Here is a 54,678-nt window from a genome sequence, read left to right as displayed (position 1 = left end):
TAAGTAATCAACTGGCGCTCGTTCTGTTTGTTCTACTAAGTACCCATAAATATCAAAGTCTGCTCTTGGTATAGACTTCTTGCCCTTCGGTTGATGAGACATCCTTATATAAGATTGAATGACTGATAGTGGCACTGCGAATACTGACTTATCCTTACTGAATTCTATAAGGAAGAAGCATATCGCTCCCATCTTCTCCGCTTTCTCCAGGTAATCCAATTGATGCTGTGCAATGTTCTTTAAAGCAAAACGTGTATCTTTCTCTGTAGACTTCGCTTCAAATGCGACAGCTCGTCCTTTATACACACCATCATAGTCTACTGTGCTTTTAGCTTCATAGAATCCATTTAGTACACGGCCATTCTTACTCTTCAACACCTTTACAGGAGTCGGACGTTTGTTGATAAGTGCCACTCCCCCTCTTTGATACATTTCATTCGCTAGATTGATAAGCATTTCAAATGCCATCCCACGGTTTCCTAGTCCCATTGTTATTCCTCACTTTCTATTAAAAGGATTATTTTGTTGAATTTTTTACTACCAATCATTAAAATATCTTATAATCGTTATATACAAACTTATTTTTAGGAGTAGATAGAATGCCAGTTACACTCGAACTTATTCTTTTCATGCTTATAGCAATTAGTGCTGTTGGCTATTTGATAAAAGAATCTCAAAAAACTAAGAAAAGAACCCTTGGAATTTCACTAGAACTTTTAGTTCTTTTCTGGTCAATATGGAGAATATCGACTATCATAATTCAAATTTCAGAATATAATCTCTCGTGAATAAAACTCAATATTCCGTCAATACTGTAGACAACCCATTAAGTTACTTTCTCCTTGTTCCCCCTTGGAGAACCGAGCAGTTAGCTTTTGCTAGCTGCTCTTTATTTGTAAGAAGCACTCAATTAACTGGACTCACATATAATATTCTGAGTTCCTTTCTTTATAAAATAGTCGTTATAAAATGAGACTCGTCACGAGAGCACTTTACTAAGTGCTCTTTTTATATTCCAACCTAATACAAAATGAAATTTTTATATAAAGTTTTCTCAATATCTACAATCTGGAAATAAATTACCTTTTATGGTAATCTATTGGTAATCCCATAAAGTTCTATTGTTCCATTAAAAAGGACCCCTACCCCTTTTCCGGGTCCTTTTTCAACGTTTTCTACTAAAATAGCATTTTTTATTCAAATTGATGCCCTGCTTATTTGGGTACATTTACCAGTATTTTTACCAAAAAATTCATGATATTGTTAATTAGTCGAGTACGTCATTACTTGACGATTACCCTTAGGGGCTCCCCAGACAAATGGGGCTCCTTTTATTCAAATAACGATTTTGTTTAAATTTCATTAACCTTATTGATTCCTTTACATACAGTATTATCACAAGAAATTCAATAAGTGCTCCGGTCTAGTTACCTTGAATTTCTTGCAAATCTTGTGGGAAGAATCCGTTTATAACAAACGGGTTCTTTTATTTATTCATCATAAAATAACTATTTTGTTCACTTTTTTGATACATTTACGAAACATTCATATGTTATCTTCAGTAAGTTCTTTTCATAACATTATGTGAGTTATACCGACACAAGAAGCCCTAGATCCCTAAATCTAGGGCTCCTTCGTTTTAATAACTATGTTGTTTGATTTGATGTATAGACAACTATATATTTAGATGTTAAAATATTATTGTGATTCCTACTTGGTTTCACATACGACTCTTTTTCTGCGATTATGGGGTTCTTACGTAATAGTAAGGACCATTTTTTTATTTAGTGCCCATAGCCCGTAAATCCGAAGCCCATATTTCTCCTTTCTGATTCCAATAATCCCAACGTTTCTACTGACGCTATGACGCCTATGAGTGTCTCGTTCAATTAAATAAGTTTCTGCCCTTTAAATACGTCATAACGCTATGTCTCCTAATCTAAATTCATTATCTCTTCTAAGGTTCTATCGGAAATATACGTGGTAATAATCTGTATCTTTCCGTATTTTCTTTTAGCCATTTCTATAGCTTCGCTCTCGGACTTCGCCTCAAACCAACGAAGCTTCCACTTCTCGTCTTTGTCGTAAAACTCTACTGAGTACGTCATAACGCTATTACGCTTCAAGAATTTATCCACGGTACTTGTTGCAGTATAATCAAAACTTCCGACTACATCCTCCAGTGTTAGTTGCTTCATGCCCCTAACCCCATTGGACGCGATTTGATTTTGTTCTTATCTGCCTGATCCATAATTAATGCAGCAATTTCTAGTTGATGCCTCCCTAACTCTTTTGCTATTTCAAGAATATCTTTATCCCACATTTCTCGTAATTGAATCACTTCGCTTTCATCAAATACTAAGTCCAACTCTTCTAAAGCAATATATAAATTACGACGCGACTTCTTCATGTACTTTCCCTGCTGCAACGCCATTGTGTAATTCTCCTTTTCCAAATCCGTTCCAAGTCGTGGCATCCCATTTCCCCTCCAGTTGTAATTGATGAATTTCTCGTAACTCCGCCATAACGGCATGACGTCTTCTATCCACTTCTTCAGGACTGCGATTCCCTGCTTCGCAAATACACGGTGCAAATTGATAGCAACCATTCCCCATATCGTTCTTAATTACTCCTGTTCCTTCACATACACACATCTCAATCTCCCCTTTCTATCTTTGCTATTGCTGCAAATATCGGATAAATTTGCTGAGGTACAACTGCATTACCTAAGCTTCTAATTCTGTCCATCCGATTGGGAAGCCCATCACCTCTTCCCAAAAAGCTGGATTGGAACGCCCTCTTTTCCCAGTCAATATCATCAAATAGTTTGGAAGTTGTCCCAAATGAGCCCTTTCCCCATTTTTCAATTTTGCTAATGTCTTCTCGTAATTGTTGAGACCCCTGGTATCTGATGCAGTTGGAGTTGGAAAGAAACGAGATAATAAAGACTCTTTCCCTTCTATGCGGGGCACCGATGGCACAAGCCGGAATAACAAACGGTTGTGAGGTGTAGCCGATACTTTCCAAGTCAGTAAGCACATTGTCGAGTCCCAATGTGACGTGTCCAGCAACATTTTCACCAATAAACCAAGTTGGCCTGATTTCTTGTAATAAACGGAATACTTCTGGCCAGAGATGACGGTCATCCTCTTCGCCCTTTCTGTCCCCGGCAACACTGAAAGGTTGGCAAGGGTATCCTCCTGCCACAATGCTAATTGTTCCAACATCAACACCCCGTTCTTCTAATGATCGTTTTGTAAGTTTTCGTATATCTGAAAAGATTGGTACTATAGGCCAATGCTTGTTTAATACTTTCTGATTGAATGGTTCAATCTCGCAAAAGGCTACTGTTTCAATCCCAGCCCAATCCGCCGCTAAACTAATACCGCCGATCCCTGAAAATAGATCAAGCATTTGCATATTCCGTCCTCCTTTTAAAATGGCAATGCCCTTCTTCTATAATCCTTTGTTTCTTTGAAAGTAATCGTTCTGAAATTATTGAGAATCCGCGATACAATCCTTTCATCGTATGCCTCGTCTAAACGCTTCCCTGTGAGGTTTGTCGTGAAAATAGTAGATTTACCTTGCCTACCATCAAAAACATCGAATAGCACCCTATTAATGAAGTTTGTTGCTTTTGTATTTGCATCTAATGCGCCTAACTCTGCTCCTAAATCATCGACTATTAATACTTGTGCTCTTACTAAACTTTGAATGATTGCATCCTCAGTTAAGGTAGAATCTTTATTGAACGTACTTTTAATCTTCCGTAGCAATTCACCTACTGTAACGAAGACAACTGACTTCCCTGCTCCTGCAAGCTGATCCGCTATAGCGTAAGCAAGATGTGTTTTCCCTGCTCCGCAATTTCCCGCCATAATCGTGTTAAATACTTTACCATTGAGATAATCCGTAGCAATTACCTTTGCCAGTCCAAGGTTCTTCGTTCCTTCCTTGCTAGTAGGTTTGTAATTATCAAAATTAGCTTGTTTAATATTGCTATCGGCTATCATGCTTTGTTGGTGAAACATGAACTTCTTCTCATTTGCTTTATCCGCATCGTATTTCGCTTGCTCCTGTTGCTGAAGCTTCTTACTATCGTTTTCAAGGAAGCATCGAGGGCAAACAACTTGTCCACCGAACTTCATCTTATTCATGCCATGTGTATCACACACATCAGAATCCATAATCATATTCACCTTTTTGGCTATATCGGTTGGTATTGCTGCCGCTGCTCTCTGCATTGTTCTTCGCTCCTTTATTTCTTTGGTATTCAGCTTCTAAAGCTTCCACATCACCTAAAGTCTTAACGTTTTTGTTAGCCCACTGTTTTAAGATGCCTTCAGCGTAATTCCATTTAGCCTGCTTCTTTAATGCACGTTCCATAGCTGCTATAACAAGTTCTTCGCTTGTATCTTTAATCCACTGTTCTACGCTACCTGCCATGAATGGATTTAAAACTCCAATGTTACTTTCATAGAATGAGAAGGGATTCTTACTACTACTTATTGTTAAATTAGTATTGTTAAGATTAGTATTGTTACAGTTCCCCTCAGATACTACCCCTGGTTTCTCTGAGACACTACCCTGGTTTCCCCCAGACACTACTAGTTTCTGTGAGACACTAGGGGTAGGGAGAACATAATAGATATTGGATAAGTTATTTCCTTGATCGTCCTTCCTATTGACCTTTTGGATATAACCTTTTTCTTCTAATGACTTGATACATTGAACTATTTTCTTTCTTCCGCATCCGACTTTCTCTGTTAAAGTTGTTAAAGAAGGGAACGCTGATTGTGTATCTCGATTTGCATGTCTCACAATTACTGCGTAAGCCTTAAATTCATAAACATCCAAATCACAATTGTCTATTGCATCATTCTCTATCATGAAAAATCCTTTTCGTTTATCAATAAAATTCATTTAGTTCACCTTCTTCATCCAACATTCATAAGAGACGTATTCTTCCATTCCGTAGAATTTATAGCCACCTTTGATGTTCTTGTTTTCGTTATATACAAAATCTTTTTTTGTTTTATAAACTGCTTTAATTGGTGTTACATAATCAAATCCGCGTTTTTCTAACTCGCGTACCGCTTTTATTAACTCAGTTTTTGATCCTCGTTTAACTCGAATCGGTATCATTACGCATTCTCCCTTTCGCATACCGCTATGTCGCCTTGAATTTTGATTATTTTATATCCTGGGTAGCGATCAGGAGTAATGTACTCAATCGCCTTTACTCTCGCTTCTTTTTCATTCCATGCGCCCTTCCACACCCACTTCGGAAGGACGACTTTAGATTGATTTTTGTCTAACATAGGTTTAGCATCTCCTTAGTTTGTTTGTTCTATTTTTTCTACTTGTTCTTGCTCTTCAATTTCAGAAGTTTCTTTTTCAGCCTGTTTAACCCACTTTGTTAATTTCTTAAGTACTTCTCCAGCTTGTTTTAATGTCAATTCGCCAACTTCTTTAATACTTAAGTGTCCTTTAATCGTGTCTTCATCCACTTTTCGAAGGGTAGCTAATTTTTTTATGTTTAATTTAATTGCTCCAACTTGTTGAGCAGTAATCATTTCCTCTTGAATCTCTGGTAAATCTTCACCTGCATAGATGTATAATCCTAATCCGTGAAGTGCAATTGCTTTTACTAGGCAACGTTGGATACTTGTGTTAATGTCAAAGCTGTTAGGCTCCGCAATCGGCTTGTTCTGATTGTTAAGTATCGGGTGAATCTGACTTAGTGGTATTCCTTGTACAGTTACTTCAACTTCTACAAAGTAACCACAATCTGTTTTGAGGTAAGGCACTCCATCAAATCGTTTTACTTCCCATGTGGCTGTTGGATCTACTTCACGAAGCCTTTTAACCGCCCATGCCCACGATAAGTAATTAAAACGCCCTTTCTTCTCAACATGTCCCGAACAATCTATTTGAGCCAATTTAGAAAAGTAATTTTCAGTTATCATATGAAACTCCCCTTCTTTTAAAATGTTGCTATTTCCGTTTGTTTACTAGCTTCATACACTTCCATAAGTGCTTGTAATCCATATTCGTAAGCTACAACCATTGATGCAGCGTCAGGCTCTTTGCTTTGCTTGTATCGTTCAACTAGACACTTCATAATTTGAATTTCAGCTTCAATTTTGTTTTGTAGGACCACCTTATTCACCTGCTACTTTCTTCATCGAATGTTCTTCAACGTACTGTTTGATACATTCGGATTCGGTATGGATTGGATCACCACTAAAATCAAGGTACCCTTCTCCGTAGAAGATTTCTCCACCACACCCTTGGCAATAATCCATAAAGTCTCTTGCTGATGAATCATGATGGTTTCCGTAAGTAATTGGATTTTCAATCATTTTTTTGAATTCCTCCTTATTTACTGAGAGAAAACTTATGGTATAATATAGGTAGCTAATTTTAGGGAATGTTTTCTCTACATCGCTCGTTGCCATCGAGCGTTTTTTATTTTTCAATAGCTAACTTTCTGAAAGTTTGTTAAAATTTAGTTGCCGATATGTGTAACAACTGGCCTGTGCTTCTGTACGGGCTTTTTTGATGCTTTCATGCATCAAAATATCCAGGAATCCTTTTACTAGATGGGGAACATCATTAAATTCCTGAATATTACGACAAGTGAACGCGCATCTTATCCTTGTAGGATTTTCCTCCTTTTTGTCGAATTGATCAGACGGAAGGAGGTGTTTTTATGAAACCAACTACTATAAATATTCGTGTTGACTTAGATGATATTTTCAAACTATCTCATCATGAAATTGTTGACGGTGTTTTAAAATACGTCCATGAACAATCGCACCAGTATAATGATTTAACTCCAGAGAGCAGTCTAGAAATGGTTATAAAAGAAGCGACAAAAGCTTATGAAGATAACTTAAGAAAACGTATGCATGAACGATATAGTGCTACTATTTCTGGTCAAGTTGAAGTACAACGTTAGATTCACAAATTTGCTTATTATTTAATAGAATTTTCACTTCTACAACAGCCTCTGTTACCGCAGGGGCTTGATTCTTGTTGTCTTCCACATGAATCACTCCTTTTATCAAATTTTATTGTGTTCATAAATCTGTAAAATCTTTATATAAAAATTTAATGAACTATGTGTTAAACTTATTACATTCCAAGAAGTCCTTTACTTTTAGAATCGACAATTCTTCAATACCCTTAGTCTTGCCCTACATCCCCTTGTAGGGCTTTTATCATTTAGCAAGCATGATATACCTCTTGTATGTTTCCTCAACCTTATCTGCGCTGTTATATACACCCTTTGCTCTTAAATCCTTTATGATCCACAATATTTTCTTTCGTTCGTATTCATCTCGCTGTTGTTTACCCATCACTTTTCATCCTTAATCAAACGTTTGTTTATGAACTCCATAAGTTGAATGAATCCTGCAAGCAAGATAACACCCACTAATATCATTAAATGTGAGAATATGCTTTCTTCTAACATTTAAACCTCCTCCTGATCTAAGGGATTTTGCTTTCCGATTATTTTTAATCAACCGCCTTAGTTACCCTCAGGGTAACTAAGGGTTAAAAAAATTAGACTTTCAATTTCTTTTCCATTAATTCGTCTATTGTTACACCAAAAACTTCTGCATAAGAACATAAAGTTTGTAAGCTAGGATTCTTCACTCCATTTTCATATCTAGAGATCGTTTCTTTAGCCTTATTAAGTCGTTCGCCAAGTTCTCGTTGTGTCATACTATGTTTACGGCGGAGTCTTAAAAGTAATTGATGGTTAACTTTCATTTATGATCACCTCGTTTACAATTTTTATTATACACATAAGTTACCCTTAGGGCAACATTTTTGTGAAAAATATAAAATTAAATTTCAATCATGTTATATAAGGACAAAAAACAGTGAAAAATATAAAAAGCTTTATTTTTTATTCCCTTTTTAATGTTTACTTATAAGAAACATTCGTATTAATATATAATTAAAGGTTGACCCTACGGGTAACTTTTTTCTAGGGGAGGAAAAATATAAATGTTTAATGAGAGATTAAAACAATTAAGGATAGAGAAAAACTTAACCCAGCAAGAATTAGCTGAACTAACTAATTTAACTAAAGCTTCTATCTCAAGGTTCGAAGGTAATAAAAAGACTCCATCTAGAGAGTCTGTAACTAAATTATCTAAGGTACTAAATGTAACTACTGATTATTTGTTAGGGCTATCTGACGATCCACATTTAAGTAGTGAACAATACTCTGACCTACGAAAGAAGTTTGACGTTTTACTTGAAAAACTAGAACAAAAACCTAAACATGAACAAGAGATGCTTTATAAAATGATGCAGGCAGCCCTTGGTTCAGATGATTAAATGATTGTCAGTGAGATGCTAACAATCATTTTTTTTTGTTCATAATATGTAGCTCTATATTAAAAACTTCTTTTTTCTTATTTTCATCACTTGTGATTTTTCCCATAACAAGTGTCTTCCATAGTACCTCAGCTAAGTTCTCTTTTTTCATCCCTAAAACCCCCATTATTTTCTATGTAATTTGTGAATAATTCACAATCTATAACTAATATTATTTTTTCAACTTTTGGTTAATCTCCTTATAAACGACGAATGCGATTGCCTCATTAATGAGACAATCGCATTCAATCTATTTATATTAGAACCTAGACGTCTTAGTATTAACCAATTCCAGTCCCAGGATCCATTCTTAACATAATTTGTGTTTGAGCATCCTTCGCTACTTGTTTAGGTTGCTCTTTTTGGACTTTAGCAGGAGTAACATATAACGCTCCAGCTAATGCCAATGTTGTTACTAAAGCTAGTATTTTTTTCATTTAGCATCACCTATGTACATTATACCATTTTTATTAAATTCTCCCAATATTTTTCTGGGTAACCTGCAATAAAATTTGCATCCCTCATTAATAAAACCTTCTATTGACTGTTCTAACAATGATCGATCTTTCAATGCCATCCCTAAATAACAAAGTTTCATTGGAGTAAGCTTGCCTTTTTCTTTTTCCTCATTTCTAAGTAATCTTACTGCTTCTTTTGCATTCCCGTTAATTATGTGCTTTAAGGCTTCCTCCCCAACATCGTATATGTCTAAATCATGTAATTTTTTTTTACTTATCAATCTAATATAAGAACGCATATTCAAAAAGTTTCTATTCCGTTCTACCGCCCTATGAGAATGACATTTATTTAACAAGTCTATTCCTTTATTTAAGTACCACAATGACTGTTCGTAGCTATCAAAACTATATGACTCACCTAAGCACCCTAAAGCAGATACTTTTAACATATCTAAGTATCCGAAATCATCTTCTGTATTCAATATTTCATGACAAATATTTCTAGATTTGTCTATCTGTTCATCCATTAAACTTGCATATGCAATAATTTCTTGTATTCTTACTCTATATAAATCACGTATAAAAGCATCACTTATTTTTTCAATTTTAGGCAATAACATTTCTGAATAACTAAATAACATTTTGTATTCTCTGGATTCATATAGAGTGTAAAATGTTATTATATCAAGCATTATTTTAGTCTCAGCAGATTTAACTATACGGTGCTTTTTCCGCTCGTTTAATTCTTCTAACAAGGATTTATCACTTAAAAATCGTTTTAGCCTGATTAATACCATTTCGTATACAAATGCCCATTCTTTCGTTACTATGTTATTTGAATTAAACCCCTTTTGCACTGCTATACGTAATAACTCAAAGTCTCCTATAGCATTTCCATATTCCATAGCCATTCTAATATTCTTCTTACCATTCATCTTTTTACAGAATTCCCTAACCATAAAAGTCAATTCGACATTGTCTTCATACAAATCTTTCACTAACTTAATCATATTTAAAAAATTAAGTTCACTTTTACCAGATAAGTTTTTTGAAAAAGCAGGTCCACTGATTCCAAGATGTTTAGCAACATTTTCTTGGCTTTTTCTTTGAAAATCAATTTCATCAATGATTTTAGCTAACCAATATTTCATTTTGCTCCTCCTTACCGGAACAAAAGACACGTAAACCCCATAAAGGAAAACGTGCCACCCTCAATCTATGGTGTGTTATAATTATGTGTATAAGATCCGCGACAATGTTCCCTAGGGTAGTAGGGGCAGTGTAAGAGTGTTACCAGCACTACTTGCACCGTGGGTCTTTTTTACGTCCGTTTATTTTATTATTTTCATAATATCATATTTTTGCCAAAATTCAGTCGTGGGGTTATCAGAAAAATGTTGAGAAAGTTTGAAAATAGCTTTATATCAACGCTTTCTCACGCTTTACTAAAAAGATATGCAATAGTGCATCTTTCTGTATGAGGTAATCCCATCCACATTTTACCGTATTAACCATGAGAGCTACAGCTCTCTTTTTTCATTCTTAGTTTTGGGCTCAATTGAAATATTTAAGGAATGTATAGAGTAACGTGGCCGCTCTTAGCTACTGAAGAAAAGGAACTGATTGAGAACATTTTGTTATGTTCCTTATTATCTGAAGAAGAAATACTAATTACATACTACGAAGACGGTTATTTACTCTCTAGCTATATGACTGTTGTTGATATAGATCCATCAAATAGTGCTGTTATATGTACCGATGCTTTTTATAACAAGATAAAACTGCAATTTTCTAATATAATAGGTGTAAAATAGAACAAATTAACAGTATCAAGTTAGGTTCATTTAAGGGAGTGTAAAAATGCAAGGGAATCAATTAAGAAAGAACACAGCAGGAGTAGTTATTCATAATGATATTAAAAAATACCCCTTTCTAAATATACCTATGATTATTAATGAGGAAGACGGAATGGTTTATGAGGTATTAAACGCTGGTTTTTACACTAATGATGCAGTAGCAATGATAACAACGGATGATTTTACTACAACCAGGGTAAATGCACCGATTATAACAGTAAAGAGCAATGATGGTAGTATTCAAACATATCGTTTACCTTTAGAACTAGAACACTGGGTACTTTCTTGTATGCGTGCTGCTTCAGTAGAAAAAAATCCGTTTCCATGTAAAGTTGCTTTCGGAATTATCGACACTAAATTTTATGTAGAATTTATGTAAAAAGGAGCAAATGATTTGCTCCTTTTTATTTTTTAAAGAAATGACATTTACTCTTGCTAATAAACTAATTCAGTTCATATAACTTTGAATGTATAACTTCTACATCGACATCAAATTTTTTAAGGGTTGCCTTTACTACTTCTACAAACCATGATTCTGCATCTGGAGAAACATAAACACATTCAATTAAATCACTTAAATTTACCTTAACACTCCCTCTAAACGCATTCTTGTTTTCTGTCAGGGAATATTCTTTATCGTTTAAAGCTGAATAAACCAATCTAACTTCTTCCTCATGTTTAAATGAAAGTCTTTTTGTAAAAAACGGAGAAATCATATTTCCATTAAAATTACTACACTTAGTATGATCTATATATTCTACTTTCCCAGCATATATCTCCTTATTACAGGCATTTAAACTCTGTTTAACTCTACCAAAAGTAGTTTGAATTGCAATCCCCTCATTACTTTTTAAGTATAATCCCCACATTGCAGCTGATTCGTATTCGTTTAGATGCCAACAGTTTATAAATACATTTTGTTTTTCAAATTGCGTAAATGTATATGTACTCTTCAAAAATTCATCAAAATTTATTGATCTTGTTCCCTCTGTTTCTTCAAATAATACTAATTCCCCATTGGAATTTACAGACCTATAGTACTTACGCATCTCTTCTAAACCGAAAATCTCACCTTCAAAAACATCCTTAAACTTGTCAGCTCTGCAAAAGTATAAAGACTTAGTAGATATTAAACTTACTAATTTAGTAAAATCCATGTATCGCCATAATTTCGCACCATCTCTTATATCCGAATTAACTGCATCATGTTCTACAAACAAAAACTTTCACCTTCCCCTTAAAATTGCTATTTTCTTCTATTATATAAAATCACCAAAGTAATTAGGCATTTTTAGGGAAAAGAATATTCATGGCTTCTATTGTTAAAATCCATTCTCCTCGTAGTTTCTCTTCAGGTTTGTAGTATTTCAACTTTCCCTCATCAATCAGTTTACTTACCAAACCATCCTGTTTAGATCTCTTTAACTTCATCCTCAACGCATCTTGTGTTATCCCCCATCGATTACACGCTTCTCTCGGTGTCATAATTTCATCTAGCATAAATAACATCCCTATCACTCCTTGTTACTTATAGGTAATGAACAATTTTATTGTATGTTACTTATAAGTAACATATAAGTGAAAATAAATAACCCTCCTAAAAAGAGAGTTCTTTATCCACCCAAATATCACCTTATCAATCTTTGAATATCCAAATCAAAATTCTTACGGATATCAAATAAAATCTACCGTATAAAAAAACAGAATATTCAAATTATATTTTTTCAACAGTAATAATACCTTGGAATTTCGTTAACATGGTAAGATTATGGAAATATATACTAATAGAATGAGGGGATTAAATATGAATGTGCAAACTGTCTCCAAAGGAGAAATAACAAATCTACTAAACAATTGGTATCAATCCATCATTTCACAACATATAGTAAAATCCACGAATTACAAAAAAGAAATCGATAGTAAAATCCATCAAATTGAAGAAGATCAAAATATCCTTATCTATTATTCATTACTAGACTTCAGATATAAGTTACTTACCCATGACATTAAAAACTATAAAGATAGTTTAGAAAAGATAGATTGTTTACCTGATCAAGCAGATACCTTCCTAAGATACTATCATTCTTTTTTCAAAGCAATTTATTCAATTAACATGGGAGATTACACTTCTGCTAAAGAACAATACGAAGAAGCTGAGACATTATTAAAAGAAATTCCAGATGAACTTGAAATAGCTGAATTTAATTACATGTTTGGTTCTTTCCACTATCATATTTATCAGCCACTTCCAGCAATCAAATATACTACAAAGGCAAAGGAATTATTTTCAAAGCATGCAGGGTATGAAATCAAAGTTGCTGCTTGTAATAACACACTAGGCCTCGCTTGTACTTCCCTCGGTCAATATGAAAGTGCGGAAGAACACTTCCTTACGGCTTTAAATACTTTCAACAAGAACGACGAAGATAAACTATCAGCAAAGGTGAAACATAATTTAGGATTATTGTATGCAGATCAAAACCTTTCCGAACTAGCAATTAAATACCTAAATGGATCAATTGTAAATAACCAAAAAACAATATTCTTATTAGCGCAGGAGTATTTTAAATTAAATGATACAAACGCTGTCAGATTGCACATTGAAAACGGATTAAAAATTTCAAATGAAGAGTATACTCATCATTTCAATATTCTAAAAGGATTAAATGACGATATAAGTACAGATGAATTAGAAGACATCATTTTGGCAGGGATTTCTTATTTTAAGAAAGAAGAGTTATGGAAATACGTAAAAGATTATTCAGCTGTTCTAGGCAATAAGTTTTACGAGTTAAAATCGTATGAAAAAGCGAGCAAATATCTACACATGACAAATGAAGCTGATAAAAAGGCTTCAGAGAAAGGAGCTTTAAAATAATGAAAAAATCTCTATTAGTTTTTGCTATTGTCACAGGTTTTTTGTCTTTCAGCTTCAGTAACACTACAAACTTACAAACTGTATCAAAAGAAAAAGTAGATTTTGTTCAGTATGCACATGGTGAAACTATTTAACAAAAAAAATACTAAAATGTTATGTCATTACCCCATTACAATGCGTAACACAAATAATTATTAACAAAATAAAAAGAACCCTACTATCAAGGGTTCTTTTTATTTTTCTTATTAGAAAACAAGTTTTCCACCCACCTTCATTGATTAATTTTAGTAAGTAGCAATCCTATATGTTCCGTATTATCCAGTTCTAATCAACTATTTTCTCAATATGTATATTTAATAAATGTGTTAAAATTATACAATAATCCTGTTTTAACATCTGAGAGGGAAGGTGATGTATATGAATAAAAATCACTTATGGATAGCAATAATTCTAAGCTTTCTAATTGTCGCTCCATTTAGTTGGTATTTCGGTACTACGTCTTTATTTGTAGTGTTAATAAGAATGATTACTGAATTCGCCCTTTATTTTATAGGAATACTATCAGCACTGTATTTTATACAATATTTAAGACAAAGATCCGAACACGAAAAGCAAATCATTGAACTATTAAAGAAAATCACCGAGAAGCAAAAAAAGAATAACTTATAGTTAGAAAATAGCAAAAAGAGAACCCATTCTGAGTTCTCTTTTCTTTCATACTAAATTTCTTATATATTTGAATCCTCCCACGCACTACCACCTGCTACTCGAATATATAGCCATTGGTGAGTATCCCCACCTCTTGAATCAGTGTATTTAAATGAAATTCCGCCGTAAGCTTCATAACCTGGCTTTTGCCATTGTCTAAATACTCCCCAATCCTCTTTCGTATATCCTCCACCAGGAGCTTTTATATCCCAACCATAAACTCTATCGAGTTTATCGTATGCTCCTTGGTGATGGCAATAATCAGCATAGTAATAAACAGAGAAAGCAGAATATGCGTTTCGAAATACTTTAGCTCCTTGCACACAAGCATACCCTGATCCCCTTTGCCAGCTACCTCCTGTGATACTACCTTGTGGTCCGGTTGTTATCCCTTTTAACTGTTCAGCTTTAGTAGGATGAACTTCATTTCCCTTTTCATCAAAAAATTTCGCTTGACTAAAATCGATTCCAGTTTCTTCTTTAGATCCGTCAGGATAAGTCGTTAAAGTAGTTGTCTCATTTATTATCTCTTTTTTTCCTAATGCTTTCTTTTCAGGATTAATATTATCTAACTTCTCTCCGACATTCACCTTTTCTATTAAATTCTTTTGAACTTTTAGATCGGTGTAATTTTCTTTAATACTTTGGATTTGCCCCTCTTTTTGAGCCAATTCAATTTTTTCACTATCTTTCTTAACCTCTGTTGTACTTGCAAATGACGAAGGTGCAAAAGTACCAATAGTTAAAGATAACGTAAATATTCCTGCTGCAATTTTACTCCCCAATTTCATATTTCTTCCTCCCTATCCCTATTTTTATTGAAAAACCAAATACTACCATAAACATACACTTTTTTACTTTATTTGGAAACTCATGAAGATTTGATAAATTCTTTTCAGAATATTAAGTAAATTTATAAGAATTTCTTTTTTGGAGTTTACTATTATTTAACTAAAGAAAACCTTGCCAAAAGGTACACCTTTCGAGACACACTCCTTCCTACCCACATTAAAAACAAATCCCCCTATAGATTTGATAAAAACCATTATTCAATATTAGTAAAAAACAGAGTATATTTCTCTAATATCCATCGGTAAATTCTTATCATTTTCCCGTTGAGAATTATGGCTCTTTTTTTTATTTTCCTTCGACATAATATGACAATATAGTTGTAACTGGATTTGTTATGCTTGGGTTAAATCTTACATTTTTAAAGGGGATATTATATGGCTACTCCAAAATACACTAAAATTGATGAACGTTTTGGCATTATTGAATACCCAGTTACACTTGCAGAAATGGTTGAAATATCAAAAGAACTGCCGAAAACAGAACGCACATATTATAAATATGCTTTCGATGCTTTAAAGAAGGTTATGAAAGCTAAAGAAGCGATCTACTGCTTTGAAGTTGCTAATCCTAAATTAACAAAAATGGGATTTATGGTTGTAGGGGAACATAATCTCTACCTCGTAATGATGAAAGGCGGATTTTTCGGAGGCGCTGAAGCTGAAGTAATTAAATACAAGGATATTAAAAACGTAGACTTCGATATTGCTCCAAATTTATTTGGCTTATCCAACGTGAATACTGGTGTTATTTATTTAAAAATAAAGAAAATGTTAGGTACAAAAAAGAGAACGATTAGCAATATTCCTGATTACAACGTCGATGGAGTATTAAAAGCTATTCGTAATAAGTTGAAATAAACATTAGCACTCGAATGAGTGCTTTTATTTGTGAAATTTAAATATAAAGGAGGAATATACATGTTTGGAACTATCATTCAAGACGCCTATACAAAAGATGAAACTGAACAAATCGCTGATGCTTTAGATGATATTTGTAATTCTCATAATAATTATGGATGGTCTTCGGCTGGAATCTATTGTTTTTGGAACTATACAACAAAGGAAATACTTTATATAGGACTTGCTGTTGATTTAGTAAAGCGATTTAAACAACATAATGGCATTATTAAAATGAATGCCAGCGGTTGTAAATTCGAAAAAATACAGGAATATTTCAAAACACACGAAAAAATCGGCTATTCTGTGTTTGTTCAATCATCACACCATCAGCCTGCTCATAGTGGAAATAAAGCTATGTGGGGGAATTTTGATCCACAGCAATTCCCGGTTACTGAGTATGCTAAAGAAGATATTAAAAGAGTAGAAGGGATACTAATTGAGGCTTATAAAATGAAACATGGAGACTTGCTATCTTGGAATCGTGTTGGTGGAAGTATACAAGGGCAAGCGGTAGCAACAGATGGAAATTATATACTAATTGAAAGTTTTTCTCACCAAAATATTAGTCCATTCATCGCAAAGCACACAATACGTGAATTATCCGCTGATGATAATGCTACATATCTTTGGTATGAAGAATATTTACATGCAGTAAGAATGTTAATGTTAATGCATGGTATATCTTTTAATCAAGCTTTAGAACAAATAAAGATAACAGATTCTACAACTTACAACAGAATCGTTGATGATAAATATTTATACCGTAAGCTTACTTTTTAATACATATTATTAAAATTAAGATGGTTCAAGTCGGAGGAAGGCACCTTTGGGTGTCTTTTCTTTATTTCTCAATATAAGAACTTTAAGGATATGCTATTATTTAAATACAAATTCCCTTTTGTGCACTGAGATAGTAATACCCAATAAAAAAGCCCACCTATTTCCGTAGGTGGGCCTTGTCTTTATTACACAATACCAAATTATACTCGTATTTTTTCATCAACTTTATGCAATTATACATATTCATGAAAATTACACCAAACAAATATTACATGTAGTAAAATATAAATTGTGGATACATTCTATAAAGCAGATTCCTTTGAAAGACGTAACATATTGATCTCAAATCTCTTGATATTTTGTGAACTAACAATCTGGTGTATATAGACGATTCTGTTTTATAGGATGTGTTTACACGTATAACAAAGGGGTAATACGTGTATATTTATATAAAATTAAAGTAGTTCAAGTCGGAAGGCACCTTTGGGTGTCTTTTTTATTTTTGTTCGACAGAATATGACAACATACGAATAAATAGTTTGCTATTATCATATGGAAATCTTACATTTATCTACATAATATTATTATGTTTTAAAGTTTTTAAATGTAAAAATTTCCGATGTAAATACATACCATTTAGGGAGATGGGGAAAATCATGAAAAAATTATTAGCTTCAGCAACAGCGGTAACACTATTAACAGTGGGGTACAGTTCTGCTGCATTTGCAGAAAAAAATCCAAACGACAAGGATTGCGGTCACTTTAAAAACAAACAAGAAGTTATGGAATTCTGGCACAGCAATGGATACAGTGCAACTAACGATCCTCATGACTTAGATCGTGACAATGACGGCTTACCTTGTGAAGTTAAAAAAGGGGACTACGATCAATTTTTAGCTAGTAAGCAAACTACTAAAAAAGATGAAAACAAACCTCAAGAACAAACTAAGCAAGAACCTGCTAAACAAGAAAACACTAAGCAAGAGAATTCAAAACAAAACAACCAATCAACAAATAATAAACAAGAACAAACTAAGCCTCAAACAACTGCAAAAGAAACAAAGAAAAATACTAATACAGTTGTGAAAAAAGAAACGAAAAAACAAGGTGAAAAATTACCTAATACAGCATCAAACGGTGTTACAATGATGTTAGCAAGCTTAGGATTAGCATTAGCTGGATCTGTATTAATGTTCCGTCGTAAAAAGACAAACGCATAAAATAGTTCCTTAAAACGGCAGGAGAAATCCTGTCGTTTTCAAATGGAGTGATAAAAATGAATAAAAAGCAATGGATAGGCTTATGTTTAACTGTTATTGGACTAACTATCTTTTCCTATTATTTTCTAGAATGGTATGGTGCTAGACAATCAGCAGAGTCGCTAACGACCAACGAAGCGAAACACTATGAAACCTCCACACCTTCTAAAGAAAATGAAACAACAAATATCAATCAAACAGAGACAAACACTGAGACTTCATTACAACCTGCAGAACCTGTACAAATTCCAGCTTCAACGGTAAACCATCAATTAGGAGATAAAGTAGCATATTTAATTATCCCTAAAATACAAAAGAAATATTCTGTATATTGGGGAGCTGATGATAAAGTACTAAAAAAGGGTGTAGGTATGTTTGTTAGTGACTTAACTACTACACCATCTGGAAATGGTCATACAGTTTTAAGTGGACATAGAGATACTGTTTTTACCGAGCTTGGTCAACTAAAGGAAAATGACCAACTTATCGTGGAATATGAAAATAAAACATATATATATGAAATTAATAAGCATTGGATAACGGATTCAGAAGATCGAACAGTTATTGTAGACAAAAGTGAGCCAACATTAACCTTAACAACTTGCTATCCTTTTGACTATATAGGAGACGCTCCAGATCGGTACATAATTGAATCATCTCTACTTTCCATCCGGTGAGGATTGGCGTCCAATACATATTATTAAAATTAAGATGGTTCAAGTCAGAGGAAGGCACCTTAGGGTGTCTTTTCTTTATGAATAAGAGATAGATGGAAAAAATAAATTATAGGACAGCAATATAGTCTAAAACTTCTAAACTATCTTTTTATTTCCTTTCGACATAATATGACAATATAAAGATATTTAATTTGTTATTATTAACGTGGCAATCTTACATTTTACATAATTGGAGGAACAAACGTGGGAAAAATATTTAAGTTTGGATGCCTAGGCATTATAGCTTTATTTGTAATCGGAATAATTGCTATGGTTGCTGGTGGTGGAGATTCAACAGAAAAAACTTCAACAGATACTAAAGCAGTATCAAAAGAGGGTGTATCTTCTGATGTGAAAATCTCTGTAGGATCTATGGAAACAGTAGATTCTGTGGGTAATGAATACTCAAAAGAACAAGCACAAGGTGTCTTTAAGATTTTAGAAGTTACACTTACTAATAATCAAAAAGACGCTATCACTGTTGATACTAACAGCTTTAAATTGGTAGATAACAAAGGTCGTGAATTCACATCTTCTGTACAAGGTCAATCATCTTTTGACTTAGCTAACGGTGGAAAAACTGACTTCTTCTTAAAACAATTAAATCCTGGTCTAACACAGACAGGGAAAATTGTATTTGATATACCAAAAGATGCTGAAGGACTTTTCTTAAAAGCTAGTGGCGGTATGACAGGTAAAGAAATTAATTTAAAAGTAGAATAGGAAAAAGGTACTCGAAAGAGTGCCTTTTTTTCTTAACAACTGACATTACTTAATGTAGTAAAATAATGTTTGGACGGGAGTCCAATACATATTATTAAAATTAAAGTGGTTCAAGTCGGAGAAAGGCGTTTTAGGGTGTCTTTTCTTTATTACAAAAACCCCTAAGTATTGATACACTTGAGGGGTTATCAATTGAAAGGTAGGGCTGTTTGGAGTTCCTTAACCAATTAATAGAGCTGCAGCAAACGCTGGAATTGGCACAGGGATCTCGATACTTTCTACAACTAAGAAGTATTGTCCACTTACTACTTTAAAACAAACTAATTGCATTAATTAAGAGGTTTAGTGCACTACTTCTTGGAAGTTGATCTTGTAGCGCTCTTTCTCGTAATTCACTATGTTTTCCAAAGAAAATAGTGAAAGGCAAGGCGATGAATACATTTACAAAATGACAAAACTGTAAGAATACACGAATGTTTGTAAGAAAGTTCGATGTTTTCCTTTTTCTTTTTTTATTATAGTGAAAAAGAAGGATGAAATATTCTCTTATGTAGGAAAGGAAGATAATAATGATTGATCTATTAAATAAATGGATGTTAGAAAGTACAGGCAATTTTAATATCGTTGTAGGACTTACAGTACTTCTATTTTTGGGTTCAGTAATTGCACTTATTATTATTTACAAAAAAATTGGTAAACCAGATGAAAGAACAAATGCTATTTATTTAAAAATTACTTCTCGTATGTTTACTACTCAAATTCTAATGAATGCTATATTTATTTCTTTAGTTGGTAAAGATATTGAGAATTTCCGTCAAATCTTTATATTATTTGAAGCTTTTGTATTTTTTATTGGAGCTATTTATTCGTTTAAATTATATAGACAGGAATATAAATAATTCACTTGCAAAAAACAATAAAAAAACAGTAGTGTATAAAATTCACTACTGTTTTTTATTATGTATCTTCGAATGTAAACTTTTGAATACTAGTCTACTTTCTATCATTTTCCAAGAATTTTATGTAGAAATTACAACATTTCTTATTTCAAACCGAAATTACGTGATAATTCTTCATCATGAGAAGCAACAGCCTCTGCAGTTTTATTAAGCTGCATATTAATTTCTTGTAATAGCTGTGCGAAGTTTTGTACTTTTGGCTTTAATTGATTGAACTGTTGATCAAAACCTTCAAATGCACGGCCTTCCCATTCTCCTCTTAATTCATTTTGTAAGTTTTGTAGTTGACGTAAAATGTCCTCAATTTGATTTGCACTTTGTCCATATCGAGTCGCTTTCGATTTAAGCTCCTCTGGTGACATACGAATTTGTCCAGCCATTTTTATCTCCCCTTTAGTACATAATGAGTAAAATGCGTATTTGGTTAATTTTACTAAATATATTATAATGCATTGTTAAAAACTTTCAAATATTTTATTTTTCTATAATAAAAAACAAGAGTAATCACAAAGACTACTCTTGTTTCTTTTCCTTCTCTTCTTTTTCAATTTCAGATACCGACTTTTCAGGGTCTTTTATAAGTTTTCCAAGTTCTCCAGAACGTGTGAAATCATCTTCGAAATTTTCTGTAGTACTAATATAAGCTATAAAATCCAATTCTTCATTATTATTTATATAACCTTTTAATCTGGGAACACCCATTGGACTTACACTATGTTCTTTAAATGTAATCGATTTTACATCTTGAATATTGTAATGAATATACTTTTCTACTCGTGCCTCTTGTGCCTTCCAAAACTTTTCTTCTTTTTCTTTTTGTTTTAAGTATTCCATAGTAAAATATCCTCCTGCTATAATACAAATAATGGATAAAATAATTACCAATTTCTTTTTCATTTAAAATCCCCTTGTATTTGAATATAGTTAAAATATACCATGAAATGAGTTGAGAAGCATATGAATGAATTTAAAAGAAATCCTATTGCAACGGATGAAGATTATTTCAAATTAGCAGATCATGTTTATGATGACGAAGTTTTAAAAAAAGGTAAAGAAATAAAAGGGGTAGATGGTAAGATATGGGTAGTTATAGAATCAATTGATGCAGATTGTCAAAAAGTAAAAAATGGATTAGAAGCTATTGCAGTAGTACCAAAAAAAGATTACAAAGAAAATGCAACACATTATGATGATATAATCCTAGCATTTCGCGGGACAGAGCCTAACCAATTAGCAGATTTCGAAACAGATATCGATCAGATTACGTTTGGAATTAAAACACATTCTAAAGTAATTACTCCAAGTAACAGTCAAACTATAAAACCTAATTCTGAAACATCATTTGATACTGGATTAAAATGGGCAAAAAATGACATCGTAGCAAAATATAACCCTTCTTCTCTTCATACTACTGGACATAGTAAAGGTGGTGCAGAAGCGGACCTTATCGCTGCAGAATTAGATTGTTATGCAACTACATGGGCTGCACCGAATCCCTATCGTATACTAAGTCCTGAAGCAAAAAAACGGGTAAATGAAGGGAAAATGGAAAATAAAGCAACTGATTATACACATGAAAATGACCCGATTGGTAACCACACTCAATTCGGTGCACCTCTAATTGGTAAGCAATACACAGTGAGACAGAACGATACAAAACAAGGACTTTTTACACGTTTAACTATGGACGGACACGGCAGAGATACATTTCAGGGATCCTTTCATTCAAATGGAAGCCCCATATTAAAATTAGAACCTGAAGATATTATAAAACAAGCAAAAAAAATTCAAACACTCAGCAATCGATTATCAGATATCGCAAAAAATATAGAAGAGTTTCAAAGAAACGAAGCTGAAGCAGTTCAAAAGTTAAAAAATCAATTAAAACATGAAACAGGGCCAGGTGGAAGATATCATTTATTAGAAGAACACGAAGTAGATGAAGCCATCTCACAAATTGCTAAAATTAGAAAAGGTGGAAATGACTATTTTCATGACGCAAACCTAGCAGAAGAATTAATCCATCTTTTAAAAAAAGAACAAAAGAGTTTAAGCCGATTCGGAGATGATATTAGTGATGCAGCAAATTCACTAAGAGATAAAGACAACCAATTAGCATCAAATTTTCAAATTAAATAAGGGGATAATTATATGATCGATTTTATGGGAGAAATTAAAAAGATAGAAAAACAAATCGAAAATGCTGCAGGAGCTGCGGGAGATTTAGCAAATCAGGTTGTTGATGAATTACAAGCTGCTAAAAAACAAATTGAAAAAGAAATGCAGCGTATGATGTTAAAAACAGAGGTAGAGTTTAAATCAATAGATATTATAAAAGAAGATACATATGCTCTTCAAAAAAACATAGGGATATTTCACGATTTACAAACAAATACAAGAGATATAGCATCAGAACTAGAGAAAAGTTTCGAAAGTAAAACTGGTAGTAAAATAAATGAAACATTAAAAAAATATGAAAAACAAATTAACAATAAAATTTTTAATGAGCATGTTCACTTGGCAAACAGTTGCGGAAAAAAATAAGGGAAATAGAAAAAAAGTCCTCTTAATATAGGACTCTTTTTTTGTTATTTCTGAAAGTAAACTTTTAAATATTAGTTTACTTTCATATCCCCTTAATTATTGACTTCTCATCAATTCTCCTGATATCCTCATTTTATATAACAAAAGTATACATTCAAAACGCTGTAAATAACCAAGAAAAAGCAAAACTCTACATTCTAGCATTAACTTCTCCTGTGTCTGCAGCAAGGTATGTAATAAAGAAAATGAAATCATAAAATGTAGTTATCAGGTCGGAGGAAGGCACCTTAGGGTGTCTTTTTTTATAAAAAAGGACTCATAAAATGCCTCAAATTAGTAAATTTATATATTAATATAAATTTGTTATAATTAGTAAAGAATTCTATTAATTAGATAGAGAGGATACAATATTATGGGTTATAAATTTCGTAGAATTATCCAGTTTTCCCCGGGTGTGAAAATTAGCTTTACATACACAGGTATGGGAGGGAACTCTATTTCACCTGAATCAAGAACAACAACTTATGTACCTGGAACTGGAATCTCGTATACACCACGAATAGCTGAGTCAAACAATTATTATATACAACGAGGATATCAAGGACCAAACACTTCCTATCCCACTACGGATGAACAAGATTACAATACGGTAAATGCATTTGAGCCAGTAAAAGAAACCCAAACTTACCTTGTTACTGCTTTTCGTAAAGAGGATAATCAAGTAAACTCCGTAGGTAGAAAACTAATGAAACCACTTTCCATAATTACAGGCGTTTTTGCGGGCCTATTCTTAATTATGATGCTTATTATACCTGCTCTAATCATGGCATTCTTTTCTTTCCTATGCTATAAAAATATAAAAACACCATTTGCAGTTGTATGCCCAGAATGTGATGCTGAGAATCTATTCATTTTTGAAGAAGAGAAGATCGCTTGTCGTAAATGTGAGAGTACTCTTATAATCCAAAAATAAATGGTTCTCAAATTAACGTCTCTTTATTAGTCAAAACAATATAAATCTAATTATAAATATAAATAGATAAAAAGAGGGATAAGTGAATATCATTATTAACTTTGAAGCGTTTAATCCAACTATAAACGACTTAGCTATCAAACTTGCTATGGTACTGTTTATACCGTTATTCTTAGCATTGATTGTCAAAGTGATACTTATGAAATTTATGAAAGAATCAATTGCTGGCAGATTAGCAAGTCTATCTTTGTTATTCTTTATGTACTATGTATTTAAATTTATTACAGCGTAAAAGGCACCTTTGGGTGTCTTTTTTTATAGTGGTACAACCACATGCCCATCAACTTCAGAATTACCCCAAAATGAAAAAAAGAACTTTTTGTTACAAATTAACACAAAATTTCGTTCTGGAGATAATCACGAATAATAAAGTTGTTTAATTTATAATAAAATCATGTAAAAAAATAATTTAGTTTCTGTATGCGTGGTTTTTCTTTTTCTAAAAAAGTACATTGTGAAAAAAGTTGGCAATATCAAGAAGATGATTTCTGTATCCAACAGGAGTCATTTTTTAAAATTCCATTGATATCTATTCCAAATTTTCCTTTTATTATACAAGAAATACCCTATAGAATAGACTTTTTTTATTTTATGGTGAAATATTATCTAAGATTTTTTAGAAACGGGTTTTGTTTTCGCTCAGTCTGAATATCTGTGATGTCTCCATGCCCACTTAAAACAAGTGTTTTTTCAGGCAGACTAAATAGTTTTTCTTGAATTGTTTTCATTAATCTATTTTGATCTCCTCCGATTATATCCGTTCGTCCAATACCACCTTTAAAAAGTACATCTCCTGAGATAATAATACTTTCATCTTTTATATAGTAAGATATACTTCCAGGTGAGTGCCCAGGGGTAAACAATACTTTGAATGAAAAGGAATCGATATGAATCTCTTCTTCTATTTCAATCAGATAATCTGCTGATTTTGCCGTAGTTTTAATTCTACCAGGTAAAGCAGAACGATTTAATTCTGTGTTAGTGAGCCAATCCTGTTCTGCCTGATGAAGATACAAAGGGATATTCCACTTGCTTCTTACTTCATCTACTGCCCCAATATGATCAAAATGAGCATGAGTTAAAAGGATAGCTTTGGGGATTAAATCATGTTTTTTTATGTATTGATTAATTTTGTCTGATTCGCCACCAGGATCAATTATTACGCATGCTTTATCTTCATTAGATAAAATGTATGCATTTGCTTTAAGTGGTCCTACAGGAATTCGTATCCATTTCATGTTGTACACTTCCTTTGCGTTTACATTACTGAAGTTACTATAAAATACAATTAGAACTTTACATTTAAAAACATCTTTATTCTATCTTAAACTACTATTATCATTTAACACAATATTCTTGTAAACCTTGTCGGAAAAAGAAAGGTTGTTTAATAATTATTCTACTGAAATTGAACAACTTTATTATCCCTACACAGGAGGTACTAAAAAAATTTTGCCTGATAGTAATAGGATGGGGCCTCTATAAAAAAAACCACAGTTTACACTCAAACTGTGGTTTTTCGACGTACAATGATTTATCAACATCTCGTTTTATTCTTTAAAATTTGCAACTGAATCAGGATTCCCCTCAAATTATAAATTCCAAGGGGAGATCCGTTTTTTATTTACTTATATACGTACAGCTGTACCACTTACAGCAACCATTAACATTCCATCACGAACTACTTCGTAATCTACGTCAACACCAACGATAGCGTTCGCACCTTTTTGTTTTGCAAGTTCTTTCATTTCATCCATTGCGATATCACGAGCTTCTTTTAGCTTACTTTCATAAGAACCAGCACGACCACCGACAACATCACGAACAGAAGCGAATAAATCGCGTACAATGTTGGCCCCCATAATAGCTTCACCATTTACAATATCAATATACTCAATAATTTCTTTACCTTGAATTCCAGAAGTTGTTGTTACAATCATGTTTGACACCCTCCTAATTTTTTATAATATTCAATTGCATGTGTCTCTCTATGATATATGCAATTAAATAAAAGGAATAAAATTGTTTAACATATGTATCGCTATAACATATGCAAGGGATCTATTAGAAATAAGATACGCCGCAGTAAGCATTACCGTGCCAGGTAAATAAATAGCAATATCCGAAAGTTGGTTCGTGTGAAGAAGTGTAAAAATTATAATCGAAACGATGGATGCAATAGCAGTACCAACATATTCCGAAAAACGATTTACTAATATATGACGAAATATAATTTCTTCAATTATTGGTCCTATAATCCCAAATACAAGTAATGTGAATATAATAGGCATCTCTGCGCCATTTGTAAGGATCTGTTCTTGGTTCTCTGGCTGACCTGTATTTAGAAAATGCATAATAGAATTTTCCACAATTATCATAAGTAAAACTACCATAGGAATGCTTACTATTTTCAAAATTGTTTTCTCTTTAAAATAAGTAAAACTTTCAATAATTTCTTTCCTAAAGAAAATGATTCCTACAATAGCAGGTACAGTCAAACCGATGGCACTAAGAGCAAATTCTGATTCAACTAAATTACTGTTAGTTAAAAGGGATATGCCAAATAATATGAACAAGCCAATTTGAAGTAGTGCAAACAGTATATAAATTATTAGCATAATAAGTTCTTTTGTATTCGTTTTTATAAAGCTCACTTTATTACCTCCATAATGAAATTACTTAGAATCTTTGATTTTTCTTGTTGCATTAGGTTCTCCTTCTAAAATATAATTATATAAATACCAAACCGGACGGTTCGGTTCGAAAACTAATGATACTATAAGTTTCTAGTTTTTTAAACCCCTTTTATAAATTATTAATAAAATAAAAATAAAAGCAAAAATATTAAGATGTTCGCATAGTTAAGAAAAGGGTAGTTTTTAATGTTGTTGTAATAATTGAATATGAATTTGAAAGGATGTACATCATGATTTTAGTTAGTTCTTGCTTAGCTGGAAAACCAGTAAGATATAATGGTACTGCATGTTTAAACGATACAATTCAAAAATTAATTGATGAAAAGAAAGCGATACCTGTTTGCCCGGAGTTATTAGGTGGTTTTGTTACACCGAGAGAACCAGCTGAAATCTTGGGCGGAGATGGATATGATGTTTTAGAGGGCAAAGCAAAAGTAATGGAACGTTCCGGTAATGATGTGACGGAATTATATATAAATGGTGCTATGAAGACTTTAAATTTAGCACAAGAAATGCAAGCTAGCCATGTAGTTTTAAAAGAATATAGCCCGTCTTGTGGCAGTAAAGAAATTTATAGTGGTGAGTTTGTTGGAAAAAAGGTAACAGGAGTCGGCGTAACGACTGCTCTATTAGAAAGTAAGGGCATTAAAGTTATATCTGAATTAGAATTAGATAAATTAATTAATAAAATATAATATTAGAGGGAAAATTTTAACAATTCGCTTACCGAAATTATCAAACTTTATTATAAAAATAAATAGCTTGTAAAATTTCAACTCACGCATTTTAATCAAATTTTTTTCAAAATGCGTGAGATTTTTTTGTGATGAAATCAATGGGTTCGCTTAAATTTTAATCAAACTTAATTTCAAACCAACAAATTCACTTATTTTACATGGATAATATAATTTGATTAACTTCTTTTCAAACTGTATTGTTTGAGATTTTCATAAGATAGGGATTGATAAGATATTTCTGTTCCGAACTTATTTATACTTACAAAAAAATCAAGAAAATAGAGGGTAAACATTACCTAGAATATTAGGATCGTTTTCATTAGGAGGATTACAAAGCATGACTAAAGTTGATAAGGTAAAAGAAAAAATTATTGAAACATCTTTATATTTATTTAATACTAATGGGATAACTCGCACATCCATTCAGGATATAATGACAGCCACTGAACTACCGAAAGGATCTATTTATCGTAGATTCAAAAATAAAGAAGAAATTGTTCTTGCTGCCTACGACAAAAGTGGTGAAATTATGTGGAACCATTTTCATAAAGCGATGGAAAATAAAAAGACAGCAATCGATAAAATCCTTGCAATTTTCCTTGTATATCAAGATGCAGCTAATAATCCTCCTATTGCTGGAGGCTGTCCATTACTTAATAGCGCAATCGAAAGTACTGGAGTATTTCCAGAATTACAAAAAGCAGCCGCAAAAGGTTATGATGATACAGTAATGTTAATGGCCTCTCTCATAAAGGAAGGGATAGAGAAACAAGAACTTAAAGAAGGGATAGACATTATATCGCTCGCTTCTTTTCTTGCATCTTCAATGGAGGGCGCTATTATGGCAAGTCGTGTATCTAACGATAATATACACTATCATTATTTTATTGAACAAATAAAGCATCATCTTTATTCTTATTCTAAAGTTTAAAAGAGAATAATATTTGGATTGGCGTCCAATACATATTATTAAAATTAAGATGATTCAAGTCGGAGGAAGGCACCTTAGGGTGTCTTTTCTTTATGCATAAAAAAGCCTTATCTTCCTATAAAAAAGATAAGACCTTTATATACTACCTATTATCCGATTCATCAATTTTATTATAAACACATTTAGCTTCTCCAAAAAGACCGCCGGTGTCCCATTCGCCACCATAATGAGCACACTTCAAAGGGGTACGATCGTTTCGCATACTTGGATTTGAAGGTTGTTCATAACCATTATTTACAATACTACCAACAATAAATACCCCTCCGATTACAAATACCACAGCAACGATTAAGAGTGTTTTTCCATTAGGACCGGTAACAATGTCATTTACAACTTCTTTTGCTTCTTGCTGAGTTTCACCTTTTGAAAATAATGAAAGAATAATAGAGATTATAAATATGAAAAATAACACTATTATAAATACCATGACTTATGTACCTCCCTAATATATGTGCGCTATTAATTAACCAATAATTGCCTTATACATTATATCAGCTAGGGTACATGGAAGTATAACAAATTATTTTTATAATTTAATGTATTAATCGTCACCGCGGTAATACAGGATAGTTTATCTCGGAGGAAGGCACCTTTGGGTGTCTTTTCTTTATGAAGAAACAACCTTTTATAGATAAATAAATTACCAAATTATAAAATAAAAAGAAGACATTAATTAAAGTCTCCTTTTGGCAATTTGATTCGAATTTTTAGTAGTATCTACAAATAATAATTCAGACTAATCTCTCCTAAAATCATACGTCTCTCTCTCTACATCTAATTTATGTTTATTTATACTAACTGTATGATTATCTAGCCATTTAACAGTAGCTGTCTCCTCACGATAGTTCCAATATATATTTTTCTTATTCATAAATTTTTTATTATGGTCTATGAGTTCTCCTCTTATAGCATAACTAGTAGTCGCTCCACCATTATGCCTGTATATATTTAAAGTATAGGCTTCGTCTGGAGATTTTATAGATTCAATCTTCTCCCCACCTGAGAGTCCTGCTAAAGAGAAAAACTTCCAATAACCTAAACCACCTAATATAGTAAGAATCAATAACACGGATAATAAAATTTTTTTTATCATATTTCTCTCTCTCCCAATTACAAATTTATAAATCTATTAAACCAAAAAAAGAACAAGAATAGTAATCTTGTTCTTTTTTAGTTTAAAATATTATTAATATCCCCATCCGTAATAATCAATTCCTGTTTGAATCCACTTTTGATCATTTGGATCATCAAAATATGTTTTTATCCATTCCCATTGGCCTGTTCCTGACCAAACTTGATAAGCGCCCGCTCCTGCTTTCAGCTCGAAATCAGTAAATCCACCAGCTTTACCTTGGTAGCCAAAATGGAAATTACCAATATCTTCTCCTGTCATACGCATTTTATTAAATATATATTGAGCGCTAAATCCATATTTTCGCTTATAATCCCAAGGACCTCCACTTTTAACTAATTGTGTGAATGTATAATATTGATATGCTTTACCTGCAGTTAGAGGCATCTGCTTTACAGCATTACGTAGTGTAACCATTCTTTTCTTATTTTCATGCATTAAATTAAAAAAGTCGACTGTAATATTAGGGATTTCTGGAATGGCTCTTTGCACAGGAGAATCTGCAGCTTGAATTCTCTTTGCTTCTAATTGTTGAGGAGAAAGCCCTAATCTTTTCTCGTCCTTCTCTGTTTCAATTGCAATCCTTTGAACTTCAGCATCTGCTTGAGCTTTTAGCTCAGGAGATAATTGATATTCTTTAATCTCTTTTATTTGTTGCTCTGTAAGACTTGGAACTGAATAATCTGTCGCAGCTGAAGCCGAAGCTGGCGCTAAAGCCACACCTGATAATAAAATAGTAGACACCCCTAAAATTGTAGCAAATTTCTTCATATCCCCACTCCTATGTATAAAATTTTCATAACAGTTAATATATTACATTATTTTTCTTTAAAAAAAACAATATATTTCCATATTTTAGATTTATAAATTATAGACTGAATATTCATTTTTTAAATGATAGACGCTAACCTTATCTATATCTATTATCTTTCATTAAATAATACTCTAAATCTATCGCAAATTATTAATTAATTTATATAAAACGTTATTTTTATATCAAAAGCATATTTATCCATATTTGTATATGTATAAAAAGAAAAAAGAATATTCAGTCTACTTTAAGGTGATTAATATCGTTCAAGTCGGAGGAAGGCACCTTTGGGTGTCTTTTCTTTTGTACATTAAAAAACTCACCATCCAACAGAAATGGCGAGATCCTTGTGTATTATTTAATATTTTGTTTTCTCTAATACTTTTCTTCTTAGTTAAAAATTTATTAGCGTCATAAACCAATAACCAAAAATTATTACAGAAATTACAAGTCCCATAGCAGCACCTACCAACATTTTCCCCTCAGGACCATTAATAAGCTCTTTTAAAACTTCTTTTGCAATTCGCTGACCTTTACCACTTAAAGATATAGAAAGAATAAAGAATACTACGACTAATACAAATGAAGAAATTATTAGCTCCATTACTTATGTACCTCCCTAATGCGTGCTATTAATTTCCTTATACGTTTTAAACTAAGATATCTGAAATCATAATGTTAATAAATAAATCCCCCCGATTAAAAGTGCCGCAGCAAAGACTAATATTATTATTCCATCAGGACTATTAAGAATTTCTTTTATATGTTTTTTTGCTATTTGCTTAGTTTCTCCACTTGAAAAGAGATAAACAATGGAATGGAGAATTAGTAAGAAAAATGCCGTAACTAACTCTATCATGGTTTATGTACCTCCTAATATATATGTACCTTTTATTAACCAATAATTGCCTTATACATTATATCAGCTAGGGTACATGGAAGCATAACAAATTATTTTTATAATTTAATTTATTAATCGGAACAGCATTAATACAGGATAGTCCAAGTCGGAGGAAGACACCTTAGGGTGTCTTTTCTTTTTACATAAAAAAGCCTCACCATGGAATAGCGAGACCTTTAATGTATATTAAATACTTTCAATAACTGGTACAGAATCGCTTAAAACATTGTTAACTGGTATAGGTTCTTCAGGTAAACTAGCTTCAGGAAGTCTATAACCTTTAGTATGAGGATGTACCTTAGTACCTAACCATGCATTGCAAGGGAATGTAAATTCTTTATTAATATCATCACTTGTCAATTTTATATACTCTAATTTCCATTCTGGATGATCACCAGGATCATTATCATCATATTCAATTCTAACATCCAAAGCACAAATATCATGAGAAGGTATATCAACAGGTAAAGTAAAAATATCTAACTGACCTGTTTCAAAATCATCACGAGGACTATCGAAATCCCCAAACATTGGAGAAACATACCTATTTTTTCCATATAACCTTACGAAAACAGCAGCATCCGTACCAGCGCCACCCTCATCTGCTGTTTTAAAATGAATTTTATATCTAGCCATAATTACCACTCCTTAATAAAAATAATGAAGATAATAATCCACAACAAATTCTTTCAACAAGTAGCATATACTAAACATAAATTTTTATACTTTAAATTTCACGTACTATATCTGATATATAAAACCAAATTCAGCAATAAGGTCTATCCTAACCATCCGTCCCCTTTTCCTCTAACTAAATAAGTAAGTAATCCCTTGTTTATTCCTCTATCTTAGTGAGTCATTCCCCCAGGTATTAAACAATCTCATGTTTTTCTGCTTTTCTTCGAATTTAATGTTGACTGAAGGTCTTGAAGGTTTTTATCATGTGGGAACGATTATGGAATACGGCTGGAAGGCAGATTTATCCCCTACTTTGAAAGATCACAAAAAAAGTAATCAATCAAAATAGATGGATAAGCGTCTTTGTTTTCGCCATGCGGTCACTTATAAGGTATCCGTATGTATAGACCCTGCTCACTCAGCGATTTTCACCGCATACATCCTTTTTCTATGGCTTGTCCTTGTAATATCGTCCCTACACGACAAACTGAATGTACTCCCTAGCACCGTAATGCTAACGATAACCACCCGAACCTTTTAGGGATTCGTCCCTGGGCACGTTCTCGCCCACCCTCACCAGAAGAACAGGATGCCAATGAGGGGTGCTGTTTTTGTAGGCGCATACTCTGTACCCCCTGCACGACCAACAGCTAGCCACGCACGTAATACGTTCCTCCTATATGTATAGCAGCACGGAATTACGGCTTATCAGTTTTTATTTACGTGGTATCAGGCAATTCCACGCGAACAAAAAAACAAAAAGGCATCTCCAATTCCTAAATGGCCTGTAGATCCACAAGACTTCTAGGTTTAGAGATGCCCGTTATATATCTTTTGACTACAAAAAATACAATTCTAGCATTTACTAGTTGAATTTTAGTCAAACAATAGATAAAATGGGTATATCAAAGAAGCCTCGTGAAAAGGCATAGTTGTTTAAGGTAAGTGTTGGTGCACTACTTAAACGTTAACACTGTCGTTGAATACAGTTTTTCTAGTCAAGTGGTGGTACACTTGCTAGAGCTAGTCATTCCCGCTAAAGGTTGGTAGCCATTAGCATACGGGAGTGGCTTTTTGTTTTGTGTTCATATTCAATTGTTTTTAATTTTGTTCTATCGATCTTCTTGATCTTCATTTATGTAAAATATCAAATTATGTTTTGTTTTGTAGAATGGTGCTTGTTGTTTACTACGTTACAACAAGCATTATCCTTTGTAAACAGCGAATTTGCGCACTTTCTAAATAATATCCCTATTTCCCTATTTCCCTATTTCCACTTATAGATATAGGGATATTTCCCCTTTTCCCTATATCTATATTTCCCTATTTTTGTTATTTTTGCGTCTACTATCTCTTCTAAAAAATTTCATATTTATTACTTAACTCTCTCTATTTCATACATCTGAAAAATCTTTTAATATCAACGTTTCTGTTATTAATTACTAACTCTATGATTCTATTGCATAACCCAAATATCATTGTTATAATTTCCATAAAGATATAGAAATATCCCTATTTCTATAGTTAGAAATATCCCTATTTCCCTATTTCTATTTTTCCCTATTTCTATAAAGGGATATAGGGAAATTTCAAAAACTATAACTGGAGTGTTAAAAATGGCCATTACAATTACTGTAGGTAATTACAAAGGTGGAGTCGGTAAAACCACAAATGCTGTATTGAACTCTTATGAATTTGCTAAAAAAGGTAAGCGTACATTACTAGTTGATCTTGATCCACAAAGTAACGCAACAAAATCTTTAATGTTAACAAAATCAATCCTTAATCCTGATGAAATCGTTACTGTTGAAAAAACATTAATGAAAGGTATACAAGAGGGGAACTTGGATGGCTTAGAAGTAGAAATTACGGATAACTTATATTTAATTCCTTCTTACGTTGATTTCCAGGACTTCGCAAAATTCCTTTATAAAAATTGTTCTTCGGAAGCTGAAGAAGATCATTACTTTAGAGGATTGCTTGAAAAGATAAAGCATAAATACGACTACATATTTATCGATGTTCCTCCAATGTCATTAGAAGTTACAAAGAACGCCGTTGTAGCTTCTGATTATGTTCTAATTGCTCTACAAACACAAGAACGTTCTCTTACTGGTGCTGAGAATTATGTTAATGAGCTTATCAAGTTAAAAGAGCAATATGACCTTGATATTGAAGTAGTTGGTATTCTTCCTGTCCTATTAAAAAACAATGGTAAGGTTGACGAATATATCATGGAAAACGCTCGTGAAATTTTCGGTGAAGAAAACCTATTCAAAAACATCGTTCCTCAAATGGAGCGTATTAAACGATTTGATGTGAATGGTATTACTGAAAAAGATAGACATGATATGAATGTAATTGAACTATACGAAACAATTAGTGATGAATTATTATCTCGTATTGATATGTTTGAAAAAATGAAGGTTGGTGTGTAAAATGGCGAGAACTCCTGGTTTACTAGGTAGAAAGAAAAGTAACTTTGAACCTACTGAGCCTTATGTACCAGAGCAAGGACAAGCTGTAGTGGAAAATAATGAGGTTCCAGCTACTCCTTCTCAACCTAAGACTGAAGAAAAACAAGTAACTCGAAAAGAAAAAAGAAACGAAAAAACTGAATCCAAAAAGAAATTTAAAAATCAGCAAGGCAGCATTAAAATTTCTAATCAATCAAAAGAAGAGCTAGAAGTACTAATGAAACTTACAAACACAAAATTCGCTTATGAAATCATCGATTTGCTTATAGATCGTTATGTAGAAAATGAGCTAACACCTGAACAGAAAAGGAAATTCAAGCTGTTAACAGAGATTTAAAAAATATAGAAATATCCCTATTTAGAAATAGGGATATTTCTATATTTCCACTTTTTTTAATATATCTATACTTATTCAATCTTCTTCAACTTACTTGAATACACTGGGAAAACAGCCGATAATAACATTATTGTTACCTATACAAATGCTAGATAGTTTTAACCGTTTAAGATAGAAAAACTAACTGGGAGTGGTACCTTTGGACAATAAAAGTAAATCTTTTGTAGTAACTGTGACACCTATTACGGAAAGTTCAGATTTAACTATTCAAAACGATCAAACTAACACGGAAAAGGAAATACAGATACCAGAGAAACCAGATCAACGTTTAGTCCCATCTAAAACAGCAAAACTTTCACCTGCTGTTTTGCTAAAGCTAAATACTCTTAAACCATTTATACAGGAACAAGAAGGTATGGATAAAACATCAATTAACAATGTCATTGATATGCTTGTTGAAAGTTACGTAGATACTCAACTAGTAAACCGACATTCTAAAGCATATAAAGATATGTACAAACGCCTTTACGAGACGTTAGAAAATAAATAAAGAAAAAAGAAGTATCCCTATTTCTCACTAAGGATACTTCTTTTTTATGCCACCTCTTACCAGAGCCACCATTAGCTTATTTACATACTTTTCGTTATTGGAAGTTACTTTTCAAGTATTAATAGACGGTCAAGTTCAGTTTTGTGATAACTCCACACGCTCAAAGTGTTCAACTGTTGGAAATGGATCATAAAAGTGATGCAATAATGCTTTCCACTCTTGATATTGTTCAGATTGACGAAATCCTATTGTGTGGTCTTCTAAAGTTTCCCATCGCACAATGAGCAAATATTTTCCTTTCTGCTCCATACAGCGTTGTAATTCATGATTTATGTATCCTTGCATGGAAGAGATGATTGAGGATGCTTGCTTAAATACTGATTCATACTCTGTCTCCATACCGTCTTTTATTTGCAACATGACTGCTTCTAAAATCATTTTGAAGTCCTCCTCTTCTTGTCCTCACCAGAAACGCCACCACGGCTTTTTCTTCTCTTTCCCAGCCATAACCTCATCCCGAAATTCCAATCGTTTCTCCACTAGCTCATTTTCACGATTATCGATATAGGAAATAGTTTTAAGCATCAGGTAACACAAATTCCATTTGCCGACTCTGTGTTTTAAATCCCAGTTTTTCATAGAATTGTATAGCCTTCTTGTTAAATTCTAAAACATTTAATTCTACACTTGTTGCTTGTATTTCTTTAGCATACTCAAATACTTTTTGTACTAATATTTTTCCTATTCCTGTTCCTTGACATATTTCGCTTACACCAATATTGCGGATAAAGAGTACTTTTCGCTCAACTAACTTTGGATTTTCGGATGGTTCTTTAATATCTAAAATTATGTAAGCAAGAATCTCTTTATTATTGTCCTCTACTACAAATATCTCTATGTTTATATCATTAAGCCACTCTTCGTATGCATTGTGATCCAAAGAAGCTGAAGTATCAGAGTAAATATCTGGTCTTCCCTCTATATGTAACTGTTGAACTTGCTTGTTTAAATTTGATATATCCCAAAAATCTTCTGGAGCGGCTAGTCTTACTGTGAAAGGCAAAACTTCATTAGACATAAGTACATTCCTCCTAATGTTTTATTTAAAGTGGGTTTAACAAAGCGCATCATTATCGATAGCAAAGACAAAGAGGAACCCTACTCTCACAAGGGAACCTCCTTGTTCTCACCAGAACTTCCACCACGGCTTTTTTTATACCAAAATTTGATAATAGAACTACAATAAAACCCATAATTCCAAATTACATGTATCTCGAAGGAACTCTTTTTTTTATTAGTATTCGACATAATATTAAGATGTAAAATTTTCTTATTTGTTGTAATATCAGGAATGACTTACTTAAAGGAGTAGACAGATGAAAGTGTTAAAAAATTCATGTATCGCAATTGGAGCAAATATTATATTTTGCATAGCTTTATATATTTATAATGCTTATATGTATGAACTTATTTACCCCGTCCCTGGAAGATTTTCCACAGAAGATACTATTCGTGATCTTACTTATATATTTTTTGCGTTTATCACTCCACTAACTATCGGCGTTACTTTTTCAATTAGGTCCTTACGTAAAGAGAAATGCATAAAGATATTATTAATTCCAAATTTAATTTTTTCCTTAATATTTTTAACATTTGCTGGTGGCTTTTTTATTCTATTTTCTTTAGTTGAATTACATATATATATTCGCTAAAACTCTGACAAGCTACTGGTAACGTAGCAGGAGGACCTTAGGAATCATTAGTAAGTAGAAAAGCATGCCTTTCTTACTTTTCTACTTACTTAGAGATTTTTCATTACCAGAACCGCCACCAAGGCTTTTTCTTCTCTTTCGCAGCAGCAACCTCATCCCGAAACTCCTGCATCATTCTCTTCGTTTCCTGCATCTCACGTAGTGTCTTCATAAGCGTCTCATCCCGCGCTTCCAATCGTTTTTCCACTCGTTCATTATGTGCTTCTACACTCGCTTTGATTTCCTCATTACTTTGCTTCGCCTGGTCACTTAATCGCTTCTCCATCGCTAACATACTCTGATTCATTTCTTGCGCCATAACGCTGTACTGTTCCTGTAGTTGCTTTTTAATGTGGAATGGCACTAAGTCCGTTTCCTCAGCCTCGTCTTGAATCAGATCCGGATTAACTTTTTCTATTTGCTGCGCAATCATCTTCGCTGCCTTCTCTAGCGTCATACCGTCATGCTTACTCAGTTCAATTAATTTCTCAATGACCATAATGTCGCTGTCTGTGTACTGGCGTCTGCCACGATTATCTTTCTTTACAGCGAATCCTTCTCGTTGCAATACTTCCATGTACTTTCTAAGGGTGCTATCACTTATTCCTAGTCGTTTGTACACTTCACTAGCAGAATAAACAATTTCGTCCGTCATAGCGTCACAACACCTCCTAGTGAGAGTATTCCATAGCGTTTTATTAATTCCTGCGAAACGCACTCAAATAATAGGCATATTCCTTACTATGATATAATTAAGATAGAAAGAAAATTAAGAACAATCATTTATCAAAAAGGAAAGGAAGAATTTCATGGTAAAAACCGGCGAATGTGCTTTATGTAAGAATGAAGCGGAGTTAAAACTTAGTCATATTATTCCTAAATTTGTTTTCCGAAACCTTAAGAAAGATTCATTTACTGGTATATTACGGACTGCATCCGAACCTAATAAAGCATTACAAGATGGAAAGAAAGAATATTTGCTGTGCCAAGAGTGTGAAGGACGATTTAGTTATAATGAAACACAATTTTCTAACAAAGTTCTTATTCCTTTTAAAAAAGAAGGATTTAATTCAGCTTTACATTATGAAAGTGATTGGTTAAACCGATTTATTACATCAGTTAGTTGGAGAATTTTATATTTAGATCTAGAAAAGTTTAAAAAAGAACAGAATCCAGAGAAAAAACTAACTGAGGATATGTTTAAAACCTTACATAATGCTGAAGAAATAATGCGCTTATATTTATTAAATAAACGTTTAAACTTAAATGGTATAGAGAATCATATATTCTTTTTTGATGAGGTTGAGTCAAAAAGCGGTTTCGATAACCCTCACACCTTAATGCACGGTTCTGTATTCGGTTCTACTGTTATAAGGGTTCATGATGCAAAAAATGTCATATATGTTGCTTCTAATTTATTAGGTATACTTATAGTAACCATCATACAAAAACATCCAAAAGAAAAATGGCGCAATACTTTTGTAAAAAATGAATCTGGTAAAATTAAAATACCTCAAATTTTAGATAGTCCGATAGCGTGGGAGATATTACAAGCTCAGAAATTACAAAAGCAATACAAACAAGAACTTTCGCCAAATCAAAAAGAAAAAATTATAGAGAAAATAAAAAATGATCCAGAGGGTTTTATGGAAAGTGGTACTTATAAAAGAATAATGTTAGATCAAAATCTAAAGTAAAAAACCTTGTTTATTCAAGGCTTTTTACTTTAATAAAATATTGAATGACCTTTCTTAAATAGCCTTAGCAATCTCAACAAGCAGCCTCATAAACAACGGAATCATTTGTACTACAATATACCCAATCCCTGCTTTTGAAATAAGAGAGAATCCCCGTTCCTGGCTATCAACCATAATAAATAGACCACCGCATAACGCTACAACGGATGCAATTCCTACTAATAAAGCTCTCCTTATTATGCTTTTACAGCAAGACTATCCATGAAATTGCTAATTGAAGATGCTTGAAAGATTCGTAAGTTAGAAGATTTAATATCGTAATGCTTATCAGTAATAATGAGGATCAATGGAAAGTATTTAGTTCCTTTCGGTTGCCACGATTCATTGTGCCATTCTTGACTGTGGAAGTATAATTCATACCTGTTGATTTTATCCTGCATAATCTTTTTACTGTAAACTGAATTCTGGACTTCAATGAAGAATGGAGATCTACGCCATATTGTAAATGCATCTGGTTCCATAAATTCTTTACCGTATTTTGGTTCCACTTTAAATAGTTTTGGTTTTTCATAATGAATCAGTTGTTTGTATACGTCTACGATGCCGAGAAAATGGGGAATCTTTTGGCTAGTTTTACGGAGTGTACTAGGTTGAGGGAAATATATAAATGGCTGCTGTGAGATATTTGCATCGACATGGCCATCTCTTCTTAATCGTTTCATCACCGTATTACAGCAAGTAACTGCGTTTTTAAGTCCATGAAAATGCAAATCTATAATATCGTCACGAGACATACACCTAAAACGGTTCAAATCGCTCAGTATCGCTTTGTCTCTATTCTTCATAATCTAACACCCCAAACAACTTAATCTCATCTTGTGGAGGATTTTGAAGCTTCATATTTTCTTTTGGGATACGATACGGTTCAACAATTTGTTTAGCTTTACTTAATTCTAAATAAGGAGCTTGCACTTTCTTTAATCCATTTAATTTTAAAATCATTTGGCCCGATTGCTCCAAGTGTTCTGCACCAGGTGTACCCATAATATTGCTGTTAATCGTACTATCACATTTAAAGCCCATCCTGACTGTCATATTGAGTTTTAACTTACCGTCTAATACTTTTGCATCAGGACGTTGCATACTAAGCATGAGAAAAACACCTAACGCCCTACCGACTGCAGATATTTTTTCAATGTTAGTCATACATTCCTTTTCGTCTTGCAACATGGCCACCTCATCGATAGCGAGTAAGATATACGGTTTCCGATAATCAGGGTTTAATTTGTTATATTCATCAATATGATCCACTTCATACTCTTCCATCAGTTTTCTACGTTCGCGTATTTCCTTCCACACTTTCTGCAGCATAATCTTCATTTCAATTTCTTCCATGCAAACCTCTTTTACGTGTTTTACTCTTCTTAAGAAATGAAACTCAGAGTTTTTTAAGTCACCCAGGTACAAATGTAAATTTTCTGGGGACATGTATTGAATGAGTGTAGCTAGAACAACACGTACCATACTACTTTTACCGCTTCCTGTTTCTCCTGCTATAAGTAAATGCGGTGTATTAGAATCAATCATGTCATACACAATCATATTTCCAAATTGGTCCCGTCCTACCACAACAGGAAGACGATACTTTTTCAATAATGACTGCCATTGCTTATAACTGTATTTGTATGTTTGTAATCCGGCATCCGAATGAAATACATTAAGTACAAACTTTTTAATATCACCTTCAATTGCTACATTACGACCTAATATTTGTTGAAAGCAAAACCATTTCTTTTCAATAGTCTTCGGATCCAAACCATTCGGAATGGTAAATACATATCGAACATTTTCTTGCGTGGAAGAAATGGAATGTATCTTTGGATAAATTGGCACCTTCCCTCCTCTTGTTTGATGATCCACATATAAACCCGCTTTTCCAAATACCTCTATAAGTTGATGCTTCAAACTTTGTTTATGCATCCATTCCTTAACGATCCCCATATGTTCACCCCTCAAAACATAATTACGAGCCTAATAAATACATAACCAATTAGACAAACTCCGCCAATTCGTGTTCCATGATAAATTCCTTCACTTACAAGTTTTGCTGCGGATACATGGTCATTTTTCACTAGATATTTTTCCAGTACCACTGCCCCAATTAAAACCGTTCCCATGATTCCAAGTGCAAGGTAAGTATTTATCATTTGGTCTGACATATGGAGAAATGCTAATGGACTAACAGAATTATATTTTCTTATTTTTGGTACTTTGTTTTTGTATGAACCATCCATAAATGAACGAAAAGGGATTACTTGTTTTCTTGTAAACATAAAGCCACCGCCTTTTTTATTATTTATCACATTCTGCACAAGACTCTGAACAATACTTCTTTCCGTTCAGTCTCCAAAACAACCAATCGGATAAAAGACAGTTACAATACCCACAAGTTTCTTTTGATGACATCTTGATGTTCATTACATTCTCCCCTTTATAAACAGAATTTAAAATCCTGATGATACATAGGTTTATCGCCCCGATACCTTGATATCGTTACCTTGATAGCTAACTTGATAGTTACTTTGATAGTACAAATACTAGTTGCCTTGATAGCGGTTAAGCTAGTTACTTTGGTAGCTGCTTTGATAATAGGTTTGATAGTTACTTTGGTAGCGACCTTGATAAAGCATATGGGGCACAGCTTGGACAATTTCTTATTTTTTTGCCTTAGTTTAAAAAAGTAAGAAATTGGGCAAGTTGTGGATGAGGTGATAAAGGTGTTTGGACTGGGAAAAAAACGTACAAAATTTGGCCGCTATCTTGATAAGAATGGAATAGCCCAAATTGAATTAGAAAGAACATCAAAATTAAGTACAGCCACAATTTCTAAGTTGTGTAATGAAAAAAAGTATAGACCGAAATTTTCCACAATAATTCAAATCGTTAAAGGTATGGAGATGTTAGGGAAGAAAATAGATAAACATGATTTTTGGATGTAGCCTTCACTAAAATTAGTAAGGCTATTTTATTTTTTTGAAAAAACCTCTTCATAAAAGAACATACATTCGTATATAATAAGAACTAACGTTCTGTTATTTAGGGGGAATAACGGTGTATGAATATTCAATATTACCAAACCGAATTGTTTTATGTGTAGATCTTCGTAGCTTCTATGCTTCAGTCAGTTGCATCAAGATGGGATTAGACCCACTTCATACTAAATTAGCTGTAGTCGGTGATGTGAATAGGAGTGGTTCAATTGTTTTGGCTGCAACTCCACCATTAAAAGCGTTGGGTGTTAAGAAAATGGCAAGATTATACGAAATACCACGTCGCAAAGATATCCTTGTGGTAAACCCAATTATGAGCACTTACATAAAATGCTCTAATTTCATCACTAAGTTGGCTCTACAATACGTGCCTATTGAGGATTTTCACCAATATTCCATCGATGAGTTTTTTATGGATATTACGGATAGTATCCATTTGTTTGCTAACGACCCATACGACTTCGCGTTAAAATTCAAACGTGAAATTTATGCAAAGACACGAATCGAATGCACGATAGGAATTGGTCCTAATCCTTTAATGAGCAAAGTGGCTTTAGATGTGGAAGCAAAGAAAACGAAAGATTGCATAGCATACTGGAAATACGAAGATGTACCCATAAAATTATGGCCAATACGACCACTTAGTAAGTTTTGGGGGATTTCTGGTAAAACAGAAGCGAAGTTAAACCGAAAAGGAATTCATTCAATCGGAGACTTAGCACAATACCCACTCAAATACTTAAAGCAAAGCTTCGGGGTCATTGGCGAAGAATTACACTTACATAGTAACGGCATAGATTTTAGCCGTATATCAGAAAAATACGTTCCAACAACAACTTCTATTGGTAAGAGCCAAATACTTATGCGTGATTACACCATAGAAGAATTCCCGATTATTCTACTGGAACATATAGAAGAAGTTTGTTATCGAATGCGAAGGCAAAACAAACTAGCTCAAACTATTCATTTCTCCATTGGTTACAGCAAAAATTACGCTGGTGGTTTCAGAAAAACTCACACTATGAACCGACCAACCAATTTAACAATGGATATATATAAGATTTGTACATATTTTTTACATGAATTTTACACTGGAGAGCCCATTAGATCCATAAATGTTTCTTTAACTAACTTAATCAATGAAGGCGAAGAACAAATCTCACTATTCGATAATGTAATACAACGAGAAAAAGAAATGAAACTAACTAAAGTAATGGATGAAATACGCACTAAATTTGGTAAGAACAGCATATTAAGAGGAATTTCGTATACAAATAGTGCAACAGCAAGATACAGAAACACATTATTAGGGGGACATAAAGCATGAACAACGCTAATATGCCAAAAGGAAGAGGAATGGTTAAATGGACTCCATTCGCGGCGATGCCAGAACAATTCGCAGGTATCCGTGAGATTATTAAAGACAAGACAAAAGTAGAACGCCCTACATTAACTCAGGATGAACAAGAACTTATTGAGAATATGCTATTATGTTCGCTGCTTTCTGAAGAAGAAATATTAATTACATATTATGAAGATGGATTTTTACTTACTAGTTATATGACCGTCATAGATATTGATCCGTTGAATAAATCTATAATTTGTACGGATGCATTTTATAATAATATGACGTTAAAATTTATTGATATTATTGATACAAAATGAAAAAAGGCCGCCTGATAGTATGGCTTTTGTTTTTGTTAATCAAACTATTCTTTTTTTGAGAAATAACATCATATATAATTCCATTTTCTTGTTAACTTCACAAATTATTACTAAAAGAATACTGTAAATTCCATTATATCTATTTACTTTATAATTACAATATAATAATATAAAATACGCAACAAACACATAGGGAAGGAATGGAAAAGATGTTAAAAAAACTCAAAAAAATTGTAGTCGTTGCTGCTGCAGCTGTTACGTTATCCGCAGGTTTCGCAACAGTCGCACCAAAAGAAGCATCTGCACATTGGGCGGATCCTCAAATGAGGTGGGCTATTAGCAACTATGTCGTTAAATTTGATATGAGAGACAGTCCGGCGTATCGAAAAGACGTTTGGATTATGATTGCTAATTATTCTAAAAAACGGTACCACACTTACGAAGAAGCTCGCCAGTTTGTAATGAATCGAGGTATTTCTGACGGATCACGTGGAGATGATCGGATCACTCGTAATGAAATGGTAGGCATGCTCTATCAAAAGCGTTACAATAGCCCTGCATGGTCTCCTAAAGGCGGTTTCACTAATGCAATTGCATGGGGAACAGATAAAGGTATTTATGACGGTAGCCGTGGAAACGACTTTGCAACCAGAGCCGAAGTTATTACTATGCTATACAAATACACTGATAAGGGTAAGTGGAACTAATCGTATATCGACTACGTCTCTAAGCCAGTATACATAGATATATAGATAAAAAAGAATGCTGTGTTTAAACTTGATGAACCGAAAAAAATAAGAGCCGCCCAACCGGGCGGCTCTTATTTATGTTAATCAAACTATTCTTTGATTATATTAAGCTTGCACTTGATAAACTTCGCAATACCAACCTTTATAATCTTTGAAATACCATGTGATAGCACCTAATTTATTACGGTCGTCAACAGGTTCACATTGCAGATAGAAAATACCATCTGCTTCATAAACTAAGTTACCCTTTACTTTGAACTCAGCGAGTTTATTCATAATTTCTTGAGCTAAACTAACTCCTAATCCGCCTGATTTCATTGTCCATTTCATATTATTCCCTCCACCGTTATATGCATTTTGTACTCTTTCAATAAAGCTATTCCAACGTCCTTCTGCTAACATACGATGAGGACAATACTTTCCACTCCATGATTGGTGTGTGCGAACTTTACTAATTGGAATATTGTACTGTTTCATGAGTTGAGCTACAACGATAGCGGCATTGTCTTCCGCTTTATAGTATCTATCTCCACCGCTTAAAGAGTAGCAAATTTCAACTCCAATAGACTTACGATTACCATTCCCGTTACCGTCGCCAGCATGCCAGGCGTTACGCTCTAAAGGGATTCCTTGTACTGCTTCTTTATCATCTACTGCAATATGAAATGATACTTGGTTATCATTGCGAATCATATAAGATACTTCATTTTCTGCTGTAGCATCGTTGTAAGTATTGTGGACTGTGATAAATTCTGGATTCATTGTATACGGACACTTTGTACCATATTTACTTGGATCAACTAATTTTTTTCTGATTTCCATTATTGAACATCTCCCTTTTCCTCTTCTTGTTTTTGTTTACCACCTAAAACTTCAACTGCATTTGTTAAAGCTTGTGGCAACGGAATACCCATTCGACCAGCATTTTCTAAAAGTGAAAGTAATTCATTACCCATGAAGAAGAAAATTGTTGCTTCTCGAATTGCACTGTTACTTCCAAGTGCTGAATCTAGTTGTGCGGCTGCTCCGACCAAAAGAAAAAGCACCACCTTTTTGGCGATGCCTTTGAAACCAACTTTACTTTTTAGCTCTCCGTTATATCCTGCTGCGACTACTCCTGTGATATAGTCGATAGCTGCCATGATTACTAGAACTTTCAATGTTGCATCCCATCCTCCCAAGAAATACCCACAGAAACCACCGAAAGTGGCAATAAAGGTTTTTAATAATACATCAATACGATCCATCTTTTCCTCTCCTTTTTTTAGATAATAAAAAAGACCAGCTTATGGCTGCTCTGGTTTCCCGTTTATTAATTTTTGTACTAATTCTGTTAATGTAGACACATCGTTTGTTATTGTTGTAACCTGCTCTTTTAGTTGTTTATTCTCACTTTTAACAGTAGTTAACTCTTCGTTAAATTGATGATACTGCTGTTGGAAAGCTGCAATAAAGATCGAAACAGTATTATATAAATTAATGGCCCGTTTCTCTTTATCTGTAAATATACCGTCAGTATCGTCTGCAATCATACCGAAATACGTTTCAATTTCTTTTGTTGTATATGGTTCTGTTTTTTCTTCCGGTTTGTTCACACGCATTTGATACAAATCATACATGTCGTCTCTGAAATTGTACTGTTTTATAGCCAAACTCATGATTTTATCAAGAGCCGAGAAAGGAATATCTTTTATATTCTCTTTCATATTTCTAGCTGACGTAGGATTAAATGCTTTCGCCCACATTTGACCATTGGCATTTACATTTTCATTCGCTCGTAGCGTTCTTAATTCTATATCTCGCCATTGACCACCAATACCATTCATTATTTGTAGTCCTTTATCATAACCAGCCACATAACTTGCTCTTATCTTTATATCTGCTAAATTTAAATCATCATCATTTTCACCAGCTACAAAGTAGATAGATCTAACCCCAAGCGCATTTTTTCTTTTGAAATAGAACTCACCTCTATTATTTGTAAAAAAATGCGGTTCTGTGCTTGTCACTATAAACTTTCCGTATCCTGGAGCCCATCCCACTGAGTTAAAAACAATGTCATTCAAATTATCAAAATAAAATCTTCCGTCTGCATATGCATACAGATGTCCACCATCATTCTGCATATTTATATATGATGACCATATATTAGTACCTTCTGCATTTTCTCCTTTAGAAACTCCAAATGTTGCATACGCTTTAGAGGGTTGATCGACTCCATTAATTCGCGGCATGACTTGATAAATATAAAATGACCCTGTACCAGCGTATTTTCTATTATCAGAACCAAGGACTAATGCAGGTTGAATACTTCCATTATTTGTTTCCATAAATCCTATATAACCACGTGGCGTATCTACATCGTAAATCTTCATGTCTTGCTTATTTATTTCAACAAATCTGTTTCCACTCGTTTTAAGCGTTACTCCTTCTAAAACTTGCCCTTTAATATGGCTTGCTGTAATAAAACCTTTTAAGTTAATTCTATTCGCATTCAAAGTAATGTTTTCTTTACTCATATTGAATGCTGCAATTACATCGTTTTCTTTTACAGATATACTAACGCCTTTTTCCGTTAACTGAAGACGGGTTTCCATATCTCTTACATAAGATGAGGTGGCAAATTGTCCATTTGCTTGCTCTTTTGTATATACCTCTGTCTTTTTGGCCGAAGCATTGATACCCTGTTCATTGATAGTAAAGCGGTTATCAATCAAAGTCATTTTTTGATTAAATTGATCAGTTGCAAGTTTGTTAGCCAATTTATCTAATAAATCTTGTCTATTCTGATTAACTGTTTGCTTCAACTCTGGAATCTTAAACCCTGCAACATACTCTTCTACTTGTTTAAGCTCAACTTTTGCACCGATTGCTGTTGCCTGTTGTTCAAGTTTTGAATTTGCATTAGTAAGCTTTTTCCCTTGATCTGATACTACATTGTTCAAATTACTGACTGTGGTGGATAGTCCACTTGCTGTTTGTTCTACTGAAGTCATACGCTTTTCGAATCCGGCTTGGCTATTTTGGACATTTGTTACAGTCGTTTTAACACCATCTACACTTTTTTCAATATCTGTTGTTTTCTTCGTGAATTCATCGGTTGATACTTGGTCTTCAGGTGCTGGTGTCCATCCAGTAGCTTTATTCCCTTTTTCAAGTTTGAAATTTTGAATAATGATTTTTGTTGTTTTAGCATCTATACCCCAAAATTCCAGTCTAGCTTGTCCTGCGTTATTAGTCTGTTCTGTAACTTTTGTAGTGTACGTAACCCGTTGGAATTCTTCCGTAATACCTGTGAATATTTGTCTAACAAATGTATATTTAGGTGAACCGTTTTCGCCATAAAATTGAACGCGACCCGCTGTCTTATCCGTTGTTGTTACTTTTATGTCGAAACTAAAAGTAACGGTTTCATCTACCAATTCACCAAAGATTGAATTTAGATTATTCTTAAATACTCCATAAGCTGAATTTGAAGATATTTGCGTCGTTTCCCAATATTTCGTATCTGATATTAAATTACGTACTCCTATTTCTTGCTCATTGAAGTTCTTTTCTACACTTGTTAATTTTTCACTAATCTTTCCTGCTTGTTCTTTAATTTCAGTTGTTGTTTTCTTCAAGTCGTTTGTTGTTTGCTGCACATCAGAAATAGTCTTCTTTGTACCTTCTACAGTTTGTTCGACTGTATTTAATTTATTGCTGATCTCATTATCTTTTTTCGTTAATAATTCAATAGAAGTTTTAAATCCATCTGCGGTTTGCTCGGATTTTGTTACACGTTCCGTAAGCTTTCCTTGTTCGCTTTGTATGTTAGAAACAGAGGTATTAATCCCTTTAATAGTCGTCTCAATTTCTACTGTCTTTTTAGTAAAATCAGTTGTTGTAACTTGGTCTTCGGGAGCAGGCGACCACCCCATCGGAACGTTACCTTTGTATAAAGCGACCCAATTTGTTGTAACTTTACCTAAACGGTTTCCACCAGTAGGGGATAAATAACTTGCAACCGTATATTTCCCAGTCCACGTAGGGGTGAACAATGTGTAGCCTGTGGAATCAGTTAATGTTTTTATCGTAAAGTTTTTACTAACATACTTCCAAGTAGGTTCATAAATGTAAATAACTAGGCATTTCCCATCATCTAGTGCTTGTTGGTCTACTCGACCATTTCCCATTAAGATATATGTTTCACCTGCAACTAGATCAATAGTTGTGATTCTGAATCCGAAACCGTAATCACTTGATGTTTGTTTGATTGCGCTGTTTGGAACTAGGTTACGTACACTGATTTCTGTATTTTTAACAGTGGCTTCTAGTTCGCTTAACTTTTGTTTTGTGCCATTTGCTGTTGTTTCAATTTCATTTGTTTTGTTTTGTAGTTTAGTTAAACCGTCGTTTGTTTTCGTTAGCTCTGCCTTCTCTGCTTTCTGTCTAAGAGCTTCATTCGTTTGATCCATAGATGTATTAATATCCTTGAATTTCTGTACGTTCCCTTGTTTATCAGTTTCATAAATTTGTTTACCTATGAAACCATCTTTAATTTCATCTTTCGTATAAACACCAGATTTATCAGCCTTATCTTTCAGTTGATTATCAATCCAGGTTTGATCCACTTTGCCATTAACCTGCTTTTGAACATCCACTATTTGTCCAGCTATTTCTTGCGCTTTACCTTCCACACTTTGAACCTTTTGATTTAACTCCGTTTTGGAGGACTCAATATCTTTATTCACCTGATCAAGTGTTTCTCTCTTAACTGATTCAACATCCGGTACAACCGATTCCCAAGTTGCGCCTGTCCATATTTTTAAAATACCAGGCTTTCCATTGCTAATATCACGCCAAAGTGTTTTATAAGGTTTCAGTCCTGTTGTCGGTGGATTCTTAGCTTCAATGATATCTACCGTGTTATTTTTAAGATTTTCTTTTACTTTTTCAGCCAATGTTTTCGCTGCTTCGGATTCTTTTTTAGCATTACTAGCTGTTTCGTTTGCATCTTTCACTAATTTATCTAACTGATCTATCAGCTCTTGTTTATTACCTAATGACCCCAAGATTCGATTGTAAATTTTTCGTAGTTCTTCGTTTGGATCAGTAATTTCGCGATAATCACCAAACAAATATTTATCTTGTGTAGGGTCCGTAAAAGATTCATCACCAGCAATTACACGTGCTTCAAGGTATAACTTAGGTGTGAATCCTGTATCTTTGATTCGAATCGTATCGCCCTCATTAATTAGTTCATGTGCTAGTCCGAAAATACGTCCAATCGATTGTGCTTCTACTTCATAAGAAACTGAAGAATTGACACGCTTCTTTAATTCCGTCTTCATCAAAGTCAGTAATCGTTGTGGTGTCATATTTTGGTCTTCTGTTTCTGGAGTGTAGAAACCAAATTTATGTTTACCATGCGCGTTCCAACGTTGAAAGGCATCACTATCTGTTATATAAAGAAGTCCGTTATTGATGCTCTCAATTGTGATAAGTTTTTCACCTTCATCCCGTACAAATCCGACTAAGGCAGTGCAAATATCCCTAGAATGTTCAATGCGTCTAACACCTACTAAGTCTTTTCCCAGGGTTAATTCCTTCCCTGTTTCTCTCCCTCGTTTCTTTATCATATCGACGTACCATCCAGTAATTTGAGAACCGGATACTTCAACTCGATATTGGATTTCTAACTCAAACAAAGCCGCGATTTTCTTTAAAAAAGTGAGGGGATCGATGAATTCATCAATCGTCATCGTGTGGAATGAAGAATAATCCGTTATTCCACGTTTCCATTTTGAATCGGCAAGAGCGATATCAATAAACGTATTAACTGTTTCGCTCTCTATACGTTGAGGTTTAATAATCCCATCTTTGGCTATTTGAACCCAGGCACCAGAAGCATGTACAGTGAGCAATCTATCATCAGAGTCTTTTTCTACTTCATTATTGATAACATATGGAACAATGCGACCATCACGCACTTCCTTTAAAACTAAGTTCTGCTGCTGTAAAGTAACTGCATGTAGAGTGCCGTCAAAAGTTTTGAATTCTAACATATCAATGTTATTTTTTATTTCCCAATGACGGTTATCAGCCCAGTAGTCTTTTGGTTGAATAGCTGATATAATCTGATCTGTTTTGAAATCAACAACATGAAGTATTCCGCTTGGTGTTCTCATCTGAATCGCTCCCTGTACTTGACCCTTGCTGTTCCGATATCAGAAGGCATAATCTCAAGTTTATTAGTGCCTCTATTGATAACAGGGAAATTACTGAAAATGTCCTTAATGTTAATCGCATTCTTTCCTTCAATTGTTACATGACTATTTTCTGTGTCGATCACGACTTTATCACCTACATCTACTATATAAGGCGGTGTATTTTTCGTATTTAAATTCACTTTCCAAAACTTCAAATCACTAACTGACATCGCTTCTACTGGTGGAACGTCTTGAAACTGCATGATGCTAATCTGAATTTGTGCTGCTTTTTCCATATGATAGTTTTTTTCATCCGTCCAACGTGCAAATCGTTCTGAATCATCTTTTTCTGTACCTGGAAGGAATCTTGAAATATACGCTTCCCATACATTTCCTGTCCTAGCTATCCACAATCGACCAAAATACTGATTCCATGTATTCGGATAATCGCCACTCTCATAAATTAAACCTATTTTCCCTGGCTTACTGTCATATCCAATTACCATTGTCCCGAAATTTTGTTCCGCTTGCCAAAAGAGATCGTTCATAGCAATTTTTGAAAGTACCTTGCTATTTTCATCCAGTATCGCTATCTCAACTCGTCCCATTTCATTGATTTTTTTACTCTTACATGTAACGTAGGCTTGCATAATAAAGTCTTGTACTGGACCGCCAGGGATACTCTTTTTAACGGCTGCGCCGTGCCACCCTTTACCCGCAGTACCAAAATCAGAACAATAGAATTGGTATTTATCTGATTTCATTTCACCTACTGGTTCACCATCTTCCATCGAGCTGACCTTACTCCACCCTACAGTGGTAGCCATTTCATCCCATATAAGCCTTTGATTTCTTTCTACAGGTGTTTCCACAGTTTTTAACGGCATTCCGATACGAAAATAATCCCGATCATTTAAAGATGTCTCGCCAAACCATACGTCTAGAAAAGTATTTGGTTTTGTAATATCAATCTCAATGATAGGATTAGAATGAACCGTTCCTTTATTTTGAACACTCGCAACTAACCCACTAACATCTTTTTTAAAGTCAACCGTTTGCTCTTTTCCTAACTTATATGGCATTGGACAAATGAAAGTTAAAGTACCTTCACCTAGATCAACTAACTGATCTAAATCTAAAGTTTCATCTACGACAGCTAAAAACGTACGATCTTTTTCATCATCAAAAATAAGCTCGCACGGTTGATCCGTAACGAGCCAATCTGCTATTTCTTCTTTTAGTTTTTCAGCTTCTTCAGCTGAATCATATAATAATGCAATAGGAACTAAAATCTTTCTCATTTTAGTTTGTGTGCGTAGTAACCTACCTCCTGGATAATGCGAGACTTCAAGAAACATATGATCCAAAGGAGCCCATGCAGGGCGCTTTTTACCCTGCAGTGGAATTACATTTGGATTCCTTTTCCCGTTAAAACTAAAGAAGCTAATTCCCGCCATATCATCACCTACCTAAAATACTTTGAGTCTTTCTTTCTCGCGTTCTTGAAATTCATTGACATCTGAGTAAATTTCCTTGGCTATTTCTCTTCCGTTTAAATTAATTTGTAAAACAGTTGGACCTTGTGATACATATTTGGCCCCTTGCTGTTGATTTAATGGTAATGAACCCATAATTCCATTCGCAATCGCGTCAAACGTTTGCTTACGTAAAGGTAAAACCGTTTCATCGTATCCTCTTGCGTCACCCACACCAATTAATGTAGGATTACCGGGCTTAATTAAAGCTCCGTTCGCAGCCCATTTAATATCGAAAGATGGTAGACCTTCACTCGCCCAATTTACTGGGTTTAATGATCCATTTACACTAATCTTCGGAACAGGAATGTGAACGCCACTGAACATATTTGAAACACCTTTTTTAATTTTATCAATCCATTCCATAACGCCTTCCCAAGCATTTTTAAATGGGGTTGCGATTGCATCTTTCACTTTTCCGAACACTTCTTTTATCACTGTAAGGGTGTCTCCTGAACTTTTAAAAATACCCTCGAACATGTCAGAAAATACTTTCTTTACACCTTCCCAAGCTTCTCCAAACAATCCTTTCATTTTGCTGCCTATTTTGCCGATGATGCCAAGTACCTTTCCAACTCCCCATATTTGAATGAAATTCCAAATGAATTCCCAGGCTCCTGATAAAATCTGTTTAATGGCTTCCCATACACCAGTCCAATCACCAGTTAGTAAGGAAGAAAATAATTTAATTGTCCCTAAAATGATATCAAGAGCGCCGTTAATAACACCTTTTATGTTTCCCCAGACATCTTCAATAATGAATAGAACAACAGGCATTACAAATTCAATAATACCCTTTATAATATCGAATGCATTTTTTACAGCTTGAACAATTTGATCTCCGTTTTCTTTCCAAAACGAAGTGATTTGAGATATAATCCCGTTTACAAACGACATTACGTCTGTCAGTAAAGGCATTAAATAAGGAGCGATTGTATTGAATACACCTTTAATAAAGTCCCAAGTAGCTCCGATTATTCCCATAATTACAGGAGCTGCTGCGGAAATTAAAGATTGTATATTCGCTATGAAATTACTAATTTGTAACTGAACATCTTGAACAAACATTTGTATATCAGCTATTTTCTTAGGTGAGAATCCTAATTTTTCTAGAAGATTATAAGCCGAACCCCAATCACCAGCAACAAGACCTTTTATGGTTTCTATACCAAATCTTACAGCTTCAGTGATACTCTGTATTGTTTGAATCGCATTAGCAGAGAAACCTAATTTAGTAAGAATATCGTAACCTTCCACCATGGCATTCCTGTCTCCGGCTGCCGCTTGCCACATAGCTTTTAATGCTTCAGATATTCTTTCTACATTTTCAATATAAGAATCTAAAGGAATGATAGATTGAATGAACATATCTATACCGTTTACAGCATCTATAGCACCTTGAAGAATCGCATATAAGGCAGGGGCAATAATGGTGAATATAGTAATACCTAAACCTTCTAATTTAGATTTAAATTCATCCCATTTACCAGAAAGGTTGTTTGACATTGTATCTGCCATTTTCTTAGCGGCACCATCGGCAAGAACAAGTCCATCTGTCATCCTCCCTAACTCTTCCCCGCCAACTTTCATTAATGCAGCCCAGTTTTTAAATGCTTCTGCACCAAATAATGTTGATAATGTCGCCGCTTTTTGTTGATTTGTCATGCCAGCTGTTTTCTGTTCTAACTCACTAACAAGTTGTGGCAATGGTTTAATTTTCCCTTGTGAATCAAAGAATTCTAAATTCAATTCACCCATAACTTTCTTCATTTCTTTTGTCGGCTTTGCTAATCGGTTTAACGATGTCCCCCATGCTTGCCCCGCAACAGAACCTTGTAATCCAGCATTCGCCATTGCCATCATAGCGGCGGATGTTTCTTCCATCGTAAAACCAACAGTTGATGCTGAGCCAGCAGCATACTTCATTGCTTCCCCCATTTGTTCTACATTTGTATTAGAACTAGAAGCAGCTTTTGCTAACACATCAGCAGAATGAGTCGCTTGATCGGCTTTTAATCCAAATCCCGACATGATATTTGATGTAATATCAGCAGCTAATCCTAAATCTAATTGACCAGCTGCAGCTAATGACAGCATACCCGGCATTGCTTCCATGATTTCATTCGTTTTAAAACCAGCCATACCAAGGTATTGCATGCCTTCTGCCGCTTGAGATGCACTGAATTTCGTTTCCGAACCCATCTTCTTAGCTAGTTCAGACATTTTTTTCATGTCCTGACCAGATGCGCCTGTTACAGCTTGTACAGCCGACATTGTCTTTTCAAAACCTGCCCCAGCCGATACAACCCCCGCTAAAGCAGCACCAGCTCCTACCGCTATTCCCGCCATACCGCCAATAGCTAAAGCAGAAGAACCAACAGCAGCCCCCATAACTCCAGCTGCTTGTCCCATTCGGTTAAATCCTCTATTTAAAACGCCAGTCGTACGTTGACCTTGCTGTTCTGCTTGGTTCAATCCCCTTCGTAATTCATCATCACGTAAGAATATTGAACCGAACATACGAAATAATTCCATTTATTCACCCGCCTTTCCGCGGATTTTCGCAACTCGAGCAAACACTTCTTCTTTTGTGAATTTCTTTTTCTGTGGTTGCTCCATTAAATTGTTATACTTTTTAACTTGTTCACTCGTTGGATTCATACGTTTA

The 54,678-nt window shown here is 33.9% G+C and carries 70 protein-coding genes and 1 pseudogene (1 of these 71 only partly in view); 27 read left to right on the top strand and 44 right to left on the bottom strand.

The window, feature by feature from the left end; all coding sequences use genetic code 11:
• Positions 1-489: the 5' portion of a Holliday junction resolvase RecU gene (locus ACUL40_RS28340; protein ID WP_079004505.1), read on the bottom strand. Its footprint begins 141 nt before the window's first position; the window shows 489 of its 630 coding nt (coding positions 1-489); it begins with the start codon at positions 487-489; its stop codon lies off the left edge, out of view.
• A gap of 110 nt (positions 490-599) precedes the next feature.
• Here ACUL40_RS28340 and ACUL40_RS28335 point away from each other — a divergent pair, with 110 nt between their 5' ends.
• Positions 600-788 carry a hypothetical protein gene (locus ACUL40_RS28335; protein WP_079004504.1) on the top strand — a complete coding sequence of 63 codons (189 nt, stop codon included), beginning with the start codon at positions 600-602 and terminating at the stop codon, positions 786-788.
• 1,146 nt (positions 789-1,934) lie between these two features.
• Here ACUL40_RS28335 and ACUL40_RS28330 read toward each other — a convergent pair.
• Genes ACUL40_RS28330 through ACUL40_RS28280 form a run of 11 tightly spaced genes read right to left on the bottom strand, consistent with a single transcriptional unit; the run spans position 1,935 to position 6,365 of the window.
• On the bottom strand, positions 1,935-2,198 hold the full coding sequence (locus tag ACUL40_RS28330; protein WP_025687798.1) for a hypothetical protein: 264 nt from the start codon (positions 2,196-2,198) through the stop codon (positions 1,935-1,937).
• Positions 2,195-2,476 carry a helix-turn-helix domain-containing protein gene (locus ACUL40_RS28325; RefSeq protein ID WP_445423086.1) on the bottom strand — a complete coding sequence of 94 codons (282 nt, stop codon included), beginning with the start codon at positions 2,474-2,476 and terminating at the stop codon, positions 2,195-2,197. The genes ACUL40_RS28330 and ACUL40_RS28325 overlap by 4 nt, the downstream gene beginning before the upstream one ends.
• Complete coding sequence (locus tag ACUL40_RS28320) at positions 2,391-2,654, bottom strand: hypothetical protein (RefSeq protein WP_000337746.1); 264 nt, start codon at positions 2,652-2,654, stop codon at positions 2,391-2,393. The genes ACUL40_RS28325 and ACUL40_RS28320 overlap by 86 nt, the downstream gene beginning before the upstream one ends.
• 1 nt (position 2,655) lies before the next feature.
• On the bottom strand, positions 2,656-3,420 hold the full coding sequence (locus tag ACUL40_RS28315; protein ID WP_079004503.1) for a DNA cytosine methyltransferase: 765 nt from the start codon (positions 3,418-3,420) through the stop codon (positions 2,656-2,658).
• 14 nt (positions 3,421-3,434) lie between these two features.
• The gene (locus tag ACUL40_RS28310; RefSeq protein WP_079004502.1) at positions 3,435-4,193 is read right to left on the bottom strand and encodes an ATP-binding protein; all 759 of its coding nucleotides are present in this window, start codon (positions 4,191-4,193) and stop codon (positions 3,435-3,437) included.
• On the bottom strand, positions 4,177-4,923 hold the full coding sequence (locus tag ACUL40_RS28305; protein ID WP_079004501.1) for a DnaD domain protein: 747 nt from the start codon (positions 4,921-4,923) through the stop codon (positions 4,177-4,179). Before ACUL40_RS28305 ends, ACUL40_RS28310 begins: the two co-directional genes overlap by 17 nt.
• The gene (locus ACUL40_RS28300; RefSeq protein ID WP_079004500.1) at positions 4,924-5,145 is read right to left on the bottom strand and encodes a hypothetical protein; all 222 of its coding nucleotides are present in this window, start codon (positions 5,143-5,145) and stop codon (positions 4,924-4,926) included.
• A complete protein-coding gene (locus ACUL40_RS28295) occupies positions 5,145-5,321 on the bottom strand; it encodes a hypothetical protein (RefSeq protein ID WP_168171570.1) in 177 nt (58 codons plus the stop codon). Before ACUL40_RS28295 ends, ACUL40_RS28300 begins: the two co-directional genes overlap by 1 nt.
• 15 nt (positions 5,322-5,336) lie before the next feature.
• Positions 5,337-5,969 (bottom strand): Sak single strand annealing protein, encoded by a 633-nt coding sequence (locus ACUL40_RS28290; RefSeq protein ID WP_079004499.1) that lies wholly within the window; start codon positions 5,967-5,969, stop codon positions 5,337-5,339.
• A gap of 17 nt (positions 5,970-5,986) precedes the next feature.
• Positions 5,987-6,163 (bottom strand): hypothetical protein, encoded by a 177-nt coding sequence (locus ACUL40_RS28285; RefSeq protein ID WP_168171569.1) that lies wholly within the window; start codon positions 6,161-6,163, stop codon positions 5,987-5,989.
• A gap of 1 nt (position 6,164) precedes the next feature.
• Entirely contained in the window at positions 6,165-6,365 is a 201-nt protein-coding gene (locus ACUL40_RS28280; RefSeq protein ID WP_000572098.1) for a hypothetical protein, read from the bottom strand.
• Between the two features lie 350 nt (positions 6,366-6,715).
• Here ACUL40_RS28280 and ACUL40_RS28275 point away from each other — a divergent pair, with 350 nt between their 5' ends.
• A complete protein-coding gene (locus ACUL40_RS28275; RefSeq protein ID WP_000805481.1) occupies positions 6,716-6,964 on the top strand; it encodes a hypothetical protein in 249 nt (82 codons plus the stop codon).
• Between the two features lie 262 nt (positions 6,965-7,226).
• Here ACUL40_RS28275 and ACUL40_RS28270 read toward each other — a convergent pair whose 3' ends face one another.
• Both ACUL40_RS28270 and ACUL40_RS28265 read right to left on the bottom strand, forming a co-directional pair.
• The gene (locus tag ACUL40_RS28270; protein WP_170925772.1) at positions 7,227-7,364 is read right to left on the bottom strand and encodes a hypothetical protein; all 138 of its coding nucleotides are present in this window, start codon (positions 7,362-7,364) and stop codon (positions 7,227-7,229) included.
• A gap of 208 nt (positions 7,365-7,572) precedes the next feature.
• The gene (locus ACUL40_RS28265) at positions 7,573-7,782 is read right to left on the bottom strand and encodes a helix-turn-helix domain-containing protein (protein WP_087965647.1); all 210 of its coding nucleotides are present in this window, start codon (positions 7,780-7,782) and stop codon (positions 7,573-7,575) included.
• A gap of 240 nt (positions 7,783-8,022) precedes the next feature.
• Here ACUL40_RS28265 and ACUL40_RS28260 point away from each other — a divergent pair, with 240 nt between their 5' ends.
• Positions 8,023-8,358 carry a helix-turn-helix domain-containing protein gene (locus ACUL40_RS28260; protein ID WP_087965649.1) on the top strand — a complete coding sequence of 112 codons (336 nt, stop codon included), beginning with the start codon at positions 8,023-8,025 and terminating at the stop codon, positions 8,356-8,358.
• 25 nt (positions 8,359-8,383) lie between these two features.
• On the opposite strand, the gene ACUL40_RS28255 is transcribed toward ACUL40_RS28260, so the two are convergent.
• The 3 genes from ACUL40_RS28255 to ACUL40_RS28245 all read right to left on the bottom strand — a co-directional run bounded on the left by ACUL40_RS28255 (position 8,384) and on the right by ACUL40_RS28245 (position 10,006).
• A complete protein-coding gene (locus tag ACUL40_RS28255) occupies positions 8,384-8,509 on the bottom strand; it encodes a hypothetical protein (RefSeq protein WP_318788129.1) in 126 nt (41 codons plus the stop codon).
• A gap of 169 nt (positions 8,510-8,678) precedes the next feature.
• Entirely contained in the window at positions 8,679-8,834 is a 156-nt protein-coding gene (locus tag ACUL40_RS28250) for a hypothetical protein (RefSeq protein WP_170925773.1), read from the bottom strand.
• Positions 8,831-10,006, bottom strand: coding sequence for an AimR family lysis-lysogeny pheromone receptor (locus ACUL40_RS28245; RefSeq protein WP_322360832.1), 1,176 nt, complete (start codon positions 10,004-10,006; stop codon positions 8,831-8,833). Before ACUL40_RS28245 ends, ACUL40_RS28250 begins: the two co-directional genes overlap by 4 nt.
• A 423-nt stretch (positions 10,007-10,429) precedes the next feature.
• Here ACUL40_RS28245 and ACUL40_RS28240 point away from each other — a divergent pair, with 423 nt between their 5' ends.
• Both ACUL40_RS28240 and ACUL40_RS28235 read left to right on the top strand, forming a co-directional pair.
• On the top strand, positions 10,430-10,669 hold the full coding sequence (locus ACUL40_RS28240; RefSeq protein WP_445423085.1) for a YolD-like family protein: 240 nt from the start codon (positions 10,430-10,432) through the stop codon (positions 10,667-10,669).
• Between the two features lie 46 nt (positions 10,670-10,715).
• Positions 10,716-11,090: a hypothetical protein gene (locus tag ACUL40_RS28235; RefSeq protein WP_445423084.1), complete on the top strand. Its 375-nt coding sequence runs from the start codon at positions 10,716-10,718 to the stop codon at positions 11,088-11,090.
• A 64-nt stretch (positions 11,091-11,154) separates the two neighbouring features.
• Here the strand turns inward: ACUL40_RS28235 and ACUL40_RS28230 are convergent, their stop codons facing one another.
• Both ACUL40_RS28230 and ACUL40_RS28225 read right to left on the bottom strand, forming a co-directional pair.
• Positions 11,155-11,931 (bottom strand): DUF2971 domain-containing protein, encoded by a 777-nt coding sequence (locus ACUL40_RS28230; protein ID WP_139889217.1) that lies wholly within the window; start codon positions 11,929-11,931, stop codon positions 11,155-11,157.
• 61 nt (positions 11,932-11,992) lie between these two features.
• Positions 11,993-12,220, bottom strand: a complete 228-nt coding sequence (locus ACUL40_RS28225) for a helix-turn-helix domain-containing protein (RefSeq protein ID WP_139889219.1) — start codon at positions 12,218-12,220, stop codon at positions 11,993-11,995.
• A gap of 295 nt (positions 12,221-12,515) precedes the next feature.
• Here ACUL40_RS28225 and ACUL40_RS28220 point away from each other — a divergent pair, with 295 nt between their 5' ends.
• A complete protein-coding gene (locus ACUL40_RS28220; RefSeq protein ID WP_445423083.1) occupies positions 12,516-13,589 on the top strand; it encodes a response regulator aspartate phosphatase in 1,074 nt (357 codons plus the stop codon).
• Between the two features lie 728 nt (positions 13,590-14,317).
• Here ACUL40_RS28220 and ACUL40_RS28215 read toward each other — a convergent pair.
• Positions 14,318-15,088 carry a hypothetical protein gene (locus ACUL40_RS28215; protein ID WP_318788136.1) on the bottom strand — a complete coding sequence of 257 codons (771 nt, stop codon included), beginning with the start codon at positions 15,086-15,088 and terminating at the stop codon, positions 14,318-14,320.
• A 435-nt stretch (positions 15,089-15,523) separates the two neighbouring features.
• Between ACUL40_RS28215 and ACUL40_RS28210 the strand changes: the two genes are divergently transcribed.
• From ACUL40_RS28210 to ACUL40_RS28190, 5 genes are all read left to right on the top strand, one after another.
• A complete protein-coding gene (locus ACUL40_RS28210) occupies positions 15,524-16,006 on the top strand; it encodes a PH domain-containing protein (protein ID WP_327896770.1) in 483 nt (160 codons plus the stop codon).
• A gap of 60 nt (positions 16,007-16,066) precedes the next feature.
• Positions 16,067-16,828: a GIY-YIG nuclease family protein gene (locus ACUL40_RS28205; protein ID WP_445423082.1), complete on the top strand. Its 762-nt coding sequence runs from the start codon at positions 16,067-16,069 to the stop codon at positions 16,826-16,828.
• 656 nt (positions 16,829-17,484) lie between these two features.
• Positions 17,485-18,048 (top strand): excalibur calcium-binding domain-containing protein, encoded by a 564-nt coding sequence (locus ACUL40_RS28200; protein ID WP_272795623.1) that lies wholly within the window; start codon positions 17,485-17,487, stop codon positions 18,046-18,048.
• Between the two features lie 56 nt (positions 18,049-18,104).
• Positions 18,105-18,764: a class D sortase gene (locus tag ACUL40_RS28195; protein WP_445423081.1), complete on the top strand. Its 660-nt coding sequence runs from the start codon at positions 18,105-18,107 to the stop codon at positions 18,762-18,764.
• A gap of 243 nt (positions 18,765-19,007) precedes the next feature.
• Positions 19,008-19,526, top strand: a complete 519-nt coding sequence (locus ACUL40_RS28190; protein ID WP_016513719.1) for a DUF4352 domain-containing protein — start codon at positions 19,008-19,010, stop codon at positions 19,524-19,526.
• Positions 19,527-19,839: 313 nt separating this feature from the next.
• Here the strand turns inward: ACUL40_RS28190 and ACUL40_RS28185 are convergent.
• A pseudogene (locus tag ACUL40_RS28185) lies at positions 19,840-19,956 on the bottom strand (transposase); the annotation flags it as partial.
• A gap of 139 nt (positions 19,957-20,095) precedes the next feature.
• On the opposite strand from ACUL40_RS28185, the gene ACUL40_RS28180 reads away from it, so the two are divergent.
• Positions 20,096-20,425 (top strand): 6-aminohexanoate hydrolase, encoded by a 330-nt coding sequence (locus ACUL40_RS28180; RefSeq protein WP_445423162.1) that lies wholly within the window; start codon positions 20,096-20,098, stop codon positions 20,423-20,425.
• Between the two features lie 143 nt (positions 20,426-20,568).
• Here ACUL40_RS28180 and ACUL40_RS28175 read toward each other — a convergent pair whose 3' ends face one another.
• The gene (locus ACUL40_RS28175) at positions 20,569-20,865 is read right to left on the bottom strand and encodes a WXG100 family type VII secretion target (protein ID WP_445423161.1); all 297 of its coding nucleotides are present in this window, start codon (positions 20,863-20,865) and stop codon (positions 20,569-20,571) included.
• Between the two features lie 133 nt (positions 20,866-20,998).
• A complete protein-coding gene (locus ACUL40_RS28170) occupies positions 20,999-21,382 on the bottom strand; it encodes a DUF1433 domain-containing protein (RefSeq protein ID WP_000728334.1) in 384 nt (127 codons plus the stop codon).
• A 60-nt stretch (positions 21,383-21,442) separates the two neighbouring features.
• Here ACUL40_RS28170 and ACUL40_RS28165 point away from each other — a divergent pair, with 60 nt between their 5' ends.
• The 4 genes from ACUL40_RS28165 (at position 21,443) to ACUL40_RS28150 (ending at position 24,294) form a co-directional block, all read left to right on the top strand.
• The gene (locus tag ACUL40_RS28165; protein WP_075676549.1) at positions 21,443-22,624 is read left to right on the top strand and encodes a cytoplasmic protein; all 1,182 of its coding nucleotides are present in this window, start codon (positions 21,443-21,445) and stop codon (positions 22,622-22,624) included.
• A 12-nt stretch (positions 22,625-22,636) separates the two neighbouring features.
• Positions 22,637-23,029: a hypothetical protein gene (locus ACUL40_RS28160; RefSeq protein ID WP_000564895.1), complete on the top strand. Its 393-nt coding sequence runs from the start codon at positions 22,637-22,639 to the stop codon at positions 23,027-23,029.
• Between the two features lie 412 nt (positions 23,030-23,441).
• Positions 23,442-24,002, top strand: a complete 561-nt coding sequence (locus ACUL40_RS28155) for a hypothetical protein (RefSeq protein ID WP_445423106.1) — start codon at positions 23,442-23,444, stop codon at positions 24,000-24,002.
• A gap of 82 nt (positions 24,003-24,084) precedes the next feature.
• The gene (locus ACUL40_RS28150) at positions 24,085-24,294 is read left to right on the top strand and encodes a hypothetical protein (RefSeq protein ID WP_001021325.1); all 210 of its coding nucleotides are present in this window, start codon (positions 24,085-24,087) and stop codon (positions 24,292-24,294) included.
• A gap of 370 nt (positions 24,295-24,664) precedes the next feature.
• On the opposite strand, the gene ACUL40_RS28145 is transcribed toward ACUL40_RS28150, so the two are convergent.
• The 3 genes from ACUL40_RS28145 to ACUL40_RS28135 all read right to left on the bottom strand — a co-directional run bounded on the left by ACUL40_RS28145 (position 24,665) and on the right by ACUL40_RS28135 (position 26,716).
• Positions 24,665-25,300 carry an MBL fold metallo-hydrolase gene (locus ACUL40_RS28145; protein WP_046952051.1) on the bottom strand — a complete coding sequence of 212 codons (636 nt, stop codon included), beginning with the start codon at positions 25,298-25,300 and terminating at the stop codon, positions 24,665-24,667.
• A 390-nt stretch (positions 25,301-25,690) separates the two neighbouring features.
• Entirely contained in the window at positions 25,691-26,002 is a 312-nt protein-coding gene (locus ACUL40_RS28140) for a YbjQ family protein (RefSeq protein WP_000637511.1), read from the bottom strand.
• A 63-nt stretch (positions 26,003-26,065) separates the two neighbouring features.
• On the bottom strand, positions 26,066-26,716 hold the full coding sequence (locus ACUL40_RS28135; protein ID WP_139847248.1) for a CPBP family glutamic-type intramembrane protease: 651 nt from the start codon (positions 26,714-26,716) through the stop codon (positions 26,066-26,068).
• 272 nt (positions 26,717-26,988) lie between these two features.
• Between ACUL40_RS28135 and ACUL40_RS28130 the strand changes: the two genes are divergently transcribed.
• Both ACUL40_RS28130 and ACUL40_RS28125 read left to right on the top strand, forming a co-directional pair.
• Complete coding sequence (locus ACUL40_RS28130) at positions 26,989-27,453, top strand: DUF523 domain-containing protein (protein ID WP_000604767.1); 465 nt, start codon at positions 26,989-26,991, stop codon at positions 27,451-27,453.
• A gap of 379 nt (positions 27,454-27,832) precedes the next feature.
• Positions 27,833-28,426, top strand: a complete 594-nt coding sequence (locus ACUL40_RS28125) for a TetR/AcrR family transcriptional regulator (RefSeq protein ID WP_322360841.1) — start codon at positions 27,833-27,835, stop codon at positions 28,424-28,426.
• 142 nt (positions 28,427-28,568) lie between these two features.
• On the opposite strand, the gene ACUL40_RS28120 is transcribed toward ACUL40_RS28125, so the two are convergent.
• The 6 genes from ACUL40_RS28120 to ACUL40_RS28095 form a co-directional block, all read right to left on the bottom strand.
• The gene (locus tag ACUL40_RS28120; RefSeq protein ID WP_445423105.1) at positions 28,569-28,913 is read right to left on the bottom strand and encodes a hypothetical protein; all 345 of its coding nucleotides are present in this window, start codon (positions 28,911-28,913) and stop codon (positions 28,569-28,571) included.
• A 309-nt stretch (positions 28,914-29,222) separates the two neighbouring features.
• Entirely contained in the window at positions 29,223-29,576 is a 354-nt protein-coding gene (locus tag ACUL40_RS28115) for a DUF5412 family protein (RefSeq protein WP_445423108.1), read from the bottom strand.
• A gap of 96 nt (positions 29,577-29,672) precedes the next feature.
• Complete coding sequence (locus ACUL40_RS28110; protein WP_445423104.1) at positions 29,673-30,389, bottom strand: polymorphic toxin type 44 domain-containing protein; 717 nt, start codon at positions 30,387-30,389, stop codon at positions 29,673-29,675.
• A 434-nt stretch (positions 30,390-30,823) separates the two neighbouring features.
• Complete coding sequence (locus ACUL40_RS28105) at positions 30,824-31,033, bottom strand: hypothetical protein (RefSeq protein WP_071714744.1); 210 nt, start codon at positions 31,031-31,033, stop codon at positions 30,824-30,826.
• Positions 31,034-31,099: 66 nt separating this feature from the next.
• Positions 31,100-31,288 carry a hypothetical protein gene (locus tag ACUL40_RS28100; RefSeq protein WP_000571721.1) on the bottom strand — a complete coding sequence of 63 codons (189 nt, stop codon included), beginning with the start codon at positions 31,286-31,288 and terminating at the stop codon, positions 31,100-31,102.
• 228 nt (positions 31,289-31,516) lie between these two features.
• Entirely contained in the window at positions 31,517-31,966 is a 450-nt protein-coding gene (locus tag ACUL40_RS28095) for a PLAT/LH2 domain-containing protein (RefSeq protein ID WP_445423103.1), read from the bottom strand.
• Between the two features lie 1,658 nt (positions 31,967-33,624).
• On the opposite strand from ACUL40_RS28095, the gene ACUL40_RS28090 reads away from it, so the two are divergent.
• The 3 genes from ACUL40_RS28090 to ACUL40_RS28080 all read left to right on the top strand — a co-directional run bounded on the left by ACUL40_RS28090 (position 33,625) and on the right by ACUL40_RS28080 (position 35,372).
• On the top strand, positions 33,625-34,446 hold the full coding sequence (locus ACUL40_RS28090) for a ParA family protein (RefSeq protein ID WP_001018642.1): 822 nt from the start codon (positions 33,625-33,627) through the stop codon (positions 34,444-34,446).
• Between the two features lies 1 nt (position 34,447).
• Positions 34,448-34,822 carry a hypothetical protein gene (locus ACUL40_RS28085; RefSeq protein ID WP_025687872.1) on the top strand — a complete coding sequence of 125 codons (375 nt, stop codon included), beginning with the start codon at positions 34,448-34,450 and terminating at the stop codon, positions 34,820-34,822.
• A gap of 199 nt (positions 34,823-35,021) precedes the next feature.
• Positions 35,022-35,372, top strand: coding sequence for a hypothetical protein (locus tag ACUL40_RS28080; protein WP_121868681.1), 351 nt, complete (start codon positions 35,022-35,024; stop codon positions 35,370-35,372).
• A 135-nt stretch (positions 35,373-35,507) separates the two neighbouring features.
• Here the strand turns inward: ACUL40_RS28080 and ACUL40_RS28075 are convergent, their stop codons facing one another.
• Both ACUL40_RS28075 and ACUL40_RS28070 read right to left on the bottom strand, forming a co-directional pair.
• The gene (locus ACUL40_RS28075) at positions 35,508-35,810 is read right to left on the bottom strand and encodes an antibiotic biosynthesis monooxygenase family protein (RefSeq protein WP_098830257.1); all 303 of its coding nucleotides are present in this window, start codon (positions 35,808-35,810) and stop codon (positions 35,508-35,510) included.
• Between the two features lie 139 nt (positions 35,811-35,949).
• Positions 35,950-36,450 carry a GNAT family N-acetyltransferase gene (locus ACUL40_RS28070; RefSeq protein ID WP_163061995.1) on the bottom strand — a complete coding sequence of 167 codons (501 nt, stop codon included), beginning with the start codon at positions 36,448-36,450 and terminating at the stop codon, positions 35,950-35,952.
• Positions 36,451-36,748: 298 nt separating this feature from the next.
• Here ACUL40_RS28070 and ACUL40_RS28065 point away from each other — a divergent pair, with 298 nt between their 5' ends.
• Positions 36,749-37,084, top strand: a complete 336-nt coding sequence (locus tag ACUL40_RS28065) for a hypothetical protein (RefSeq protein ID WP_079004476.1) — start codon at positions 36,749-36,751, stop codon at positions 37,082-37,084.
• Between the two features lie 103 nt (positions 37,085-37,187).
• Here ACUL40_RS28065 and ACUL40_RS28060 read toward each other — a convergent pair whose 3' ends face one another.
• Entirely contained in the window at positions 37,188-37,778 is a 591-nt protein-coding gene (locus tag ACUL40_RS28060; protein ID WP_445423101.1) for a DUF3967 domain-containing protein, read from the bottom strand.
• Positions 37,779-37,932: 154 nt separating this feature from the next.
• Here ACUL40_RS28060 and ACUL40_RS28055 point away from each other — a divergent pair, with 154 nt between their 5' ends.
• The gene (locus tag ACUL40_RS28055) at positions 37,933-38,820 is read left to right on the top strand and encodes a hypothetical protein (protein ID WP_445423100.1); all 888 of its coding nucleotides are present in this window, start codon (positions 37,933-37,935) and stop codon (positions 38,818-38,820) included.
• 236 nt (positions 38,821-39,056) lie between these two features.
• On the opposite strand, the gene ACUL40_RS28050 is transcribed toward ACUL40_RS28055, so the two are convergent.
• The 4 genes from ACUL40_RS28050 to ACUL40_RS28035 are packed head-to-tail and all read right to left on the bottom strand — an operon-like array spanning position 39,057 to position 41,298.
• The gene (locus ACUL40_RS28050; RefSeq protein ID WP_445423099.1) at positions 39,057-39,665 is read right to left on the bottom strand and encodes a replication-relaxation family protein; all 609 of its coding nucleotides are present in this window, start codon (positions 39,663-39,665) and stop codon (positions 39,057-39,059) included.
• Positions 39,655-40,821 (bottom strand): FtsK/SpoIIIE domain-containing protein, encoded by a 1,167-nt coding sequence (locus ACUL40_RS28045; RefSeq protein ID WP_445423098.1) that lies wholly within the window; start codon positions 40,819-40,821, stop codon positions 39,655-39,657. Before ACUL40_RS28045 ends, ACUL40_RS28050 begins: the two co-directional genes overlap by 11 nt.
• A gap of 11 nt (positions 40,822-40,832) precedes the next feature.
• Positions 40,833-41,153 carry a hypothetical protein gene (locus ACUL40_RS28040; protein WP_445423097.1) on the bottom strand — a complete coding sequence of 107 codons (321 nt, stop codon included), beginning with the start codon at positions 41,151-41,153 and terminating at the stop codon, positions 40,833-40,835.
• A 19-nt stretch (positions 41,154-41,172) separates the two neighbouring features.
• Complete coding sequence (locus ACUL40_RS28035) at positions 41,173-41,298, bottom strand: hypothetical protein (RefSeq protein ID WP_256627422.1); 126 nt, start codon at positions 41,296-41,298, stop codon at positions 41,173-41,175.
• Between the two features lie 299 nt (positions 41,299-41,597).
• Here ACUL40_RS28035 and ACUL40_RS28030 point away from each other — a divergent pair, with 299 nt between their 5' ends.
• The 4 genes from ACUL40_RS28030 (at position 41,598) to ACUL40_RS28015 (ending at position 44,242) form a co-directional block, all read left to right on the top strand.
• On the top strand, positions 41,598-41,819 hold the full coding sequence (locus ACUL40_RS28030; protein ID WP_309508961.1) for a helix-turn-helix domain-containing protein: 222 nt from the start codon (positions 41,598-41,600) through the stop codon (positions 41,817-41,819).
• Positions 41,820-41,931: 112 nt separating this feature from the next.
• Positions 41,932-43,197 (top strand): Y-family DNA polymerase, encoded by a 1,266-nt coding sequence (locus tag ACUL40_RS28025; RefSeq protein WP_445423096.1) that lies wholly within the window; start codon positions 41,932-41,934, stop codon positions 43,195-43,197.
• Positions 43,194-43,535, top strand: a complete 342-nt coding sequence (locus ACUL40_RS28020; RefSeq protein ID WP_445423095.1) for a YolD-like family protein — start codon at positions 43,194-43,196, stop codon at positions 43,533-43,535. Before ACUL40_RS28025 ends, ACUL40_RS28020 begins: the two co-directional genes overlap by 4 nt.
• A 209-nt stretch (positions 43,536-43,744) precedes the next feature.
• A complete protein-coding gene (locus ACUL40_RS28015) occupies positions 43,745-44,242 on the top strand; it encodes a protein phosphatase 2C (RefSeq protein ID WP_445423094.1) in 498 nt (165 codons plus the stop codon).
• A 147-nt stretch (positions 44,243-44,389) separates the two neighbouring features.
• On the opposite strand, the gene ACUL40_RS28010 is transcribed toward ACUL40_RS28015, so the two are convergent.
• Genes ACUL40_RS28010 through ACUL40_RS27990 form a run of 5 tightly spaced genes read right to left on the bottom strand, consistent with a single transcriptional unit; the run spans position 44,390 to position 54,545 of the window.
• Complete coding sequence (locus ACUL40_RS28010; protein ID WP_445423093.1) at positions 44,390-45,106, bottom strand: peptidoglycan recognition protein family protein; 717 nt, start codon at positions 45,104-45,106, stop codon at positions 44,390-44,392.
• Positions 45,106-45,531 (bottom strand): phage holin family protein, encoded by a 426-nt coding sequence (locus ACUL40_RS28005; RefSeq protein WP_098685921.1) that lies wholly within the window; start codon positions 45,529-45,531, stop codon positions 45,106-45,108. Before ACUL40_RS28005 ends, ACUL40_RS28010 begins: the two co-directional genes overlap by 1 nt.
• A gap of 39 nt (positions 45,532-45,570) precedes the next feature.
• The gene (locus ACUL40_RS28000; protein WP_445423092.1) at positions 45,571-50,454 is read right to left on the bottom strand and encodes a phage tail spike protein; all 4,884 of its coding nucleotides are present in this window, start codon (positions 50,452-50,454) and stop codon (positions 45,571-45,573) included.
• Complete coding sequence (locus ACUL40_RS27995; RefSeq protein WP_445423091.1) at positions 50,451-51,932, bottom strand: distal tail protein Dit; 1,482 nt, start codon at positions 51,930-51,932, stop codon at positions 50,451-50,453. The genes ACUL40_RS28000 and ACUL40_RS27995 overlap by 4 nt, the downstream gene beginning before the upstream one ends.
• 12 nt (positions 51,933-51,944) lie before the next feature.
• Positions 51,945-54,545: a phage tail tape measure protein gene (locus tag ACUL40_RS27990; RefSeq protein WP_445423090.1), complete on the bottom strand. Its 2,601-nt coding sequence runs from the start codon at positions 54,543-54,545 to the stop codon at positions 51,945-51,947.
• Positions 54,546-54,678: the final 133 nt, after the last annotated feature.

The organism is Bacillus sp. KNSH39, from assembly GCF_052656585.1.
The sequence above is the reverse complement of the archived record's forward strand: the minus strand, read 5'-3'. Positions and strand labels throughout refer to the sequence as shown.

Excerpts from the sequence above, each read along its gene's own strand:
- ACUL40_RS28310 (WP_079004502.1), bottom strand. The coding sequence starts at position 4,193 with ATGATTATGGATTCTGATGTGTGTGATACACATGGCATGAATAAGATG.
- ACUL40_RS28120 (WP_445423105.1), bottom strand. The coding sequence starts at position 28,913 with ATGGTATTTATAATAGTGTTATTTTTCATATTTATAATCTCTATTATT.
- ACUL40_RS28260 (WP_087965649.1), top strand. The coding sequence starts at position 8,023 with ATGTTTAATGAGAGATTAAAACAATTAAGGATAGAGAAAAACTTAACC.
- ACUL40_RS28155 (WP_445423106.1), top strand. The coding sequence starts at position 23,442 with ATGGGTTATAAATTTCGTAGAATTATCCAGTTTTCCCCGGGTGTGAAA.
- ACUL40_RS28000 (WP_445423092.1), bottom strand. The coding sequence starts at position 50,454 with ATGAGAACACCAAGCGGAATACTTCATGTTGTTGATTTCAAAACAGAT.
- ACUL40_RS28245 (WP_322360832.1), bottom strand. The coding sequence starts at position 10,006 with ATGAAATATTGGTTAGCTAAAATCATTGATGAAATTGATTTTCAAAGA.
- ACUL40_RS28210 (WP_327896770.1), top strand. The coding sequence starts at position 15,524 with ATGGCTACTCCAAAATACACTAAAATTGATGAACGTTTTGGCATTATT.
- ACUL40_RS28175 (WP_445423161.1), bottom strand. The coding sequence starts at position 20,865 with ATGGCTGGACAAATTCGTATGTCACCAGAGGAGCTTAAATCGAAAGCG.
- ACUL40_RS28320 (WP_000337746.1), bottom strand. The coding sequence starts at position 2,654 with ATGTGTGTATGTGAAGGAACAGGAGTAATTAAGAACGATATGGGGAAT.
- ACUL40_RS28035 (WP_256627422.1), bottom strand. The coding sequence starts at position 41,298 with ATGAACATCAAGATGTCATCAAAAGAAACTTGTGGGTATTGTAACTGT.
- ACUL40_RS27990 (WP_445423090.1), bottom strand. The coding sequence starts at position 54,545 with ATGGAATTATTTCGTATGTTCGGTTCAATATTCTTACGTGATGATGAA.
- ACUL40_RS28220 (WP_445423083.1), top strand. The coding sequence starts at position 12,516 with ATGAATGTGCAAACTGTCTCCAAAGGAGAAATAACAAATCTACTAAAC.
- ACUL40_RS28095 (WP_445423103.1), bottom strand. The coding sequence starts at position 31,966 with ATGGCTAGATATAAAATTCATTTTAAAACAGCAGATGAGGGTGGCGCT.
- ACUL40_RS28265 (WP_087965647.1), bottom strand. The coding sequence starts at position 7,782 with ATGAAAGTTAACCATCAATTACTTTTAAGACTCCGCCGTAAACATAGT.
- ACUL40_RS28125 (WP_322360841.1), top strand. The coding sequence starts at position 27,833 with ATGACTAAAGTTGATAAGGTAAAAGAAAAAATTATTGAAACATCTTTA.
- ACUL40_RS28330 (WP_025687798.1), bottom strand. The coding sequence starts at position 2,198 with ATGAAGCAACTAACACTGGAGGATGTAGTCGGAAGTTTTGATTATACT.
- ACUL40_RS28065 (WP_079004476.1), top strand. The coding sequence starts at position 36,749 with ATGAAAGTGTTAAAAAATTCATGTATCGCAATTGGAGCAAATATTATA.
- ACUL40_RS28045 (WP_445423098.1), bottom strand. The coding sequence starts at position 40,821 with ATGGGGATCGTTAAGGAATGGATGCATAAACAAAGTTTGAAGCATCAA.
- ACUL40_RS28140 (WP_000637511.1), bottom strand. The coding sequence starts at position 26,002 with ATGATTGTAACAACAACTTCTGGAATTCAAGGTAAAGAAATTATTGAG.
- ACUL40_RS28295 (WP_168171570.1), bottom strand. The coding sequence starts at position 5,321 with ATGTTAGACAAAAATCAATCTAAAGTCGTCCTTCCGAAGTGGGTGTGG.
- ACUL40_RS28255 (WP_318788129.1), bottom strand. The coding sequence starts at position 8,509 with ATGAAAAAAGAGAACTTAGCTGAGGTACTATGGAAGACACTTGTTATG.
- ACUL40_RS28015 (WP_445423094.1), top strand. The coding sequence starts at position 43,745 with ATGTTAAAAAAACTCAAAAAAATTGTAGTCGTTGCTGCTGCAGCTGTT.
- ACUL40_RS28005 (WP_098685921.1), bottom strand. The coding sequence starts at position 45,531 with ATGGATCGTATTGATGTATTATTAAAAACCTTTATTGCCACTTTCGGT.
- ACUL40_RS28130 (WP_000604767.1), top strand. The coding sequence starts at position 26,989 with ATGATTTTAGTTAGTTCTTGCTTAGCTGGAAAACCAGTAAGATATAAT.
- ACUL40_RS28040 (WP_445423097.1), bottom strand. The coding sequence starts at position 41,153 with ATGTTTACAAGAAAACAAGTAATCCCTTTTCGTTCATTTATGGATGGT.
- ACUL40_RS28105 (WP_071714744.1), bottom strand. The coding sequence starts at position 31,033 with ATGGAGCTAATAATTTCTTCATTTGTATTAGTCGTAGTATTCTTTATT.
- ACUL40_RS28060 (WP_445423101.1), bottom strand. The coding sequence starts at position 37,778 with ATGACGGACGAAATTGTTTATTCTGCTAGTGAAGTGTACAAACGACTA.
- ACUL40_RS28325 (WP_445423086.1), bottom strand. The coding sequence starts at position 2,476 with ATGCCACGACTTGGAACGGATTTGGAAAAGGAGAATTACACAATGGCG.
- ACUL40_RS28110 (WP_445423104.1), bottom strand. The coding sequence starts at position 30,389 with ATGAAGAAATTTGCTACAATTTTAGGGGTGTCTACTATTTTATTATCA.
- ACUL40_RS28010 (WP_445423093.1), bottom strand. The coding sequence starts at position 45,106 with ATGGAAATCAGAAAAAAATTAGTTGATCCAAGTAAATATGGTACAAAG.
- ACUL40_RS28090 (WP_001018642.1), top strand. The coding sequence starts at position 33,625 with ATGGCCATTACAATTACTGTAGGTAATTACAAAGGTGGAGTCGGTAAA.
- ACUL40_RS28195 (WP_445423081.1), top strand. The coding sequence starts at position 18,105 with ATGAATAAAAAGCAATGGATAGGCTTATGTTTAACTGTTATTGGACTA.
- ACUL40_RS28075 (WP_098830257.1), bottom strand. The coding sequence starts at position 35,810 with ATGATTTTAGAAGCAGTCATGTTGCAAATAAAAGACGGTATGGAGACA.
- ACUL40_RS28235 (WP_445423084.1), top strand. The coding sequence starts at position 10,716 with ATGCAAGGGAATCAATTAAGAAAGAACACAGCAGGAGTAGTTATTCAT.
- ACUL40_RS28070 (WP_163061995.1), bottom strand. The coding sequence starts at position 36,450 with ATGTCTAATGAAGTTTTGCCTTTCACAGTAAGACTAGCCGCTCCAGAA.
- ACUL40_RS28225 (WP_139889219.1), bottom strand. The coding sequence starts at position 12,220 with ATGTTATTTATGCTAGATGAAATTATGACACCGAGAGAAGCGTGTAAT.
- ACUL40_RS28145 (WP_046952051.1), bottom strand. The coding sequence starts at position 25,300 with ATGAAATGGATACGAATTCCTGTAGGACCACTTAAAGCAAATGCATAC.
- ACUL40_RS28250 (WP_170925773.1), bottom strand. The coding sequence starts at position 8,834 with ATGAAAAAAATACTAGCTTTAGTAACAACATTGGCATTAGCTGGAGCG.
- ACUL40_RS28205 (WP_445423082.1), top strand. The coding sequence starts at position 16,067 with ATGTTTGGAACTATCATTCAAGACGCCTATACAAAAGATGAAACTGAA.
- ACUL40_RS28085 (WP_025687872.1), top strand. The coding sequence starts at position 34,448 with ATGGCGAGAACTCCTGGTTTACTAGGTAGAAAGAAAAGTAACTTTGAA.
- ACUL40_RS27995 (WP_445423091.1), bottom strand. The coding sequence starts at position 51,932 with ATGGCGGGAATTAGCTTCTTTAGTTTTAACGGGAAAAGGAATCCAAAT.
- ACUL40_RS28165 (WP_075676549.1), top strand. The coding sequence starts at position 21,443 with ATGAATGAATTTAAAAGAAATCCTATTGCAACGGATGAAGATTATTTC.
- ACUL40_RS28160 (WP_000564895.1), top strand. The coding sequence starts at position 22,637 with ATGATCGATTTTATGGGAGAAATTAAAAAGATAGAAAAACAAATCGAA.
- ACUL40_RS28270 (WP_170925772.1), bottom strand. The coding sequence starts at position 7,364 with ATGGGTAAACAACAGCGAGATGAATACGAACGAAAGAAAATATTGTGG.
- ACUL40_RS28315 (WP_079004503.1), bottom strand. The coding sequence starts at position 3,420 with ATGCAAATGCTTGATCTATTTTCAGGGATCGGCGGTATTAGTTTAGCG.
- ACUL40_RS28050 (WP_445423099.1), bottom strand. The coding sequence starts at position 39,665 with ATGAAGAATAGAGACAAAGCGATACTGAGCGATTTGAACCGTTTTAGG.
- ACUL40_RS28055 (WP_445423100.1), top strand. The coding sequence starts at position 37,933 with ATGGTAAAAACCGGCGAATGTGCTTTATGTAAGAATGAAGCGGAGTTA.
- ACUL40_RS28240 (WP_445423085.1), top strand. The coding sequence starts at position 10,430 with ATGTATAGAGTAACGTGGCCGCTCTTAGCTACTGAAGAAAAGGAACTG.
- ACUL40_RS28275 (WP_000805481.1), top strand. The coding sequence starts at position 6,716 with ATGAAACCAACTACTATAAATATTCGTGTTGACTTAGATGATATTTTC.
- ACUL40_RS28290 (WP_079004499.1), bottom strand. The coding sequence starts at position 5,969 with ATGATAACTGAAAATTACTTTTCTAAATTGGCTCAAATAGATTGTTCG.
- ACUL40_RS28280 (WP_000572098.1), bottom strand. The coding sequence starts at position 6,365 with ATGATTGAAAATCCAATTACTTACGGAAACCATCATGATTCATCAGCA.
- ACUL40_RS28100 (WP_000571721.1), bottom strand. The coding sequence starts at position 31,288 with ATGATAGAGTTAGTTACGGCATTTTTCTTACTAATTCTCCATTCCATT.
- ACUL40_RS28215 (WP_318788136.1), bottom strand. The coding sequence starts at position 15,088 with ATGAAATTGGGGAGTAAAATTGCAGCAGGAATATTTACGTTATCTTTA.
- ACUL40_RS28180 (WP_445423162.1), top strand. The coding sequence starts at position 20,096 with ATGATTGATCTATTAAATAAATGGATGTTAGAAAGTACAGGCAATTTT.
- ACUL40_RS28300 (WP_079004500.1), bottom strand. The coding sequence starts at position 5,145 with ATGATACCGATTCGAGTTAAACGAGGATCAAAAACTGAGTTAATAAAA.
- ACUL40_RS28335 (WP_079004504.1), top strand. The coding sequence starts at position 600 with ATGCCAGTTACACTCGAACTTATTCTTTTCATGCTTATAGCAATTAGT.
- ACUL40_RS28200 (WP_272795623.1), top strand. The coding sequence starts at position 17,485 with ATGAAAAAATTATTAGCTTCAGCAACAGCGGTAACACTATTAACAGTG.
- ACUL40_RS28170 (WP_000728334.1), bottom strand. The coding sequence starts at position 21,382 with ATGAAAAAGAAATTGGTAATTATTTTATCCATTATTTGTATTATAGCA.
- ACUL40_RS28020 (WP_445423095.1), top strand. The coding sequence starts at position 43,194 with ATGAACAACGCTAATATGCCAAAAGGAAGAGGAATGGTTAAATGGACT.
- ACUL40_RS28305 (WP_079004501.1), bottom strand. The coding sequence starts at position 4,923 with ATGAATTTTATTGATAAACGAAAAGGATTTTTCATGATAGAGAATGAT.